We start from the raw sequence: 49,042 nt of genomic DNA on the forward strand, positions 1-49,042 counted from the left end.
GTCTACCACGCCGAGCGCGACGAGGCTGGTGACGAGCAGCGTGGCGCTGCGCAGCACCAGCGGGTGGTCGCTGATCTGGCGCAGCAGCGCGATCAGCCAGCCCACCATGGGCGGATGGTCCGAATAGCCCCAGGCGGGGAAGACACCCCACTGGTAGAAGAAGGTCTCATCGCCAGTGAAGGGAAACCCCGCCGCGATGACGATCTTCAGCAGCAAGGTGGCCGCAAACGCGACCCAGAAGACCTGGCGCGAGGCATGCGCCGAATATTCAGACGCGCGCACGCCCGGTCACCCCTCAGGCATCCAGGGCGAGCAGCGAGACGCCGATCACGATCAGCGTGCAGCCGCCCACGCGGATCCAGGAGAAGGGTTCACCCAACCAGAGCACGCCCAGCGCCAGCGTCACCACGAAGCCCAGGCTCACCAGCGGGTACGCCAGGCTCACGTCCAGCCGCGAAAGCACCCACAACCACAACAAGGCGCTCGTGCCGTAGAGGATCAGGCCCAGCCAGACCTGCGGGCTGGAAAACGCCCGCAGGTAGGTGCTGCCCACTTCGACGGTGGTGGTCGCGCCCATGCCGCGCTTCAAGATGAGCTGTGCGGCCGAGGTCAGCAGCACGCAGAACAGGGCCAGGCCCAGAGCGATGAATTTCGAGTTCATGGGGGTGGTTCCGTTCGTTGGGGGGCGAGCACGCTCAGAAGCCTGTGGTGGCCACCAGGCCAATGGCGGCCATGGCGAGCAGGGTGCCCCAGCTGAAAGGGTCCCTCAGCGCGAACTGGAGCGGGTCCTCGCCCTGCAACTCGCGCCGCCCGGTCTTGAGCCAGATGCGCATCACCCACAGCAGCAGCACGGGTGCCGCGCACCAGAGCAGGTCGGGTTCCGCGTAGAGCTTCAGGCTGTTCTGGCTGTCAATGTAGAGCGTGAGCACCATCACCGCCAGGAAGCCGCTGGCCATGCCCATGGTGCGCAGCGAGGCCAGGTCGCGGGGATGGTAGCCGCGCCCCGGTGCCGGGGAAAGGTCCGCGTTGTCCACCTCCTCGAGCTCGGCGCAGCGCTTGACCAGCGCCAGGCTCAGGAACAGGAAGATCGCGATCGCCAGCAGCCAGTTCGACAGGCTCACGCCCGAGGCGACGGCCCCGGCGCCCAGACGCAGGGTGTACAGACCCGAAAGCACCAGCACGTCGATCAGCGCCATGCGCTTGAGGGCCAGCGAGTACGCCAGCGTGGTCACCGTGTAGGCCAGCAGCACGACGGCGAAACCGGTGGACACCATGAAGGCCAGCGCGAAGGCCAGCGCCAGCATGGCCACGCCCAGCGCGATGGCCGCGGGAATGCCGAGGGTGCCCGCTGCCAGCGGGCGGTGGCGCTTGATGCGGTGCACGCGGTCGTTGGGCAGGTCCAGCAGGTCGTTGACGAGGTAGGTCGCCGAGGCACACAGGCCGAACGCCACGAAGGCCAGCAGCACCACGCCCCAGAGCCGCGGGTCGAGCGAATGGGCGGCCAACAGCGGCACGAACAGCAGGCCGTTCTTCGACCACTGCCTGAGCCGGATCGCGCGCAGCACCGTGGCCAGCCGCAGCGGTTCGCGCTCGAACACCCGCGCCTGCGGGTGGGTGCGCCGCAGCGCGCTCAGCAGGCCGTCGGGCGCATTGACCGCGATGGCCTCGGTGGCCCCGCTCCAGACTTCGAGGTCGTCGCGGCTGTTGCCGGCGTAGGCCCAGGCTTCGTGGCCCCGCGCGCGGGCATGTGCGTCGATGGCCGCGCGCTTGTTGGCGCGGCTGAGGTTGATGCCGTCGGCCTGCGCATTGGTGCCCAGGCAGTCGTCGAACACCTCCAGGTGCCGTGCCACTTCACGCACGATGCGCGCGTCGGCGGCGCTGGCAAGCACCAGGGGGCGGCCGCGCGCGTGTTCGTCGCGCAGGAAGGACAGAAAAGGCCCGTGGTACGGCAGGTGCGCCGCATCGGGCCGCACCGCGCTGGCCAGGCGTTGCTTGAGGGCGGCTTTGCCGCGCAGCAGCCAACTGAACAGGCGCAGCAGGTTCAGCGGGTTGCGCCGCACGAACAGCAGGACCGATTCGTACAGGGTGTCGCCGGGCGTCAGCGTTCCGTCCAGATCCACATAGAGCGGGCAGGCGTCGGGGCGGAGGGCGGCGGTGGAGGAGGTGGCTGGGGGTGTCAAGCGGGGCGGGGGCGTGATGCTTTGAAAGGATTCTAGGGTCGCCCCCAGGTTTCCCTTGTGACAGAACGCAGTGCGCCCATCGCGTGCGTGCGCCTGGCGCGTCAGCCGCGCGCCACGGTGGCCGGTGTCTTCAGCCGCCCGGCCAGCCAGTGCAGCGCGATGGCCGGCACCAGCAGGCACAGCATGCCCAATGCCCAGACGATCCACAGCATGGGCGTGACCCAGCCCGTCAGGGCGCCTGCGGACGGCAGTACCTGACCCAGCCATTGCACCAGACCGAGCCACGCGCCCTGCATGGCCTTCACCCAGGCCGGGTCGATCCACAGTGCCAGCCACGCGGGTACCGGCCATTGGCCGGCCGCCGTGGCCACGTCCGTGACCTCGCCCGCGGCGATCATCGTCAACAGCCATTCAGTGACTTGCACGGACGCCGCGGCCAGGCCTGTCCAGCACAGGGCGAGCAGCGCAAAAATGCCCCAGATGAGAGGCTTCATGCCGGCACTCCGGCTTGAAGCTTGTCAATGGGATGGTCGTGCATGGGTGGTCCTTTCAGGGTTGGCGATGTGTTGGGCGGCACAGGGCGGCTCACGGTGTCTCGTGCTGCGCGTCTGTCTGCGTCGCGCCTTTCTCCGGGGTGTCGACCGCCATGGCCGTGGCCGCAGTCGCGCGCTTGCGGGCGGCGGTGTGGATGCCCCAGACGGCCACGAACATGGCGGCGATCATCGGGCCGATCACGAAGCCATTGATGCCCAGCACCGCGATGCCACCCACGGTGGTGATCATGATCAGGTAGTCCGGCATGCCCGTGTCCTTGCCCACGAGCAGGGGGCGCAGCAGGTTGTCGACCAGGCCGATCACGAGTACGCCGTACGCGGTCAGGGCCACCGCTTGCCAGACCGCGCCGGTGGCAAACAGCCAGATCGCCACCGGCCCCCAGACCAGGCCTGCGCCCACGGCGGGCAGCAGCGACAGCAGCATCATGAGAACGGCCCACAGCAGCGCGGCGTTGACGCCCAGCACCCAGAAGGCCAGCCCGCCCAGCGTGCCTTGCACCACCGCCACCACCAGGTTGCCCTTGACCGTGGCGCGCAGCACGGTGCCGAATTTCTCCAGCAGTTCCTGTTTGTCGTCGGGGGGCAGCGGGAGGGCATCGCGCACGGCGCGCACGATGGCGCTGCCGTCGCGCACCAGGAAGAACGCCAGGTACAGCGTGATGAAGAGGCCGATCACCAGGCCGAGCACGTCCTGACCGAGGTTCAGGGTCTGTGTGGCGATGAACTGACTGCCCTGGCGGAACACCTCGGCCAGCTTGCGCTGCAGCAGGTCAAAATCGCCTAGCCCCACGCGGCCGAGCAAGTCTGCGACCCAGTCCGGCAGCAAGTAGAACATCTCGCGCAACTTCTGCGCCGGTCGGAGTTCGCCCGAATCGATGCGCTCGTAGAGCTGCGCCGCCTCGTTGGCGAGCGAGACCAGCACCAGCACCGCCGGCAGCACCACCACCACCAGCGCCGCCGCGATGGTGGCCAGGGCCGCTGTATTGCGCCGCTGCTTCATGCGCGGCAGCAGCCAGCGGTACAAGGGGTAGAACAGCAGCGCGATGATGGCACCCCAGAGCACCGTGCCGTAGAACGGCAGCAGGATCCAGATGAATGCCGCGGTGACGACCGCCAGCAGCACGCGCAGCATGAAGGAGCCCGACATGGCGGTCATGGGGGCCACCAGCGGGCGGGAGGTGTCGGGGGTCGGGGTCGGGGGGGTGTCGGGTGGCATGGGCTGGGCGGAAGTGGCGAGCGAATGAAGTATGACCCGAAGGCACGCACGCCGCCATCGACCGCCGCCTCGCGCGGCCTTCGACCTCAGCCGCGCACCGCGAAACCCTCGGCCAGCGCCACGCGCAGCCAGCCCACGAAGGCCGACACCGCGCGCGGCACGTGGCTGGCGTAGGGTCTGATGGCGTAGATCTGCGGGCTGAAGGTGCCGACCGATGACCAGCCGGGCAGCACCTCCACCAGCTTGCCCGCCTGCAGCGCCGCCTGCGCGCTGAAGTCGGGTACGAGCGCAATGCCCAGGCCCGCCAGGGCCGCGTCCCGCAGGGCCTCGCTGTTGTTGGCGCAGAAGGGGCCTGAGACCGGCACGGTGACACGCTGCTGCTGCTGCTGCGCCTTGCGCCGGCCCTCGGGGGGCTTGGTGAAATGCCAGGCCGACGTGTCCTGCGCGCGCGGGTAGTGCAGACAGTCGTGTGCGGCGAGGTCTTGCGGCGACTGCGGCGTGCCGCGCCGGCGCAGGTAGTCGCGGCTGGCCACGAGCAGCGAGCGCGTGCCGCACAAAGGCCAGGCCACGTGCGTGTCGGGCGGTGAGGCGGTGTGGCGGATCGCCAGATCGAACCCTTCCGTGGCGAGCGCGCTCAGCCGGTCCGACATGTCCAGCTCCAGCCTCACCTTGGGGTGGGCACGCACGAACCCGGCGATGCGCGGCACCAGCTGCTGTCGTGCAAACGCCACCGGCGCCGTGACGCGCACCAGGCCGGCGGGCTCATCGGCCAGGTCGCGCACACTGGAGAAACTCTGCGCGATGCGCTCGAACGGATCGCGCATGCCGTCCACCAGTTGCCGCCCGGCCTCGGTCAGGCGCACGCTGCGGGTGGTGCGCTGCACCAGCGCCACGCCGGCGGCGCGTTCGAGTTCGCTGATGCGCTGGCTCATTGCCGCCTTGCTCACCCCCAGCCGCTGTGCCGCTGCGGTGTAACTGCCTTGCTGCGACAGCACGGTGAGCCAGTGCAGGTGCACCCAGAGGCTTTCCACTTTTTGCTCGTTCATGCCACCATTGTTCACCATGGAAAACAATCCGTTCAAGCCCAGGCACTAGGCGAGGGCGTTTGCGCTGCCTAAACTGGCCCTCTTCTGGACCACCCCACCCGAGACCGCCATGGCCATACCTCCCAACCCGATCAACCACTTCATCCAGGGCGCCGCCACCGCCGGGACGTCGCCGCGCCGGCAGGACGTGTTCAACCCGGCCACGGGTGCGGTGAGTGGCCAGGTCGCGCTGGCCGGTGCCGCCGACGTGGCCACCGCCGTGGCCGCCGCCCAGGCCGCTTTCCCGGCCTGGGCCGACACGCCGCCGATCCGCCGCGCGCGGGTCATGTTCAAGTTCCTCGAACTGGTGAACCAGCACAAGGACGATCTGGCCCGCATGATCACCGCCGAGCACGGCAAGGTGTTCACCGACGCGCAGGGCGAGGTCTCGCGCGGCATCGACATCATCGAATTCGCCTGCGGCATTCCGCAGCTGCTCAAGGGCGACTTCACCGACCAGGTCTCCACCGGCATGGACAACTGGACGCTGCGCCAGCCGCTGGGCGTGGTGGCCGGCATCACGCCGTTCAACTTCCCTGTCATGGTGCCCATGTGGATGTTTCCGGTGGCCATCGCGGCGGGCAACTGCTTCGTGCTCAAGCCCAGCCCGATCGACCCGAGTCCCTCGCTGTTCATGGGCGAGTTGCTGAAGCAGGCCGGCCTGCCCGATGGCGTGTTCAACGTGGTGCAGGGCGACAAGGAAGCGGTGGACGCGCTGCTGGTGCACCCGGACGTGAAGGCCATCAGCTTCGTCGGCTCCACGCCCATCGCCAACTACATCTACGAAACCGGCGCCCACCACGGCAAGCGCGTGCAGGCCCTGGGCGGCGCGAAGAACCACATGGTGGTCATGCCCGACGCCGACCTGGACCAGGCGGTGGATGCCCTGATCGGCTCGGCCTACGGCTCGGCTGGTGAACGCTGCATGGCCATCAGCGTGGCGGTGCTGGTGGGCGACGTGGCCGACCGGATCATGCCCAAGCTGATCGAGCGCACGAAGACGCTCAAGGTGCTCAACGGCACGAACCTGGCCGCCGAAATGGGCCCCATCGTCACCGCCGCCGCGCACGCGCGCATCACCGGCTACATCGAGGCCGGCGCGAAGGAAGGCGCGAAGCTGCTGGTGGACGGGCGCGGCTTTGACGCTTCGCAAACGGGCGAAGGCTGCGGCAAGGGCTTCTGGATGGGCGGCACGCTGTTTGACCACGTGACGACCGACATGAAGATCTACAAGGAAGAGATCTTCGGCCCGGTGCTGTCCTGCGTGCGCGTGCCCGACTTCGCGAAGGCCGTGCAGATCATCAACGACCACGAGTTCGGCAACGGCGTCTCCTGCTTCACCCGCGACGGCAACGTCGCGCGCGAGTTCGCGCGGCGCATCCAGGTCGGCATGGTGGGTATCAACGTGCCCATCCCCGTGCCCATGGCCTGGCACGGCTTTGGCGGCTGGAAGAAGAGCCTGTTTGGCGACATGCACGCCTATGGCGAAGAGGGCGTGCGCTTCTACACCAAGCAAAAGAGCATCATGCAGCGCTGGCCCGAGAGCATCGGCAAAGGCGCCGAGTTCGTGATGCCCACGGCGAGGTAGAGATGCCCCCCTGCTCGCCTGCGGCGCTTCCCCCCGATGGGGGGACGACACCTGCGGCCCGGCAAAGCCGGTTCCGCGGTATCTCTGGGATGAGTCACTTCACGCCGAGGACATTGGCGCATGACCGACGGCAATTCGGACTACGACCCTGAATTGGGGGACTGGAGAACGCTTGTGACGTTCTTCAGCCCCACCGAGGCCTTCCTGCTGCGCGGTTGCCTGCAGGCCGGTGGTGTGCCGGCCGCGGTGGCCGATGCGCACCTGGTGCAGACGCACACGCTGCTCGCGGGCGCGATCCCTGTGCGTGTGCTGGTGCCCGAGAGCCGATTCGCCGAAGCCGAGGCGGTGGTGTCTGCTTTCCAGCGCGGAGATTTCAGCCTCGAAGACACAGACGAACAAGACGACGAGACATGAACGACACCACCACTTTTGATTTCATCGTCATCGGCGCCGGCACTGCGGGCTGCCTGCTCGCCAACCGCCTGAGCGCCGACCCCGCGAAGCGCGTGCTGCTCGTCGAAGCCGGCCGCAAGGACGATTACCACTGGATCCACATTCCCGTGGGTTACCTCTATTGCATCGGCAACCCGCGCACCGACTGGCTCTACCAGACCGAGCCCGACCCCGGCCTCAATGGCCGGCGGCTGCGCTACCCGCGCGGCAAGACGCTGGGCGGCTGCTCCAGCATCAACGGCATGATCTACATGCGCGGCCAGGCGCGCGACTACGACCACTGGGCCGAGCTCACGGGCGACGATGCCTGGCGCTGGGACAACGCGCTGCCCGACTTCAAGGCGCACGAGGACCACCACCGGCTCGACGCCGCGCAGGACCCGGCGTTCGCGCAACTGCATGGCCACGGGGGTGAGTGGCGCATCGAGAAGCAGCGGCTGCGCTGGGACATCCTCGACGCTTTCGCGCAGGCCGCGCAGCAGGCCGGCGTGCCGGCCACGGCCGACTTCAACACCGGCGACAACGAGGGCGTGGGTTACTTCGAGGTGAACCAGAAGGCCGGCTGGCGCTGGAACGCGTCCAAGGCCTTCCTGCGGCCGGTGCAGCAGCGGCGCAACCTCACGGTGTGGACGCAGACCACCACCGACCAGCTGGTGCTGGAGCGCGATGCGAACGGCGCGCTGCGCTGCACCGGCGCCGAACTGCGGCGCAACGGCCAGCGCGTGCGGGTGCGCGCCGCGCAGGAGGTGGTGCTGAGCGCTGGCAGCATCGGCTCGCCCGCGCTCCTGCAGCGCTCGGGCATCGGCCCCGCGGGCCTGCTGCGGCAACATGGCATCGACGTGCGGCACGAGCTGCCTGGCGTTGGCGAGAACCTGCAGGACCACCTGCAGATCCGCGCGGTGTTCAAGGTGCAGGGCGCCACCACGCTCAACGTGCTGGCCAGCTCGCTCTGGGGCAAGGGCAGGATCGGGCTGGAATACGCGTTGCGCCGCAGCGGCCCCATGAGCATGGCGCCCAGCCAGCTCGGCGCCTTCACCCGCAGCGACGCGAGCCAGCCGCACCCCAACCTCGAGTACCACGTGCAGCCGCTCAGCCTGGACGCGTTCGGCGAACCGCTGCACAGCTTCCCGGCCTTCACCGCCAGCGTGTGCAACCTCAACCCCGGCAGCCGTGGCCATGTGCGCATCACCTCGGCGAACGCCGACGACGCACCCGCGATCGCGCCGAACTACCTCAGCACGCCCGAAGACCGCCAGGTGGCCGCCGACAGCCTGCGCGTGACGCGGCGCATCGTCGCGCAACCGGCGCTGGCGAAGTACCGCCCCGAGGAGTTCAAGCCCGGCGCGCAATACCAGAGCGACGAGGAGCTCGCGCGACTGGCCGGCGACATCGCCAGCACCATCTTCCACCCGGTGGGCACCACGAAGATGGGGCGCGCCGACGACCCCATGGCGGTGGTGGACAGCCAGTTGCGTGTGCGCGGCGTGGCCGGCCTGCGCGTGGTGGACGCGGGCGTGATGCCCACCATCACCAGTGGCAACACCAACAGCCCCACGCTGATGATTGCGGAGAAGGCGGCGCGCTGGATAAGTGCTGGGGAGTGACTCCCCCTCCGCCGCTGACGCGGCTTCCCCCCTTCCAGGGGGGACGACGCCTGGGGCCGGCGGAGCCGGACCCTCGGTGTCCCTGGTTCAGGCTGTCTCGGGCGATGGCGCGTGAGGACGCTACCGGATGCCGCCCACGTAGCGCGCGTCCGGTTCTTCGCCGTCCTTGCGCGGCGCGCCGAAGGCCGAGAGCAATGCCGATTCGATGAAGCCGCTGTTGTGGCCGGGCACCGAGTTGGCAAACCCGCCCGCGCGCGGCGTGGGGGCCTGGCGCGCCGCCTGGGGGCTGACCTGCCCAGCGCGCAGCGTGTCTGCCGCTGCCTGCAGCATGGGCTTGCGCGCCGCCGGGGCGGCGCCAATGTGCGCGATGGCCGCTTCCAGCTTGTCCGCCCAGGGCAGCAGTTCGGCGTGTCCGTCTTCCCCCGCCTTCTCGCGTGCGTGCCGCACGATCTCTCGCGCGTAGTCGGCGTTGGTCGCCATCCACTCGGTGTCGGTCACGCGCCCGGTCTTGCGCCGCAGCAGCACGTGCAGGTGGGCAGCGATCGCGAAGACGTCACTGGCTGGGTTCATCGCAACTCCTCAGATGCGGAACGCGCGCAAGGGGGACGGCGCGAATGGCGCGCGGGGCCTCAACTCAGGCTTTCGTTGTGCAGGGCGACATCGAGACCGACGCGCTCCTCGCCCTCGCGCACGCGCAAGGTGGCAAAGCGCGACGTGATCCACAACACCACGGCCGTCATCACCAGGCTGTAGCCCAGGACCGCCGCGCAGGCGATCAGCTGCGCGAGCATGCTGGACTGCACGCCAGAGATCGCCGGGTCGGCCAGCGCACCTGTGAGCAGTGCGCCCACGATGCCGCCCACGCCGTGCACGCCGAACACGTCGAGCGAGTCATCGGCGCGCAGCCGGCGCTTGAGCGCGGTGGCGCCCCAGTAGCAGGCCACGCCGGCGACCAGGCCGATGAGCAGCGCACCACGCGGCGTGACGAACCCGGCCGCTGGCGTGATGGCCACCAGGCCCGCGACCACGCCCGAGCACAGTCCCAGCAGCGAGGCGCGCTTGCGCGCCAGCCACTCCGCACCCATCCACGACAGCGCGCCCGCCGCCGCCGCAATGTGCGTGACCAGCAGCGCCAGGCCCGCGCGTCCGTCGGCGGTCAGTGCCGAACCGGCATTGAAGCCGAACCAGCCCACCCACAGCAGGCCGGTGCCCGCCATGGTCATGCCGAGGTTGAAGGGCACGAAGGGTTCGTGGCCATAGCCCGAGCGCGGGCCCAGCGCGTAGGCGCAGACCAGGGCGGCCGCGCCGGCGTTGATGTGCACCACCGCACCGCCGGCAAAGTCCAGCGCACCGAGTTGCGCCAGCCAGCCGCCCGGCTCCCACACCCAGTGCGCGACCGGCGCGTACACCAGCAACAGCCACAGGCCGGCAAACAGCAGCAGCGCGCCGAAGTGCATGCGCTCGACCAGCGCGCCCACCACCAGTGCGCAGGTGATGATGGCAAAGGTGAGCTGGAACATCGCGAACACCGACTCGGGCAGGTGTGGCGCGATGTGACTCGCGGCCACCTGGCCGCTGCTGCCCAGGTACTCCATGCCGGCGAAGCCCAGGCGCTGCAGGCTCCCGATGAAGCCATTGCCGGGCGTGAAGGCCAGCGTGTAGCCCAGCGCGAACCAGAGCACGCTGACCACGGCGGCGATGCCGACCACGCTGGCCATGGTGTTGATCACGTTGAGGCGGCGCACCATGCCGCCATAAAAGAGCGCGATGCCGGGCAGCGTCATCAGCAGGACCAGGGCGGTGCTGACCATGAGCCAGGCGGTGTCCGCGCCCTGGATCGTGCTGGCCGCCACCAGACCCGGGGCGGTGAGGGCGGGCACCGCCGCGGGCGTCGCGTCCTGCGCGAAACCGGTCAGCGGCGCCAGTAGCGTAGAGATGAGCGCAATTGAATGAAGAAGTGGTGTTTTGCTGGATGAGGGGAGGAGATTGCTGGGCGTATGGCTGTTGTGGTGCATGTTGTGACCTGTTTCCAACGACGCACCGCCCACCGCATATCCTGTGCCAAGGGTTGACCCGGACAAGGGAAAGCCCCGATGCACATCGGTGGTGCGAGCCGCTACAGTGCTTGCACTCGCCAACAGCGCACAGCGCTGGTGACCGCGGGGGACCGAGGAGACAACCCAGTCCAAGCAGAACACACGTTTCAGCGTCCTCCAGAGATGCCGGATTGTTCAAACCGACCCGAAAGGGTCGGTTTTTTTTCGTCGGTGCCGTGCGTTGCGTCACGCCCGCACCAGGGCACCGCCGGCACGCGGTGACAATCCCCCGCATGGAATTGCTGCTTGTCTCGCTGGCTTCGCTGTTTGCCGGCTTTGTGGATTCGATCGTGGGTGGCGGGGGCCTCATTCTGGTGCCTGCACTGTTTGCCATGTTTCCCGCCACCCACCCGGCCACGCTGTTTGGTGTGAACAAGGGCGCCTCGGTCTGGGGCACGGCGGCCGCCACGCTGCAGTACGCGCGCCGCGTGCAGATGCCCTGGCATGCGCTGTTGCCCGCCGCGGCCGTGGGTTTTGCTGGTTCAATGGCGGGGGCCTGGACGGTCACCGTGATCTCGCCCGACTTCCTGCGCCGCGCCCTGCCGCTGGTGCTGCTGCTGGTGCTGGGCTACACCCTGGCGCGCAAGGAACTGGGCCGTCACCACGCACCGCGCTTCGAAGGCCGTCGCGAAGCGCTCGCGGCCTGCGTGCTCGGCGCCACCATCGGCTTTTACGACGGCTTCTTCGGCCCGGGCACTGGCAGCTTCTTCGTGTTCCTGTTCGTGCGCTGGCTGGGCTACGACTTTCTGCACGCCAGCGCCAGCGCCAAGCTGCTCAACACCGCCTCCAACCTGGCCGCGCTGCTGCTGTTCGCCTGGAAGGGCCATGTGTGGTGGCATTTCGTGCTGGCCATGGCCGTGGCCAACGTGCTGGGCAGCGTGCTGGGCACACGGCTGGCCCTCAAGCACGGCAGTGGCTTCGTGCGCGGGGTGTTCATCGTGGTCGTCTTCGCGCTGATCCTGAAGACGACCTACGACGCGTGGATCAGGGCTTGACTCAGGGCGCAGTGGCCGGTGTGGGCGTTGGCGCCTCGGGGGGCCAGGGCATCTCGCTGGCCCGGAGCGGCGTGCCGATGGGTGCGCTGGCCTGGCCCACGCGCACGGCGGCCAGGTCCTGCGGATTGGGGTACTGGTCCATCAGCAGGTAGTCGAACACGCGGCGCGCGATCGGGGCCGCATGGGCCGCACCGAAGCCGGCGTTTTCCACCACCAGGGCCAGCGCCACGCGCGGCTGGTCCACCGGTGCGAACGCGATGTAGAGCGAGTGGTCGCGCTGGTGTTCCTCCAGTTTGCGCGCGTCATAGCGGTCCTTCTGGCCGATGGTGACGGCCTGGGCCGTGCCGGTCTTGCCGCCGCTGGCGTAGCCCGCACCCGCAAACACCCGCGTGGACGTGCCTTCGGTGGTCACCGCCTGCATCGCTTCGAGGATGGTGCGCACATTCTGGGGCTTGAACCCCAGGTCCAGCGGCGGGGGGCCCGGCAGCGGCACGCGTTCGCGTGTGAGGACGTTCTCGGTGGCCTTGGTGAGGTGCGGTGTGTATTGCACGCCGCCATTGGCCAGCGTGGCCATGGCTTGCGCGAGTTGCAGCATGGTGAAGCTGTTGTAACCCTGGCCGATGCCGAGCGAGATGGTTTCGCCAGGGTACCAGCGCTGCTGCTCCGGGCGCTTGTACGCGTTGCGCTTCCAGGCCTGACTGGGCAGCACACCGCGCACTTCGCCCTTGAGGTCGATGCCGGTGATCTGGCCAAAGCCCAGCGGCTTCATGAAATCGTGCATGGCGTCCACGCCCAGCTCGTTGGCCAGCGAGTAGTAGTAGACATTGCTGGATTTGACGATGCTGCGCTTCATGTCCACCGCGCCCAGACCACCCTCGTCGTGGCTGCGGAAGCGGTGACCGCCGAACATCCAGTAGCCCGGGTCGTTGATGGCGGTGCTGGCGCTGCGCGTGCCCGTTTCCAGCGCGGCCAGGGCCATGAACGGCTTGTAGGTGGAACCGGGCGGGTAGGTGCCGCGCAGCGCCCGGTTCAGCAGCGGCTTGTCCACCGACTCGTTGAGCGCGCGCCAGTTCTCCACGTCGATGCCGTCGACGAACAGGTTGGGGTCGAAGGTGGGCTTGCTCACAAAGGCGAGCACCTCGCCCGAGCGCGGGTCGATCGCCACCAGCGCGCCTCGCCGCTCGCCATACATGTCTTCGATCAGCTTCTGCAGCTGGATGTCGATCGACAGCACCACCGTATTGCCAGGCGTCGCCGGCGTGTTGGCCAGCGAACGCACGGCCCGCCCGCCGGCCGAGGTCTCCACCCGGTCGAAGCCCGTGATGCCATGCAGCTCGCGCTCGTAGCTCTGTTCAGCGCCCAGCTTGCCGATGTACTCGGTGCCGCGGTAGTTCGCCTGCTCCTCCTCGGGCCAGTCGGCGATCGCGTCGGTCTCGCGCTGGTTGATGCGCCCGATGTAGCCGATGACATGGCTGGCGGTTTCTCCGTTGGGGTACTGGCGCAGCAGCCGCGCCCGCACTTCAACGCCCGGAAAGCGGTAGCGCTGCACGGTGAAGCGCGCCACCTCCTCGTCGCTCAGGCGGGTGCGCAGGGGCAGGGAGTCGAAGCGATGCGATTCTTCGAGCAGTTTGCGAAAGCGCCGCTGGTCGCGCAGCGTGACGTCGACCAGCTTGCCCAGTTCGGCAATGGTGGCGTCCAGGTCCTCCACGCGCGATGGTGTGATCTCCAGCGTGTAGGCCGAGTAGTTGGTGGCCAGCACACGCCCCTTGCGGTCCAGGATCTGCCCCCGGTTGGGCACCACCGGCAACACGGCGGTGCGGTTGCTCTCTGCCTGGGCCAGCAGGTCGTCGTGGCGCATCACCTGCAGGTAGACCATGCGCGCGGCGATCAGCCCGAACGCGAACACCACCGCCAGGCCGATCAGCAACACCCGGGTGCGAAACTGCGCCAGGTCGGCCTCGACGTTGCGGATCTCGGTCATAGCGGCCGGTTGTCGTCGGGGTTGGGCGCGCGGCGCTGCGGTGCCAGCAGCAGCACGGACACCACCGGCCAGAGCGCGGCCTCGATCACCGGCGCCAGCAGGTAGGGCACGCCCGGGAAGCTGCCGCCCGCGGCCAGCCGCACCAGCAGTTCGAGCAGGTGCGCCGCCAGGAACAGGGGCAGCACCTGCACCGCCTGGTTGGGCACGCCGAACCAGAGCAGGCGCCGGTGCATCGAGATGCCGAGAAAGCCCAGGGCGGTATAGGCCAGTGCGTGCTGGCCAAGCAAGGCGCCCTGGTGCACATCCATCGCCAGGCCGAAGGCAAAGGCCACGCCCACGCCGATGCGCAAGGGCTGGTGCACGCTCCAGAACACCAGCACGACCGCCAGCAGGTCGGGCACCCAGGCGGCGCGGCCGAACAGGCCCATGTTCAGCAGCATGTTGAACGTCAGCGCACCGATCAGGCTGAACCAGATGAAAGCGGGGTTGGCAGGCAGCAGCAGTTGCTGGCCAGGTCGCATGATCATGGCGCGTTGCTCCGTCCGGGCGCGGCGGTGCCTACCAGCGGGCGGGCCGCGGTCTGCGGCTGTGCCGCCGATGGCGAGGGCGGTGGCTCGACCGTCGACGGGCGCAGCACCAGCACGTGCAATGTGCCGTTGATGCGCGCCAGAGGCTCGCACCGGATGCGGGCGAATGACGATTCGGCCTGGCGCGTGACCGACGTGACGCGGGCCACCGGCAGGCCGGCGGGGTACACACCATCCACGCCGCTGGTGGTGAGCAGGTCACCTTCCGCGATGTCGGCGCTGGCCAGCGTGTAGCGCAGATCCAGGCCATCTCCCGTGGTTGAAGGTTGCCCGTAGGCCACGCTGCGCACCCCGGTGCGCGTGTTGAGCACGGGGATGGCCTGGTCGCGGTCGATCAGCAGGGTCACCTCCGACACCAGCGGGTAGACGCGCGTGATTTGCCCCAGCACCCCGCTCTCGTCGATCACGGGCGAACCCGCTTCGATGCCGTGGGTCTGGCCGCGGTCGATCACGACCTTGCGCGAATACGGGTCGGCCGCGTCGTACAGCACCTGGGCACCGGTGGCGCTGTTGCCGGTGCGCTCGCGCATCGCCAGCAGTTCGCGCAGGCGCTGGTTTTCCAGGGTGATCTGTTCAAGCTGCAGGCTGCGCTCGGCCTGTTCGGCCAGCCGCTTGAGGGCCTCGGCCTCGCCGGCCTGCGCGGCGTGCAGCGAGGTGAAGTAGCCGCCCGCCGCGGAGACCGCCTGCACCGGTTGCAGCACCAGCCATTGCACGGGGTACAGCACGGCGGCTACCGTGGCGCGGATCGGTACCGTGACCCGGAAGCGCAGGTCGGCCACCATGAGAAACAGGGCCATCGCGCTGAACACCACCAGCTTGGACAGGGCCGACGGACCCTGCTTGAAGAACGGGGGCGGTGTGCGGTCCAGGGTGCCCAGTGGCATGGCGCTCGTTCGGGTCTGGTCGGTGGGTGGCTGGCGCGGCGGGGTGGCCCGCGCGCGGGGGATTACTCGCTGGTGAAGATGGTGCCCAGGCGCTCCATGCGCTCCAGGGCCATGCCGCAGCCGCGCACCACGCAAGTGAGCGGCTCTTCGGCCACCAGCACGGGCAGGCCTGTTTCTTCGGCCAGCAGGCGGTCGAGGTCGCGCAGCAGCGCGCCGCCGCCGGTGAGCATCATGCCGCGCTCGGCGATGTCGGCACCCAGTTCGGGTGGCGTGTGCTCCAGCGCCATCTTCACGGCGGTGACGATGTTGTTCAGCGGATCGGTCAGGGCTTCCAGGATCTCGTTGCTGGAGATGGTGAAGCTGCGCGGCACGCCCTCTGAGAGGTTGCGGCCCTTGACCTCCATCTCCTTGACTTCGCTGCCGGGAAAGGCCGAGCCGATTTCCTTCTTGATCGCTTCGGCGGTGGGCTCGCCGATCAGCATGCCGTAGTTGCGGCGGATGTAAGCAATGATGGCGTCGTCGAAGCGGTCGCCACCCACGCGCACGCTGCCCTTGTAGACCATGCCGCCCAGGCTGATGACGCCCACTTCGGTGGTGCCGCCACCGATGTCGACCACCATGGAGCCCGAGGCGTCCGACACCGGCAGGCCCGCGCCGATGGCCGCGGCCATGGGTTCTTCGATCAGGTAGACCTCGGACGCGCCCGCGCCCAGGGCTGATTCGCGGATGGCGCGGCGCTCGACCTGGGTGGAGCCGCAGGGCACGCAGATGATGATGCGCGGGCTCGGCTTGAACATCGAGCGCGGGTGCACCATCTTGATGAACTGCTTGAGCATCTGCTCGGTGACGGTGAAGTCGGCGATCACGCCGTCCTTCATGGGGCGGATGGCCTCGATGTTGCCCGGCACCTTGCCCAGCATGGCCTTGGCTTCGTGGCCCACCGCCTGGATGATCTTCTTGCCCTGCGGGCCGCCTTCGTGGCGGATCGAGACCACGGAGGGCTCGTCAAGCACGATGCCCTTGTTGCGCACATAGATGAGGGTGTTGGCGGTGCCGAGGTCGATCGCCAGGTCGGTCGAAAACTGCCGACGGAAAGCTTCAAACATGGTGCGTGGATCCTGTGGGGCACGGGCGCGGCTGCGCGCGCTCGTCGCCGGGTATGGGGCCGGGTGGCTGGCCGGGCATCGGTTCTAAGTGGTTGATTCCAAGGCGAAAACCGCGACAGCACGGGGCCATGCCGTCAAACCTTGGATAATACCGTATCCCCTGTGCACAACTGCACGCAATTGGGGCGCATTTTGGCCGCTTACAAGCCGTTTCAGGCGCGAACGCCGCGACTGGCGCGGCCCGTCCCATTCACCCGGAACCGTTTCTCTCATGTCCCTGACCCTGTCCGACATCGGGCGCATCGCGAACCTGGCGCGCCTGGAGCTTTCGCCCGCCCACAGCGAGACGATGCTGGCCCAGCTCAATGGCTTCTTCGACATCGTCGAGCAGATGAACGCGGTGGACACCACCGGCGTCGAGCCGCTGGCGCACCCCACGGCGGTGATCGATCATGTCGCGTTGCGGCTGCGCCCGGACGTGGCCAGCGAGCCCAACGACCGCGAGGCCAACCAGAAGAGCGCCCCTGCCGTCGAGCGCGGTTTGTTCCTCGTGCCCAGGGTGATCGAATGAGGGCACTTCATGAACTGGGCGTGAGCGAACTTGCGGCCGCCATTGCCGACAGGAAGACCAGCAGCGTCGAGGCCGCGCAACATTTGCTGGCCCGCGCGAAGGCGCACGCTGCGCTGGGCGCGTACCTGGCATTCAACGAAGACGCCACGCTGGCGCAGGCCCGCGCGGCCGATGCCCGCGTGGCCGCAGGCGAGCGCACGCCCCTGCTGGGTGTGCCGATCGCGCACAAGGACATCTTCGTCACCAGGGACTTCCCCAGCACCGCCGGCTCGAAGATGCTCGAGGCCTACCAGAGTCCGTTTGACGCCACCGTCGTGCAGCGCCTGGCAGCGCTAGGTGCCGTGACGCTGGGCAAGCTCAACTGCGACGAGTTCGCCATGGGCGGCAGCAACGAGAACTCGGCTTACGCGGTGGCCCACAACCCCTGGGATGCTTCCCGCGTGCCGGGGGGCTCGTCCGGCGGCACGGCCGTGGCCGTGGCCGCGCGCCTGCTGCCCGCCGCCACCGGCACCGACACCGGCGGATCAATCCGCCAGCCCGCGAGCTTCTGCGGCGTCACTGGCATCAAGCCCACCTATGGCCGGTGCTCGCGCTACGGCATGGTGGCCTTCGCGTCCAGTCTCGATCAAGCCGGTCCGATGGCGCGCAGCGCCGCCGACTGCGCGCTGCTGCTCAGCGCCATGGCAGGCCCGGACATCGACCGCGACTCCACCAGCCTGGACCACCCGGCCGAGGACTACACCGCCCTGCTCGAAACACCCCGCGAAGGCGCGACCGCCGCGCAACCGCTCAAGGGTCTGCGCATCGGCTTGCCCCGCGAGTTCTTTGGTGAAGGCTGCGCGCCGGACGTGATCGCCGCGGTGCGCGCGGCGCTGGCGGAATACGAAAAGCTGGGCGCCACGCTGGTGGATGTGTCGCTGCCGCGCACCGAGCTGGCCATTCCGGTCTACTACATCATCGCACCCGCCGAGGCCAGCTCCAACCTGAGCCGCTTCGACGGCGTGAAGTTTGGCCACCGCGCCGCGCAGTACGGCGACCTGATCGACATGTACAAGAAGTCGCGCAGCGAAGGCTTTGGCCCCGAGGTGCAGCGCCGCATCATGATCGGCACCTATGTGCTGAGCCACGGCTACTACGACGCCTATTACCTCAAGGCGCAGCAGATCCGCCGCCTGATTGCACAGGATTTCCAGCAGGCTTTCACCCAGTGTGACCTGATCGCCGGCCCGGTGGCACCCACCGTGGCCTGGAAGATCGGCGAGAAGAGCAACGACCCGGTGGCCAACTATCTGGCGGACATCTACACATTGCCCGGCTCGCTGGCCGGCCTGCCCGGCATGAGCGTGCCCGCCGGCTTCGGGGCGGGTGGTTTGCCCGTGGGCCTGCAACTGCTGGGCAACCACTTCCAGGAGGGCGCGCTGCTGCAGGTGGCGCATGCGTTCCAGCAAGCGACAGACTGGCACACGAAGTCGCCAGAGGGCTGCTGAGATGAACCAGAAAACCATGAAAGAAGCATCTCTGCTGGTCCAGGGCTACGAAGTCGTGATCGGCTTCGAAACCCATGCCCAGCTCGCCACGCAATCCAAGATCTTCAGCCGCGCACCCACCGCCTTCGGTGCCGAGCCCAACACCCAGGCCTGCGCGGTCGACCTGGCCCTGCCCGGCACGCTGCCGGTGATGAACCGCGAAGCGGTGGCGCACGCCATACGGCTTGGCCTGGCGCTGGGCTCGCACATTGCCGAACAGAGCGTGTTCGCGCGCAAGAACTACTTCTACCCCGACCTGCCCAAGGGCTATCAGATCAGCCAGTTCGAGATCCCGGTGGTGCAGGGTGGCGAGGTGAGCTTTTTCCTCGGCGACGAGAAGAAGACCGTGCGCCTGGTGCGCGCGCACCTGGAGGAGGACGCCGGCAAGTCGCTGCATGAAGAATTCCATGGCATGAGCGGCATCGACCTCAACCGCGCCGGCACGCCGCTGCTGGAGATCGTGACCGAGCCCGACATGCGTTCCAGCGCCGAAGCCGTGGCTTACGCGAAGGAGCTGCACAAGATCGTCACCTGGATCGGCATCTGCGACGGCAACATGCAGGAAGGCTCGTTCCGCTGCGACGCCAACGTCTCGGTGCGCAAGCCGGGCCAGCCGCTGGGCACGCGCCGCGAGATCAAGAACTTGAACTCGTTCAAGTTCATGCAGCAGGCGATCGACTACGAAATCCGATGGCAAATCGAGCAAATCGAAGACGGTTTCGAGATCCAGCAGGCCACGGTGCTGTTCGACCCCGACACCGGCGAGACACGCGCCATGCGCACCAAGGAAGACGCGGCCGACTACCGTTATTTCCCCGACCCGGACCTGCCACCGCTGGTGATCGAGCGCGGGTGGGTGGAGCAGGTCAAGGCCTCCATGCCCGAGCTGCCGCGCGCCATGGCCGAGCGCTTCGTGCAGCAGTACGGCCTGCCCGAATACGACGCCACCACGCTCACGCAGAGCCCGGCGATGGCGGCCTGTTTCGAGACCGCTGCCCAGGCCAGCGGCCAACCCAAGATGGTCAGCAACTGGCTGATGGGCGAGGTGTCGCGCCGGCTCAACGCGGCCGAGATGGATATCGGGCAGTCGCCCGTGAGCGCGGCTCAACTGGCTGCGCTGGTTGGTCGTATTGCCGATGGCACGGTGTCGAACAACGCAGCCAGGCAGGTGTTCGATGCACTGTGGACCGGTGAGGGCAGCGAGGTGGATGCCATCATCGAAGCCAAAGGCCTCAAACAGGTCAGCGACAGCGGTGCCATCGAGAAGATCATCGACGAGGTGATGGCCGCCAACGCCGAGATGGTGGCGCAATTCCGCGCCGGCAAGGAGAAAGCCTTCAACGCCCTGGTCGGTCAGGCCATGAAGGCGAGCAAGGGCAAGGCCAACCCGCAACAGGTCAACGACCTGCTGCGCCAGAAACTCGGTTGATCAGAAGGTAGGGGTGCCGTCGCGTCAGCGCGACGTTGCGGCGCTGCCGGTGCTGCTGGTGCTGCTGGTGCTGCTGGTGCTGCCGGCGCTGCCGGTGCGCACGCCGTTGGCCGCCCAGAGCTGCTTGAGCTTGGCCAGTTCCTCGTCGAAGCGCGCGTTGATGCGCTGCTTCTCCTGGGCCTGCTCGTCCAGGAAACGCTTCTGCACCACCATCTGCTTCTCGTTGTCCTCCAGCTTGCGCCGCAGCCAGCTCGGCGCCTTGCTCACGTCGCTCTGGTAGAACTCCAGTTCGACATCGATTTCCTTGCGCTGCGCCACCAGCGCCAGTTCGCGCTTGTTGACCGCGCCGATCACCTCGTCGATCTGCGCCAGCGCCTCGGCCCGCTCCTTGTCGTGCACGCCCTGGTTGGGGTAGCGGATCAGCAGGGCGCGCTCGCGCCGCCGTTCTTCCAGCACCCGGGCGCGCTGTTCGGCCTCCAGCTTGCGCTGGGCTTCAAGCCGGGCGCGCTCGTCGGCGGTGTAGCTCGGTGGCAGCGTCCGGATGACGGTGCCGGTGTTGCCCATCTGGTGTTGCTCCCGGTCCAGGCACTCGACGATGGGGCGGTCCGACGTGAGGCGGCGGCCCTTGGCGTCCACGCAGGTGTAAATCTGGGCCTGCGCCACCGTGCTCCACAGGCCCGCGCCCAGCAGCAGGGCGCCTCCCGCGGCCCAGAGGCGGGCGCGAGGCAAGGAAGGCAGGGACGGGCGGTGCAACATGGGTAGGGAGTAGGGTATCAGGATACGCCGTAGCGCTGGCGATAAGCCAGCACGCGCTCGCGGTGGGCGTCCTGCTCGCCACCTGCGTGATCCGACAGATACTGCAGCAAATCAGCCAGCCTCGCAATCGTACAAACTTGCATCCCCAGCGTGCGCTGTACATATTGCACGGCACTGTATTCCACGTCGTGCACTTGCCCGTCAGCGCCCACCTCGGTGGCTTTTTCCTGTCGATCCAGTGCGATCGCGATGGCGCTCGGTGTGGCGCCCGCAGCGCGAATCAGCGCGATCGACTCGCGCGCGGCCGTGCCGGCGGACATGACGTCGTCCGCGATCAGCACGCGCCCTTTGAGCGGCGCTCCCACCAGGCTACCGCCTTCGCCGTGGTCCTTGGCTTCCTTGCGGTTGTAGGCAAAAGGCACATTGCGGCCCAGCCGCGCGAGCTCGATGGACACCGCCGCGCCCAGCGGGATGCCCTTGTACGCGGGGCCAAAAATCATGTCGAACCCGATGCCGCTGGCAATGAGGGCTTTTGCATAGAATTGCGCGAGCCGGCCCAGCTTGGCACCGTCGTCGAACAGCCCGGCATTGAAGAAGTACGGGCTTATCCGCCCCGCCTTGGTCTTGAATTCGCCGAAGCGCAGCGCGCCGGCCTCCACGCAGAACTGCACGAACTCCTGCGCCAGCGCCGCATCAATCGGCGCCTCGGCCTGCGCCGCGCCTGTACCCAAACCCATGGAGACATCCTTGTTCAAACTGACCAGCCTCAACCTCAATGGCATCCGCTCCGCCACCACCAAGGGGTTGGAGAAGTGGCTGGCGACGCACGCGCCCGATTGTATTTGCGTGCAGGAAGTCAAGGCCCAGGCAGCGGATGTGAGCGGCCGCTTCGAGCAACTCGCCGGTTTGAAGGGGCACTTTCACTTCGCCCAGAAGAAGGGCTACTCGGGCACAGCGGTGTACACGCGGCACGAGCCCAGCGACGTGGTCATCGGATTCGGCTCGCCCGAATTCGATGCCGAAGGGCGTTTTACCGAACTGCGCTTCGACACCCCGAAGCGCAAGCTCTCCATCCTCAGCGTCTACTTCCCCAGCGGCTCGTCCGGCCCGGAGCGCCAGGAGGCCAAGTACCGGTTTCTGGACGCGTTCTTTCCGCACTTGCAAGCGCTCAAGGGCGGCGGCCGCGAGTTCATCCTGTGTGGCGACGTGAACATCGCGCACCAGGAGAAGGATTTGAAGAACTGGCGCAGCAACCAGAAGAACAGCGGCTTCCTGCCCGAGGAGCGCGCCTGGATGACCAAGCTGCTGGACCAAGGCGGCCTGGTCGACGTCTATCGCCGCCTGCAGCCCGATACCACCGACGCCTGCTACACGTGGTGGAGCAACCGGGGCCAGGCCTACGCGAACAACGTGGGCTGGCGGCTGGACTACCACCTGGCCACGCCAGCCATGGCCGCACTGGCGCGCAGCGAGGCGATCTACAAGGGCGAGAAGTTCAGCGACCACGCGCCGATCACGATCGGCTACGACTTCAAGCTCTGAACCTCAGCGGTACTGCGCCGCCGAGATGAACTCCCGGAAAGTCTCGCACCACACCACCACGGTGTTGTAGGCCGCGAGATCGACGCCGGCGGGCAGCGCGACGATGAAGTTCTCGAAGGTTTTCACGTCGCCCACGCGCAGTGCGCTGGCCTTGATGCGGTGAAACTCCGCCTCGTCCTGCACGAACACGGGCGACAGGTAGAGCTTGTAGTCCGGCCCTGGCGCGAGGCGGCCCATCAACGCGACCGCCGCTGGCCCCACCGACACCGTGCCCTCGCCCCAGTGCAGGGCGTCGCTGCCCGCGAGGTCGCGGCGGAACTGGCCGGTGAACTGCGCCTTCTCGGCCAGTGCGCCGACCTCGGCCCGTGCAGGTGCGTCTGGCGCGATCAGAATCGGCAGCACATAGATGCCGGCGGCGAAACCCGCCAGTGCGACCAGGGCGTGCGAGACGAGCAGCAACAGGGCTTTCTTCATGCGGCCGGTTGTACACCACCGCACCTAGAATCGGGGGACTTTTTCGGGCCATCATGCTGCGTTACCTCACCGTTCCCGTCACCGCGTTCGCGCAGAACTGCTCCCTCGTCTGGTGCGACGAGACCATGGAGGCCGCGGTGATCGATCCCGGTGGCGAACTGGATCTCTTGCTGGCCGAGGTCAAGCGGCTGGGCCTGGACCTCAAGGCGATCTGGCAGACCCACGCCCACATCGATCACGCGGGCGGCACGGCAGAGCTCGCGCGCCGGCTGGACTTGCCCATCGTTGGCCCGCACCCGGGCGACCAGTTCTGGATCACCGGACTGCCGCAACAGGGCGCGATGTTCGGCTTTCCGCCCGCCGAGGCCTTCACGCCCACCCGCTGGCTCGCCGATGGCGACACGGTGCAGGTGGGCCGCTGCACGCTGAACGTGCGCCATTGCCCGGGCCACACCCCCGGCCACGTGGTGTTCCATTCACCCGAGGCAAAGCGCGCCTTCGTGGGCGATGTGCTGTTCGCCGGCAGCATCGGCCGCACCGATTTCCCCCAGGGCAACCACCAGCAACTGCTGGACAGCATCCGCGAGCGGCTCTGGCCCATGGGGGATGAGACCGTGTTCATACCGGGGCATGGACCGGAGAGCACCTTCGGGGAGGAGCGGCGGAGCAACCCCTACGTGCGTGGCACCTGAGGCGGCGGGTGCGACCCGGCCGGGCGCGGGTCTCCGACAAATGGCAGAGTGACATGCGCGCTGCGTGGCGGCATGATGGCGAACCCCATCTGGAGCCGTTTTCGCCATGCGCGTCCTGCTCGTCGACGACCATCCAATCTTCCGCAAGGGTCTGGCCTCGGTGCTGACCGAGGTTGACCCGCGCGTGAGCGTCGAGCACTGCGCCAGTCCGCAAGGGCTGATCGCGCTGCTGCAGCGCGACGGCGCGGCGTGGATCGACGTGGCCATCATGGACCTGCACATGCCTGGTTTCAGGGATTGCGAGGCGCTGGACTACCTGCGCCAGCTGCTGCCGAACGTGCCGGTGGTCGTCGTGTCGCAGGAGGAAGACCCGCGCATCGTGCGCGCCTGCATCGAGAAGGGCGCCTGCAGCTACGTGCCCAAGTCGGCCGAGCCGACGCTGCTGATGGACGCCATGGCGCTCATCCTGCGCGGAGGAGTCTGGCTGCCAGGCAGCAGCCTGCGCATCGTCGAACCCGAGACCCAGCCCTTGCGGCCCAGCACCGTGGGATGGACAGGCCCGCACCTGCGCGTGACCGCTCGCCAGCGCGACGTGCTGCGCGGCGTGGTGCAGGGCAAGACCAACAAGGTCATCGGGCGTGAGCTGGGCATCTCTGACGGCACGGTGAAGACGCACCTGGCCAACCTCATGGCCATGCTGGGCGTGAACACCCGCACGCAAATCATCTACGAGTTGGCGCGGCAGGGCATCCGCGTGGAAGACATCGCGCTCGGTGGCGACGCCGACGCGCGCGCGGCGAACGGCGCGGCCGCCTCACACGTGTAGCACGGCCTCCTGCAGCTCGGCGGGCGTGCTGTCGATGCCGGCTTCAAATTGCCGAAGGTCGCGGCGCACGCCAATCCGGAAGCGTCCCATGCCCAGCCGTTCGATGTGCACCTGGGCCGCGCCGCTGCCGCAGCGGGGCTCACCATTGCCGTTGCAGGGCGCTTGCAGGCGCAGCACCGCGCCGGCGGCCTCCAGCGTTTCGTCCAGATTCAGGTGCTCCGGTGCCGCGTTCGCGTAGGGCAGGGGCGCATAGATCGGCGGCACCACCAGGGCCGCGCCCACCACCTGCTCGTCGGCCAGCACGTGCAGCGCCGTGCTCACGTGGTAGTCGCCCGAGACCAGCAGGAAACGGCACCGGTGATCGCGGCTGCGGGCCACCAGCATGTCCAGCAGTTGCTGGCGTTGCGCGGGCGCGTGTTGCCAGGTGTCGATCGGCCCCGGCGAGGCGGGGTCGGCGTTGCGGTACAGGTCGGGCAGCACCACCGAGCCACTCACGACGACGTTGAGCCGGTCCGGCGTGCCACGATTCAACCAGGCTTGCAGCCGAAGCAGCGTGGCCGCATCGATCACCATGGGGCTCGCGCGCTGGCGGTCGATCCGGCTGTCGAGGACAAACAGTCGAACCGGGCCCAGCGGCCCCAGCTCCGAGTAGCGGTACGACCCGTGTCGGCCACGCACTATCTGGAGTCGCTGAAAACTGGCAACTGCCTCATTGGCCCAGCGACGCCGCTGTTCCTGCTGTTTGCGGTACGGCTTCTGGCCTTGCCATTGGGGCCACGACCATTTGAGCAAGGGGCTCGCCAGCGGGTATTCGTTGATCCACTCGTGATCGTCGGGGGTCATGAGGGTGGGCAGGCTGGCGAGCATGCGGCGCATGCCTGCGGAGGTGAATGCCTTCTCGTGGCGTTCCACGTGTCGCTCGATCGGACTGACCGGATCCGCCAGACCCGCCGTGGCGTCGGCGTAGATCTGGTCGCCCACCAGCAGGGCGAAGGCCGCCCCCTCAGACTGCAGCGCGCGCGTGACGCCGCTGTCGATGCGGTCCTGGTCCACGGTCAAACCGGGGTGGCGGCAGCAGCCGGCCACGAAGCGGGTGGACACGCTCGTGTCCGTCAGGCCTTGGAGCGTCGCAGCCGCCACGGTGAAGCCCACGCGATCCAGCAATGGCGTGCGCGCTGCCCGCCCGTCAAACCGCGCGGCCCGGTTGTGGTGCTGCACCGCGCGCTCGTCATCGAGGAGCTGCTGCGTGATCGCGTCGTCGGGGTCGATCACGTCGATGGCAGTGTCGTGCGTGCCCAGGCGGTGCAGGGTCAGCAGCTGGAAGCGCATCCCGGTGGCAGCGTGGCCCGCCAGCATCGCGCCGGACAGAGGAATGTCGACCCGCGCGCTCCGGTAGGCCAGCGAGCGCCGGCTGTGCGGGCCTGGCCGGTTTGTGGCGCGGATGTGGACCCGCGCGCCGACCGTGACGAACGCGTTCCGGGTGGCGTCGAACAGGCGCACCACCACCTGCGTGGCGTCGGTCTGCGCGGGCGATCCACCGTGCAGGTCGTCGATGACACAGCTCACCCGCACGGTTGCGCCGGCGCCCGTTCGCCGCACCCATCCCAGCAGGGGGCCAACGCGCGGCGCCAGCACCTGCCACTTCGCCGCCGGGGGCTCGGCACGCCAGCAGGTCGCGTCGCAGATGGCCTGGTTGAAGAAACCCACCACATGCCGGAACACGTCGTCGTGGGCGTTCTTTCCGAGCAGCACGTCCAGGTGGCCGTAGCCTTCCACCACCAGCGGGGCTCGCGCCAGCTGCACGCAGGGGGCGTGCTGCTGCTGGAGCCAGTCGAAAGTCAGGTGCGCGCCGCGCACGTCAAACAACTCGTTGGCGCGGCCGTGCAGCAACTGCACGGGCAGCCTCAGGTGCGCGCGCAGGTGGTCGTCGGTGACGTAGCGGTTGACGCCGTCCTCGTCCACGAGCCGCCCGTGCTCGACAAACCGGCGCGCGTGCGAGAACAGCCGCAGGTTGGCTGGGCCGAACAGACGGTTCATCTGGTCCAGCGTGTCGGCGTCCATGTTTGCGTGCTGGAACAGGGGCGCTTCGATGAAGCGGATGCGACGGCAGCTGGCCACACCATCCTCGTTCGAGGAAAAACGGCGCTCCGGCTCCGGCACCGGCATGCTGGAGAGCAGGCGGTCCATCGCCTGCCACAAGCCCCCTTGAGGACCGCGCACGGCAAAGGGCACGTGGTCCATGAGAAGCCGCAACTGGGCCGGTAGCCAGGTCTTGGAGCGGGTCTGCGGGGTTCCCCGCGTGAGGGCGTGCACCTGGCTGAACATTGCGGCCCACAGCGCCGGTACCAGCGCCTGCGGCATCTGTCGCTGCAGGCGGCCGCCGAGCAAAGCCATCCACAGCGCCGCCGCCCCGATGCACTGCCCGAACGCGGCAATCTGGATCAGGCGCCCCCCGCAAACCGCGTCGCCCAGTTGCCCGCGCAACACGCGCTGGATGTGCTCGACCGCCTCGGGCACGTCCCACTGCGCCTGCATGTCCACGTTGCTCGAGCGCTCGGCCTGGCCACTGCGTGTGGACATGCGGCTGTCAAGCACCCAGACTTCGTAGCCGGCCGCGTAGAACGCCTCGGCCAGGTTGCTGCCCGGCAGGCTGCCCGCGGCCTTGTGCGTGTAGCTCAGGCCGGACTGGCCGAAGGCGTGCAGCAGCAGCACCGACTTGACGCGCATCACCGGTGTGGCGTCGTGCATGGCCGCCTCGAAGGCCGGGGCGATGCCTGCGTCGGGCCGCGCTGGATCGCGCCGCGCGTAGCGGTACAAGGGGAGCACGATGCACTCGGTGGGCTCGTCGCCCTGGTCGCTGCTGGAGCGGCCGCGCCGCACGGTGACGGTGTGGCGCTCGGGGTCGAGGTTCCGTGGTGTACCACCCGGCGGCGTCCAGCGCAGGGCACGGTCTTGCGCACTGGCCTGGTCGGGTGCGGGCCGGTTCGAATAGTTCGGCAGCCGGAAGTCGTACAGCCGTGTCTTGATGGCAAAACGCGCGGCGAGCAGCGCATAGCCCGCGAGCACGAGCAAGCCGGTGGTGGTGTCGCCCCGGTTCCCGAGTTGCGCGGCGCGTTCGGAAAACAGGCTGTCGAAGCCCATCTTCATCTCGCACGCGAGCAGGGTGCGGCCACGCCCCGCGACGGTGACCTGTGCGTCCATGAGCTGTTCCCAGTAGCTGGGTCGAACGGGCGGTATTTCTCCGCGGTGCCCGGTCAACCGCCGCCGCAACTGCCGCCAGACCCAGCGCAGCAACTGACCGGGTGTGGCGCGGTACATCACGGTTTTGGTGGCGGTGAGCAGGACCTTTTCAGGGAAGTCGGCGCTGGGCTCGCCACTGGCCGGGTCCAGCCGCATGGGCAGGCGGTAGTCCATCTTGCGCCGCTCGCGCGCGTGCACCATGGCCCGGAAACCGGTCCGAAAATCGCCCGTGCCACCGTCCCGCACGTCGAACCAGCCGCGCAGGATCAACCAGGTGAGCAGCGTGCGCGGCGTGATGGCCAGCACGCCCCAGGCGACGGCGGCGAACAGCCCCAGGGCCAGGGCGGCGAGGGCCGACAGGGGGTGGCCCTGACAGAGCTGCCAGGCCATCCAGACCAGGCCGCTGGCCGGGAGCAGGACCCACACCAGCATCTCCGCGCGGGCACACTGCATCGGCCACCCGCCCTGGCTGCCCCTGCGGTCCATGGGCAGGAAGTCGAACCAGGCCGGTTCGACCCCGTCGCCGGCGGCGTCGCGCAGATAGCGGCGTGCCTCCACGGGCGGGACGGACTGTGCGCCGCTGCCGCCGCTGGTCGCGAACCAGCCCAGGTCCAGCCGCGCCCAGGGGATGTGGAAGCGGTGCCGGGCTTGCGCCAGCGTGGTTTCGAGGTCTTCGCTCGCGAGTTCGGCGTCCAGCCGCACTTCCAGCCGCTGCTTTGGTGTTCGCTCAGCCCAGTCCCCGCTCTCGGGCGCGCTGGCGCGCAGGGTTTCGCGCAGCACGGCGTCGAACTTCGGCGCGGGGCGCAGCGGGTCGCGTAGCTTGCGGGGCTCGGACCGTTGGGGTGTGCATCGCGCTGCCGATCGCGCGGGCAGATGCGCCAGCATCAAGGCCCGCTCGGCCAGCGCCGTGATGGTGAGCAGCGGGTTGCAGCCCAGCGAGGTCGGCACGATGGAGCCGTCCAGCACGTACAGACCCGGGTACACCGCCGGTGCGCTGGGGCGGTCCGGGTCGGGAAAGGTGTCGATGCCGCGCTCCGGCGCCGCCGGGTCGCGCACCCAGACCTGGCCGAGGTGGTTGACCACGCTGGTGCCCGGGTCGTCACCCATGGGGCAGCCGCCCAGGGGGTGCACGCTGGTGAGCCAGCGCGGCGGCGTGGCGCCCGACATGGTGGCGCTGGCACTGGGTGGCAGCAGTTGCCACAGCGGGTTGTGCAGGTGCAGCCCATCACCTTTGAGTTGGTCGAACAGGATTTGCTGTTCTTTGTAGACGCCCATGTCGCCCGGGTCGGGCATCACCATGGCGCTGCTGTCGGTGCCGGGCATCCACAGCATCCGGCCCGGTGAGCCGTCGTGGCCCATGGCCAGCCAGACCTGGGCGCGCGCCGCGAGTTCTGGTGACGCGGCCAGGGGATCGCCCGGTTCGTCTTTTTCGATATGGCCGAGGGGTGCAGCCGCCCGGTAGTGCCCGTTTTCCAGTTGCGCCAGCGTCTGCGTGGTGGCGAGCAGCTCCTGGAACGCGCGCGTGAGTGCGCCGGGGATGGCGCCGTCCTGCAGCAGGATGCGCTTGTTCAGCGGTTTGCCGGTGTCTCGCAGATCCAGCATGTGGGTGATGGTCGGGCCGACGATGTGGGGGTGGTGGTCTGGCACCTCAGGCTGCATGCTCCAGCGCCAGGGCTCGCTGCCGTGCCCCACGGCATTGACCCGCTGCGCGCTGTCGACGTGCACCGAAAGGCTGTCGCCGTTGCCGGACAGGCGGGTGCCCAGGGCCGGCGAGAACGCCAGCCGCTCGCCCGCGAGGGCCTGCGAGCGCTGCAGCAACTGGGTCGAGCCGAGCGTGCCCGCACTGATGACGAGCAGCCGCGTGCGCAGCGTGCGCAGGGTGGACGCGGGGTCTCGCCGGAGGTCGCTCGCGTCGCCCGCCTCCTGCCGCGAGAGCTTCTGCTGTTGTGCGTCGGTGGCAAACACCCGCAGGCGCCAATGCCGGTTGCGCGCGATGCCGACCCACTCGAAGCGGTAGGCCTCGGCATGGGTGACGATCTGTACCCGCCCGGTCCGCAGCGCCAGGGCCAGGTAGGTGGTGCGCAGGTCGCCCTTGGCGCCGGGCACGTTGCAGCCGGACGCGCAGTCGCCGCACTGCCGGCAGGCATCGGGGTTGATGGTGAGACGAACGCGCTCGGTTTCGACGAACTTGCCTTGTCCTGCCAGGGTCTTTGCGGCGCGCTGAAATGCCTCGGCCTTCAGCGGCATGCCGCCGCCAGGCAGTCGGTAGGTCTGCGTTGACAGCGTGTCTTGCGCCCGCTCGAAGGCCTGCGCCAACGGGCTCTCTTCTTCATCGAGGGGCTTGCCGTGCCGTATGGCCATGGGCCAGGCGTCCTGCGCGAAGACGTCGGCGTCGGGGCGGATGACCACGCCGGCGTTGATGAGGCTGCCACCCCCGAGCCCGTTGGCCGTGACGGTGGCCATGCCCTGGCCCACGCTCATTTCGTACAGGCCGGCCGCGGTGCCGACCGGCAGCGCGCGGCCCGGAATGTTGGCGCGCAGCGACTTGGGCAGGCTGGCAAAGTCGTTCGGAAAATCACCGGGCAAGTACTCGCCGCCGCGTTCGAGCAGGAGCACGCGGTATCCCTTTTCCGCCAGGCGCAGGGTGGCCACGCTGCCGCCGTAGCCGGAGCCAACCACGATGGCGTCGAAACGCCGCAGGCTGTCGCAGAAGTTTGTGCGCTCCGCGATCCATTCGCGCCAGGAGATCGAGATCGGTTGTTCCGTCATGTTGCGCTCCTGGCGTGTGGGTGGGTGTCGGTGTCAGCGTTGCAGTGCCTTGACCAGGGCCTGGATGTCCACCGGCTTGCGCAGCACCGCCACGTCCGGCGGGATCGCCAGCGGCGCTGTCTCACCGGTCACCATCACGGCGCGGACGGCGGGGTGCACGCGGCGCAGCTGCTGCACGACCTGCACGCCGTCCTCGCGGTTGGGGCCCAGGTGCACATCGGCCACCACCAGCGTGGGCGGCGGCGCGCTGCCGAGCTTGAGCCAGAGTTCGGTGCCACTGGCGGCGCTGGTGACGGTGGCGCCCGCTTCCTGCAGCCAGTGGGTCATGGCCGCGCGCGCCAGACTGTCGTCTTCCAGCACCACCGCATGCTCGCCCGTGAGCGCCGCGGGCAGCTCGCCGGGTGGCGGTTGGACCACCGACAGGCTGTCGCGGCGCAACCAGAGCAAGGCGGTGGTGCCCTCGTTCTTGCGCGACTCGATGCGCAGCGTCGCGCCCATCAGGTCGGCCATGTGGCGCGCGATCGCCAACCCCAGGCCCAGGCCAGGCACGCCAAACTCCTGCGCCGATGCGCCCCGTGTGAAGGCCTGGAAAAGGCCGCGCTGCTCGTCCTCGCTCATGCCGATGCCGCTGTCGCGCAGCGCGATCAGCACGCCGGCGTCGTGCGCCCTGACCTCCAGGCCTATGGCGCCACTGGGCGTGTACTTGAGCGCGTTGTCCAGCAGGTTGCGCATCACTCGCTGCAGCAGCAGGGGGTCGGCCAGCACCACGGGCTCGACTTCCAGGCGTTGCGTCAGGCGCAGGCCCTTGTCCTCGCACTGGCCGGCATAGCCCGCCAGCGTCGTGCGCAGGAGGGGCAGCAGTTCGACCGGGCAGACCTGGGCCTGCAGGCGGCCGGCGTCGATGCTGGCGATGTCGAGCAAGCCGGAAAACATCGACTCGATCGACTGCGTCGCCTGGCCGATCTCCTCGACCACCTCGCTGCGGCGCAGATCGTTCTGCGTGCGGCGCAGCACGTTGACCAGCAAGGTCAGCGCTTGCACCGGCTGGCGCATGTCGTGGCTGGCGGCGGCGAGAAATCGTGAACGTGTCTCGAAGGTCAGTCGTTGCGCATGGAGCGCGGCTTCCAGTTGCTCGGCGAGCTGCTGATTGCGCGCACCGACCTGCTTTTCCGCCTGCAGCGCCTCCTCCAGCTGCTGGGCCAGTTGCTCATTGCGCTGGCTCTCGACCACCGAATCGCGCAACAGCGATCGCATGCCGCGCGCCAGGCGGTACATCATCAAGGCGCCCATGGTGATGGCCAGACCCATGATCCAGAGTTCCAGGGGCCCCAGGCGCGGCCACAGCGTGGCGAAAATCGTGGTCAGCGTGGCCAGCATGTACAAGGCGTACACCCGGGGCTGCACGCCAAGCACGGCAACCGCGCCCACCACCCAGGCCAGGAGGAGGGTGCCAAGAAACAGGGCGTCGGCCAGTGGCAGGTGTGGCGCGAACAGCGGCAGGCACATGATGGCCATCCAGCCGGTGATGGCGGACACCGTGGTGATCTTCGTGAGTTGCGCGACGCCCGATGCCTCCGCACGGCGCTGCAGCCGCTCGAACCAGGTCTGCCGCAGGACGAAGCCCGCCGCCACCGGGCAAGCCCAGGCGAGGTACAGGGCCCAGCCAGCCGTGGGCACGAAGAGGCCGCCCAGCGCGAGCGTCACAACCAGGGCGGTGACCATGCCCATGCGGCTTTGCTGGATCACCAGCTTGATGCTGCGGGCCAGCAGTTGCGCGTCGATCAATTGCGTCTGGTGAGGGTCCTCAGCCAGCGGCGGAGCTTGCTTGGGCGCGAGGGAGCCGGTCTGGAGCATGGCGGGCACCTTACTGTGGAATGGCCAGGGTTCGTGATCTGCCAAATGGCAGAGGCGCGGGCTCCCCCATCCGTTTATGCCAAGCGCCGGATGGGCGCGCCCCACGCGGGTGAACACACTGATGCCGCGCATCATGCGGCATCTCCCGCATCGCGTGTGCACCACCGTTGCAAGGAGAAGCTCGCATGAAACCGTTTTGCCTGCTCCGTGGCCACGCCGTCGCGGCCACTGTCCTGTCCCTGACCCTGGCCGCCTGTGGAGGCGGTGGCGGCGATGGGGGTGCCGGGGGACTCCCCCCGGCACCCCTGACCAGCCTCTCGGGCACCGCCGCCACCGGCGCCCCTCTGGTGGGCGCCACCATCGTTGTGCGCGACGCCACCGGCGCCCAGGTGCAGGTCTGCCGCGATGCGGCCAGCAACGTCGTGGCCTGCACCGTCGGCGCCGACGGCCGCTTCTCGCTCGGCCTGCGCGACGGTGCCCAGGCGCCGCTGGTGCTGACGGCCACACCGGCGGATGGCGGCCCGGCACAGGTGGGCGTTTCGGCGCAGGCCACCGATGGCAGCACGGCCAACATCACGCCCATCACCACCCTCGTGGCCGCGACGCTTTCGCCCAACGGCAACCCGCACGACCTGAGCGCGGCCGACTTCGACGCGGCCGACCTGCAGACCGCCCTGGCCACCATCGTGAGCGCCCTGCAGCCGCTGCTGGACGCCGTGGGCAGCACGCTCGATCCGCTCACCGACGCCTTTGCCACCGATGGCACGGGCATGGACAAAGCGCTGGACGTGCTGGACGTGCAGATGGGCCTGGACGCCGCCGGCGTGTTTGTGGTGCGCGCCGAGATCAAGCTCAATGGCGACAGCGCGCAACCGGCGTCGCTGGTGATCGCCGCGGGCGGCGCCCCCGCCACGCAGAACATGGCCAGCGTGACCGCCACCTCACTTCCCGCGGACGGCGTGTCCATGCAACTGGCCGCGCTGATGCAGCGCATGGCCGCCTGTTACAACCTGCCGCACGCGCTGCGCGTGAACACCGCCACCACGCCGCACAGCATCATCGCCAGCGCCTGTACCGACCTGTTCGCCAACAGCGACCCTTCCAGTTACCTGCACAACGGCGGGCGCGTGGGGCCCGGGCGGGCCTTCTCCGGCATGTTCGCCAACCGCGACACCGGCGGTCCCACGGGCGGTCTCAACACGCTGACCTTCGACCAGCCCGTGTACGAGTACACCCGCACCGGGGCCGAGGCGGGCGACGTGGTCTTCACTTTCCGCTGGCGTGACCTCAATGGCAACCAGGACTGGGAGCAGGTCGTCGTTCGGCCGCAGAACGGGCAACTGCACTTCATCGGCAACCAGTACCTCTACGACGCGCGCGTGCGCCCGTTCGTGCAGCGGCGCGAGTTCGTGGAATCCGCCTCCAGCGGTTTCAGCTACTTCGCCAGCGGCTACAACACCTTGGCGCGCAACCACCTCGATGGCGCGGGCAACCCGCTGTTCGATCGCGTGCAGTTCGTCTCGCCCAGTGGCCGCGTGCTGACGGTGTGGCCCAGCCCCGGGTTCGACCGCCTGAACTACCGGCTGGCCAACGGCACGGTCTCCGGCACACCCATCGTCAACCTGCAGTGGGCGTACTTCAGCGGTGGCAGCGTCGGGCCATCGGGCACCGACCTGGCCGATCTGGAGACCGGGCGCATCTTCGCGCGCGACGCCTCGGGCAACCCCCAGCCGTGGACGAACGAGCAGATTCAGGCGATTCCCAACCAGGGCCGCTGGCGCGTGGATTTCTTCTTTGCCGGAAATACCGGTACCACGCCCGACGCCACGCAGTGGCACACCACCCAGTCGCGGGCGCAGACCCTGGCCGAGACGCGTGCCCTGGCCTGGGCGGCCGTCGTGCCCGAGGTGGTGGCAATGATGCGCGCCGACATCGACCCCGCGCGCGGCGGCATCCTGTTCGACCAGCCCGACTTCCTCGATCTGCGCTCCCTGTTGCCAGGCGATCCGGTGCACTACTGGAGCGTGCCCACGAACGCGATCGCGCCGACGAACGTGCTCGTCAACGGCACCTACACCGAGGGCGCGCTCGTCCAGCGCTTCAACGACGGTCAGGGCGTGCGTACGACAGCCACCACCACGACCATCTATTGCTCACCCGCGAGCGCGGCCGATGTCCATTGCGAGCTCGACGGCAGCGGCAACAGCACCGGCCGTTTCCGCGCCGGCAACGTTGTGAACACGCTCGAACTCTGGGCGCGAGACGGGAGAGGCGTGGAGCGCTCGCACCTGTACGCGCTCTACCAGCGGCTGCCCTGACGTCCGCCTTGCACCAGTCCCTCAACGCCCCACACCGGGCTTTTCACCAGGAGCCATGTCATGAAAACACTCAAGATCGCCATCCTTTCGGGTCTCTGCGCCATCGCAGCCGGCTGTGCCACACCGGGGCCCGGCGTTCCCAAGGAGTTTCCGCCCGAAGCGCAAGCGGCCAGCGCTCAGGTGCTCAAGGAACGCCTGAGCGGACGCGGCTTTGTCGCGCGCCAGGCCAATGGCATGGGCTGGGACATGAATTACGCCGCGGACGGGCGCTTCGCCATGCGCCTGAGCAATGGCCAGGCCGACCAGGGGCGCTGGCGCGTGGAGGACAACCGCCTGTGCATCGCGTTCGAGGGGACTTTCCCCAGCGGTTGCTCGGAGATGCGCGTGAGCGCCAGCCGGCTCTACCTCAAGCGTGGCACCACCGGCGAGGTGGTGGCGTTCGACGCCAAGCCCTGATGCCCTTCGCCGGGCGCGCTGCGGTCAGCCGCGCCGCGCCTGCTCGTACAACCCCTGCACCTTGGGCACGTTGGCCTCCAGCTCGCGGATGCGGTTGGGGCCACTGGGGTGGGTGGAGAGGAAGCCCGGTCCGGCGCCGCCGCCGTTGGCGGTCATCTTCTGCCACAGGCTCACGGCGGCGCGCGGCTGGTAGGCCGAGCGGGCCGCGAGTTCCAGGCCGACCAGGTCGGCCTCGGTCTCGTCCTCGCGGCTGAACTTGAGCGTGAGCAGCTGCGTGCCCAGGTTGGCCGCCACGTCGCCGAGCTGGCCCAGGCCCAGCAGTTGCGCGACGATGGACAGGCCCATGCCGGTGGCGCTGCTCTTGGCCACGCGCGAGCGCGCGTGTTCGCGCAGCGCATGCGCCATTTCATGGCCCATGATCATCGCGGTTTCGTCGTCCGTCAGGGCCAGCTTGTCCAGGATGCCGGTGTAGAACGCGATCTTGCCGCCGGGCATGCAGAAGGCGTTGACCTGCGCGCTCTGGATCAGGTTCACCTCCCACTTCCATTGTCGGGCCCGGTCGTTCCACTGCGCCGAATGGGGGATGATGCGCTGAGCGATACCGCGCAGGCGCTGCACCTGCGGATGGCTGGCGGGCATCAACACCTTCTTGGCGCTGGCCTCGGCCATCATCTGCCCGTACTGCTGGCCGGCAGCGTTTTCGAGTTCGGCAGCCGGCACCAGATTGCGCAGGGCGGAGCCCGACCCCACGTCGACCTGGGCCACCGCTGGCAGCGCGGCGGTCCCTGCGGCGGCGGCACCCGCGAGCACGAAGGCGCGCCGGGCCGACCACACATGTTCGGGCTGCGGGTCGGGGCGCTGGGAAGACTTGAGGTCGCAGAGCAGGCACATGCGTGAATAATAGTCAAAGCCGGGCGTTCGCGCCTGTTCGCCACGCCGTTCAACCCTTCTCCGCGCATGCCCCCACCTCCCACGCTGCCCACGAGCGCCGCCGCTGCCAACCCGGCCGGAGCGCAGGACGCGCCCGCACGGCCCACCTGGGGCGAGACCTTGCGCGTCTACCTGGAGCCGGCCAGCCTGCGCATGTTCGCGCTGGGCTTTTCCGCCGGGCTGCCGCTGCTGCTGGTGCTGGGCACGCTGAGCTTTCGCCTGCGCGAGGCCGGGCTGGACCGCACCACCATCGGCTACCTCAGCTGGGTGGGGCTGGCCTATGGCTTCAAGTGGTGCTGGGCGCCGCTGGTGGACCGGTTGCCGATCCCGCTGCTCACGCGCTGGATGGGGCGGCGGCGCAGTTGGCTGCTGCTGTCGCAGGCGTTCATCATGGCCGCGCTGGTGGGCATGGCGCTGGCCGATCCGCGCAGCGAACTCACGCTGGTGGTGTGGTGCGCGCTGGCCGTGGCCTTTGCCTCGGCGACGCAGGACATTGCGCTGGACGCCTTCCGCATCGAGTCGGCCGACGTGCGCCACCAGGGTGCGCTGGCGGCGACCTACCAGACGGGCTACCGCCTGGCCATGATCTGGGCGGGCGCGGGCGTGTTGTGGATTGCGGCGCGCGCCGAGGTGGCGCCTGCGCTGGCCACCACGGGCGCCGCGTCGGGTGTGCTGTACCAGCAGGCCGCGTGGACAACCGCGTACCTGGTGATGGCCGCGAGCATGCTGGTGGGCGTGCTCACCGTGCTGTTCTCGCGAGAGCCCGCGCGCGTCGAACTGCCGCCCGCCCGGAACGCGGCGGAATGGTTGCGCGGCGCGCTGATCGAACCCTTCGCCGATTTCCTCAGGCGCTACGGCAAACAGGCGCTGCTGATCCTGGCGCTGATCGGCGTGTACCGCATCAGCGACGTGGTGATGGGCATCATGGCCAACCCGTTCTACGTGGACATGGGCTACACCAAGGACGAGGTGGCGGCCGTCACCAAGGTGTTCGGGGTGATCATGACGCTGGTGGGTGCCTTCATCGGCGGCGCGCTCTCGCTGCGCCTGGGCGTGATGCGCGTGCTCATGCTCGGTGCGATCCTGTCGGCCGCGAGCAACCTGCTGTTCGCCTGGCTGGCCGGACACGGCCACGATGTGACCGCACTGGTGCTCGTGATCTCGGCCGACAACCTCAGCGCGGGCGTGGCCTCGGCCGCCTTCATTGCCTACCTCTCGGGGCTGACCAACATCCGCTACTCGGCCACGCAGTACGCGCTGTTCAGCTCGATGATGCTGCTCGCGCCCAAGTGGCTCGCGGGCTACTCGGGCGCCTTCGTCGACGCCTACGACTACGCCACCTTCTTCACCGCGACCGCCTGCCTGGGAGTGCCGGTGCTGGCGCTGATCTGGCTGGCCACGCGCTTGGTCCCGGTGGAGAAGGCCTGAGGGCCGCTCAGGTCGTGGTCTCGGCGAGCAAGGCCTTCAGCGCAGGCTTCTGCACCTTGCCCAAGGCGGTTTTCGGCAGTGCGTTCAGCCGTTGCCAGCGGCGCGGCCACTTGTAGCGCGCCAGCCGGCCGTCCAGGAAGGCTTGCAGCGTCGCGGCCCAGTCGCCTTCCGCGCCCTCCCGCAGCACGACCACCGCCACCACCACCTCGCCCCAGCGCGCGTCGGCCTGGCCGACCACCGCGCACTCGGCCACCAGCGGGTGTTGCGCCAGCAGGTTCTCGATCTCGGCCGGGTAGAAGTTCTCGCCGCCGGAGATCAGCATGTCCTTGGCGCGGCCCACCACGGTGTAGCTGCCGTCGGTCGTCTGCCGCGCAAGGTCACCGCTGTGGAAGAAGCCTTCGGTGTCGCAGGCCGGCAGGTCCGGCCAGTAGCGCCGCACCACGTTGGGCCCGTGCACCCACAGTTCGCCGACGGCGCCGTCCTCGACGGGCCGACCCTGCGGGTCGCGCAGGCTCACCGCCACGCCCGGCGCGGGCCAGCCGCAGCTGCCCAGGTGGCTGGTGGCGTGCGCGGGCGGCAGGGCGATCGAGAACGGCCCGGTTTCTGTGCTGCCGTACACGTTGCACACCGGCACGCCGCGCGCGTGCACGGCTTCGATGAGTGGCGCGGGCAACAGGCTGGAGCCGGCCCAGATGGCGCGCAAACAGGACAGATCGGTACCGGCCCAGGCAGGGTGCGCGGTGAGCGCCTGCAGGGTGGCGGGCACCTGCAGCGTCAGCGTGGGGCGTTCGCGCTCAATGGCCTGAAGCGTGGCCGTGGCGTCGAAACGGGCGTGCAGCAGCACCTGCGCACCGACCGAGAGCGCCGGCAGGGTCTGGATGCACAGGCCACCCACGTGGAACAGCGGCAACACGGTCAGCACGGTGTCGCGCTCGCTCATGGCCTGCACCTGCGCGGCGATGGCCATGTTGGCCAGCAGATTGCCCTGGGTGTGCACAGCGCCCTTGGGCGCGCCGGTGGTGCCCGAGGTGTACACCAGCAGAACCGGGTGCTCGGCCGTGCCCACGCCGGGCGCTTCCGGCGCACCCACCGCGTCGGACGCGAGCGCCTGCACCGGCAGCGTGGTGGTGCCAGTCTGTTGCGTCAGTGTGTGCGCCGCATCGGCCAGGGCCTCATCGTGCACCAGCAGCGTGGGCGTGCAGTCCCGCAGCACGGCGGCCCACTCGGCGGGCGCCAGGCGGTGGTTCAGCGGCACCAGCAACGCGCCCAGGCGCGCCAGCGCGAACAGCAGCACGACCTGCGCCGGGTGGTTCAGGCCGAGCCAGGCCACGCGGTCGCCGGCCTTGACCCCCTGCTTTCTGGCGAGCCGGTGTGAGAGGGCCAGGCTGCGCTGCGCGAGCGTGTCGAACGTGAGGCTGGCCCAGTGCCTGTCCGGCCTGGCCTGGACCGGGTCGTGCCAGCGCAGGGCCATTGCCTGCGGGCGCTCCCGCGCCAGCCGATCGAGCAAGGCCCCCAGCGAAGGTGCGGGCAGGGCAGGTGCGGGAGAGGTGGGTGCCGGCATTTACAGGACTTTACGCGAGCAGCAAGTTCGCTTCACAGACCACGGGCAGGATGGGTGTCTCCGGTGGACGCCGCTACACTGAAAACCATGACATCCCGACTGCTGATGATCGAAGACGACAGCCGCCTGGCGCAGATGGTGGTGGAGTACCTGGGCCAGTCGGGCTTTGAACTGACCCACGCCACCGATGGCGAGCAGGGGCTCGAACAGCTGCAGCTGCTGCAGCCCGAGCTGGTGATCCTGGACCTGATGATGCCCGGCATCGATGGCCTGGAGGTCTGCCGCCGCATCCGCGCACTCCCCGGCGACGCGGGGCGCGTGCCGGTCATCATGCTCACCGCCAAGGGCGACCCCATGGACCGCGTGATCGGCCTGGAGATCGGGGCCGACGACTACCTGCCCAAGCCGTTTGAACCGCGCGAGCTGCTCGCGCGCGTGCGCGCGGTGCTGCGCCGCCGTGGCGATGGCAATGGCGGAGGCCATGGCAGCGTCTCGCGCACCACGCCCGTGCTGCGCTTTGGCTCGCTGGACATCGATCGCGACGCGCGCACCGTGCAGGTGGCAGGCCAGCTGTGCGAGCTCACCTCGTACCAGTTCGACCTGCTGGTGGCCATGGCCGAACGCGCCGGGCGCGTGCTCACGCGCGACCAGATCATGGAAGCGGTGCGCGGCCGCGAGCTCGAGGCCTTTGACCGCTCCATCGACGTGCACATCGGCCGCATCCGCAACGCCATCGAAGCCGACAGCAAGGACCCCAAGCGCATCCTCACGGTGCGCGGCGTGGGCTACGTGTTCGCCAAGCAGCAGGAATGAGCAGCCTGTTCGGTTCCCGGCTCTACGTGCGCATCTGGCTCGCCGTGGTGGCGGCCGTGACCGTGCTCACGCTGGTGGTGGGCTGGCTGTGGCAGCAGGCGCTTGATCAGGACCGGGCCGAGCGCGAGGCGCGCGTGACCCGCACGATCATCGTGCGCGACGGTGCGCGCGACATCATTGGCCAGGCGCCTGCGCGCGCGGTGAGAATCCCCGGTGAAGGCTGGGAGTTCGAGGTGGCGATGAAGGACGGGCAGACGCTGTACGTGCTGCTGCCGCGTTCCAATCGGCCCGCCAACAACCCAGGGCGGCGCGCGCCCGAATGGCTGCAGACGCCCACCGGCTTTGCCTGGCTGCTGGGCCTGGTGGCGCTGGCGGTGGCCTTCGGTGCCTACCCCATCGTGCGGCGGCTCACCAAGCGTCTGGAGGCTTTGCAGAAGGGCGTGGAACGCTGGGGCGAAGGCGACCTGTCCACCCGCCTGCCGGTGCAGGGACAGGACGAGGTGGCCTTTCTCGCGGCCCGGTTCAACACCGCGGCCGAACGGGTGCAGACCTTGCTGCAGTCCCACAAGTCGCTCCTGGCCAATGCCTCGCACGAGCTGCGTTCGCCGCTGGCGCGCATCCGGATGGGCCTGGAGTTGCTCGGGCGTGACAGCGCCAGTGCGGGGCAGCGGGCCGAGATTGGCCGCAGCATCGACGAGCTCGACCAGTTGATCGACGAAATCCTGCTGGCCAGCCGGCTGGACCTGCGCGATGCGCGCGACGCATCCGCGCTGGGCCCGACCGAAGAAGTGGACCTGGTGGGTCTGGCCGCCGAGGAATGCGCGCGCACCGGGGCGGAGCTGGACATCGCGCCGGGCGCGTCGCCCGTGCTGGTGCAGGGGCAGGCGCGGCTGCTGCGGCGCGTGCTGCGCAACCTGCTGGAGAACGCCCGCCGCTATGGCGTTCAGTCCGCTGCGGGCGACGCGGAGCCGGTCCGGCTGAGCGTCCTGGTGCCGGTGTCCGGCCCGGGCGGTCGTGGCCGTCGCGCCGTGCTGTGGGTGGAAGACAGGGGCCCCGGTGTGCCGCCCGACCAGCGCGAGCGCATCTTCGAACCCTTCTACCGGTTGCCGGGTGCCAGCGAGCGTGAAGGCGGCGTGGGCCTGGGCCTGTCGCTGGTGAAGACCATCGTTGAGCGCCACAGTGGCCGCGTGCGCTGCGAAGACCGCCCGGGTGGTGGCGCGCGCTTCGTGGTGGAGCTGCCGGCGTGAGCGGTGCGCCCGGGCAGCGTGCCGCTTGTCCGCGTGAGGGGCCTTTGATCCTTCGGGCCGAAGGAGCCAAGGCCAGGACAGTGTCTTGATTTTTCGAGGAATTTTCGGGTTTTATTACCCAAGGAAATCAGCCCTTTCCCACAAATGGGGGATGGCAGAAATTCTTGACGCGGCGCACAATTCGCGTCGATGCTGTCACAACGTCACAACAACAGATCCGGCAAACACCACACGTCATGAAAAACGTTTGAATCTGGTCTCCCAACGACGTCCCTTCAAGGACTTTCAAAAGCCGCCTCTCAAGCGAGCCGTTCAATTAAGGTGTTGACGCACCTAGAAGTCTGATAGAACCCTCGGTATTCACCGGGTTCTTTTTTGACGAGAAGCTACAAACGCAGAAACGCAGGGGGTCAAGGGCGCGTCCCCCTTGAATACGAAGGCCTTCAGCTGAATTTCTGTCGCAATCTGGAGTGCGAGAACTTCGGCGTGCCACCGCTTGCCGAAGCGGGGTCAGGAAGAGCGTCGGTCGATGGTTACCGGGCCATCGGTGTGTCGACAGAATCGACCATTTACTGTATGCGGTGCAACCAAAGTTTTACGTTGAAGAGCAACCGAGCTACGCTTGAGGAGTTCGAGAGACAACGAGCAACCTTCACGCAACGCGATGGCGCAGCATGCCGGAACTCCTCCTGCGTCAACCATGGACTGGTCAACCTCGACTGCTATCAGTCGTTCGGCAAGAGCCGAGGTGGCTCGGCGCGGTACCGATGCAAGGCGTGCAAGCAAACATTCACGGTTCCCCAACGTGCGACTCTGCGTCAGCGCCATCCGGAAGTAAACGAGTTGGTACTGAATTTGCTGGTCAACAAAATGCCCATGCGCAGGATCTGCGAGGTGGCAGGTGTCCAGCCTGCGGTTCTGTACTCGCGCATACATTTTTTTCACAAACAGGCCATCCGCTTCGTGGTTGACCGCGAACGCGCACTGCAAGAGCGGCTCAGCTTTCAAAAGCTGCGGATAGCGGTCGACCGCCAGGATCACACGTTCAACTGGGCCTCCAGCGCTGATCGCCGCAACACGAAGCTGTCAGCAACGGGGAGTGCAGACTGCGACAGTGGCTATGTCTTCGGAATTGAGCTCGACTTCGATTCAGCCAGGAATCCGTTCGAGGTTGACTTGCATGCTCGCGAAATTGGCGACTACGAATTAACAGGGCCGTTTCGCCGGTACGCGCAGTTCTTTCTGCCCGGGGACGAAGAGCTGGGGAAGGCTGTCCCAGCTGGCGTTGCCCTTGCAGAGGAAGGAACCAAGCTACCCGCTTCAGGCCTGCGCATCCATGCCGAATATGTCCTCATGGGTCACTTTCAATTTTTGCGGTGGCTCATGCCGAATGTGGGCGCATTTGACTTCTATCTTGACCAGGAGCCCAACATCCGCGGCGCTTTTCTGGCGGCGTGTCTGGATCTGGTTGCGCAGAAGCGAGCGGATGCCTATTTCGTGCGGATCGGCAAGGAGCTCACGATCGATGAGAGGAAGCTGGCCGTCGCACACAGCGAGACCTACTTGTCAGGTTTGAAGAAGCAGTATCCGACACTCACTCGACGCCAGATCGCCCACGAAGTCATGAAGCAGCGCTATCTGCAGGTGCGCAAATCAGAGGCCAACGCGGCCAATCGGTGGGTCACCAGCATACTGCCGCACATGGGCGAGCCGCTCAAAGAGGTCAGCTGCCTGACCGACTGGGGCGATGACGATGTGGACCGGATCGCAGGAGGCATGCTGTCTGCGAGTTTGCACCCCATCGATCGATTCTTTATGTTGCTCCGCAGGCGTGTGAGCTTGCTGGAGAGACCCATCGCCTCGGCCAGCTCAGGCCATCGAACTTGGTACGGCTACAGCGCCTACAACCCGGAAATCGCGCAAAAAATCATGGGCCTGTTTCGCGTCATCTACAACTACAGCATGACCGGCAAAGATGGCAGGACGCCCGCGATGCGGCTTGGCTTGGCCGAGAAGCCTATACCGCACAAAGAAATCCTCGATTTCGTTTAATCGCTCCCGAAGCGATACCTGTTCGCCAGCTCGGGATCCTTCAATGCCAGGTAGGGGTGCTGCCCGGGGGCGGGCTTTTCCGCGGCGCCACCACGTTCCAACCGATGACGGTACAAAAAGTAGCTCACCAGGCATTTGCGGATGGACGATGACCACAGGAACTCGCCGTTGTCAGTGGACTTCATTCCAAATTCGCGTGCGACAACAGACTTCTGGCTGGTCGACAGGCGAACAGCTGGAATCACGTCCACAGTTTCTGTTTCGTGCCACATCTTGTCGTCCGCGGCGGCAACGGGTGCCGTGGCTGCATCCAGCGACGCATGGCTGCACCTGGCCAACACAAAGTCCCGGAACTGCTGGTGGCGACCATCAAAGGCGCGGACATGCCAGCGGTCTCCGTTGTGCACCAGCGTGTGTGGCCACAGAGTCCGAGGCACTGGGTCAGCTTCATTGAGCGACTGGTAGGTCACTGCCAGACCACAGCCTTCGCGCAGGGCCTGCATCATGACGCGCAGCACGTCAGGGTCGATGCTGCCAGTGGGATGCGTGATGGATTCTGCCGACGTGACATGCCCCAGTGCTGGGACAACAGCGGTTGATTTGCTGGTGCTGTACACCTGAAGCAGCGACAAGTACTCTTCCGCAGAGCCAGATGCCAGCAGAGGCTTGAAGTCGCGGCCCCGGGTGTAAGCCTTCCTCTCCACGTCGTATTCCAGCGAGTGGGCATGGTGCTGGCGGTACCGCCTGAAATCCCTGGAGAGATGGTTGGGCGTGACGTCGAAGACCTCGCACACCTGTCCCCGGCGTACGAAACCGTCCCAGATCAGCCGCGCCTCAATAAACTGAAGGCGCTGCTTCTGGGCAAAACTCAGAGTATCAAGCCAGGCGACATCCATACCTATCACGACGAGTAGCTAATTGCAGACGAGTGTAGCACCGCTCTTGATTTATGTACTTCTTACGGTAAACTCACTGCCAAGAAAACAGGTTTTGAAAGGCGTCCGCGTGGAAGGTGTGCTGAACCAGTGGTTGGACGCTTGGGGGTACTCAGCTGCCCCGGGCTCGCTGCACCTGCACGGCGATTCCGTGGATGGTCAGCACCCGTACCGCACCGAGATCCGGGGACTGCTTGATCCCAAAGGAGCGATTCGTGCCAAGGCCGTGTTTGATGTCGAGGGGGTGCCGACGATCTGCTTCCTGGAGAGCAATGGTGAGGCGCTCGACAATCAAAGCTTGATGCGCGGCGTGCGTGAGCGCGCATGGAACCAGAACCTGGTATCCATCGTGCTGGTGGTTGACGACACGCGTGCACTCGCAGCACCGACCTCGTTGCCCGAGGCCACGTTCGAAGAGATCGAATTCAAGCAAGCCAAACCCTTTGGGGCCTTCTCCCGGGCGGACATTCAGTCGGGCGAAGTGTTCTCCCGCCATGCTCAGTGGTTTGCGCCAGAGAATCGTGTTGACAGAAAGCTGCTGTCGAACCTTGGAATCATCGTGGACGCCTTGACCCACGAGGGCCTGGACAAGGGTGCAGCGCAATTGCTGATGGCGCAAGTGATGTTTGTGGCCTACCTTGAGCACCGCGGCATTGTTGGTGAGGAGTACCGCAAGCAGCGAGAGGTGGGCAGCCTCTTTGACTTGGCCAAAGAAGCCGATCGCAAAGGCATGATCGCCTTGATGAGGCGGGTCAAGAAGGATTTCAACGGGGACTTGCTGGAGCCCGATGGAGGTCAGTCGGTCTGGAGCAATCTCAGTGATGTGGCCTTCCAGCACCTCAATGAGTTCCTGTCCCACGTTGACATGGCCGATGGGCAGAAGAGCTTCTGGCGCTATGACTTCCGCTTTATCCCGGTCGAGCTCATCTCAGGCATCTACGAATCCTTCCTCGCCGAGGACAAGCGAGACGTGGGCGCGTACTACACCCCCCGCCATCTGGCCGCATTGGCGGTCGATCAGGCGTTTGCTGGCTCTGCCGACATCTTGGCCGAGCGCGTGCTCGATGGTGCGTGTGGATCTGGAATTTTGCTGACGACTGCCTACCGCCGCATGTTGGCCTATGGGGAAGCCAAAACAGGTGCTCAGTGGCCGTTTGCCAAGCGCGTGGAGTTGCTCCAGCAAAACATCTTCGGCTCGGACATCAACGAATCCGCATGCCGTGTCACGGCGTTCAGTCTGTACCTGTGCGTTTTGGAGAACCTTCAGCCGGCCGACCTGTTCAAGTTGACGGCGCAGGGCAAGGCGACACTGCCCACGCTGGATGGCCACAACATCGTGCGCGGCGCAAAAGGCGATTTTTTCTCTGACAAGAACCCACTGGTCAAGCGTGGCAATTTCACTCTGCTGATATCCAACCCACCGTGGCTGGAGCCCAGCGGCAAGCAATTGCTGTCCTCTGACGTGTGGGCCGCTGCTCAGGGGCAAAAAATACCGCGCAGGCAGGTCTGTCTGTCCTACATGTTGCGCGCGATGGATGCGGTGGACCCTGTGCGTGGGCGGTTCTGTTTCATCCTGCCCGTCAGCAGTCTGGGGGCTGAGACGAGCCAGCCCTTTGTGAAGGAGTGGTTGCGCCGCTGTGAACTCGACACGGTGATCAACTTTGGCGATCTTCGCAAGCTGCTCTTCGAGAACGCCAAGCAGCCAACGCTGGTCGTTGCAGCCAGGCCGCGCCGTTCTCGCAGCGAGATCGAATTACCGGAAACTTTCGAGTACTGGACGCCGAAAGCTGACGTAAGCCTGGCCTTCGGCCGCTTGACGCTGCACGGTACCGATCGGCACACGGTGCAAACCGCCATGTTGGCCAACGACAACTCGGTGCTCACCACGCTCTACTGGGGAACGCCACAGGATCAGGCCACGATCGCCAGCCTGGAGATGCGTGGACAGATTGGTGACTTGCTCGATGAAGCGGGCTGGCAGATGGCCAAAGGTTTCCACCTCAAGGACAGCTCGGTCAGCACTCCCGTGTCGGTGGAGTCGATCGCAAGCGCGCCGTATCTGGATGCACGAAAGTTTGCCTTGCATGGACCTTTGCTGGATGAGGGTGTGCTCGAGCGTTTTCCGCAGAATGTGACCCACGTGGCCAAACTGTCGGACAAGATCCTGGGCGCGTTCAAGGGCCCCCGTATCGTATTCAAAGACGGGATGACGTCTGAGCGAGAGATTTGCGCAGGCTTCAGCACCAAGCGTTTTTCCTTCAACAGCAGCACGACAGCGATCGTGGCGCCCCCCAAGGACGCCGACTTGCTGCGATTCTTGTCGGTCTACCTTCACTCGGACCTGGTGCGTTACCTCCTGCTGTTGACAGCCTATCAAATCAGCTTCGAGCGCGAGAGGGTGAGTTTGCTGAACGTCAAGCGTTTGCCGTTCGTGCATCCCCGTGACCATTCGAACCCGCCGCGTGCTGCTGCGATCGTGGCGGAGGTGGCAGAGTTCGTGCGAGAGATGGAAGCCTCTCCCATGATTGGTCGCCAGGGATTGTTTGACCGGTGGAGAACACAGGCTGAGAAACTGATCAGCGAGTATTTCGGCTTGACAGCAATGGAGAAGGCACGTGTACAGGAGATGGTTACGCTGGTGGTGCCTAGCATGCAACCGCCCTCGTACGCCAGGTTGGTAACGCCACTGCAAATGCGCACGAGTGACCGCGATCTGCAGCGTTACGTGAAGGCGCTGTTGGCCGAGCTCGCTCAATGGCGCGATGCGATGGGCGGAGCGGGCGACTTTGAAGCCAGCTTGACGATCGGCTCTGCGCAGGCGTGCGGTGCACTGGCGGTCATCCGCCTTGATGTGCAGGCTCAAAAACCAGCCAAAAGCTCCCACGCTCAGGCCGAGGTGGCGGACCAGGCCGTGGCCAAGCTGGTGCAGACGTTGCAAACCAACGAACTGCTGCCGGTTCAACTTCGCGAAAACCTCTACCTTGCGGCTGACGTGGTGGTGCGCCATGGCAATTCTCTCTATCTGATCAAACCGATGGTTCGTCGAATGTGGCTGCAGGCACAAGCGTTCCGAGACGCGGAGAGGATTGTTCGCTACGTTCAAGAGCAGGCTGTGCAATGAGCAAGCCTCCTCCGCGACAAACGTCGCGAGATGAATGGATGAAGGCATTTCCGGCGAACGAAGCACGCCGAGCCGCGCAGTTCGTCTTCGACAAATGGAATGATCTCTCGGCTCAAGCCCCGAAAACATTCCATTCTGGGAATCGCGAGAACCACATCACAGAGCGCTTTGGCATGCACATGCCCAAGATATCGCTGTCCCAAGCAAGGCTGATGGGTTGGTGGAGCTACGAGGAGCCCTCTGGCGAGTCAGAGGTCATCAACGGAGAGCTCAAACCGAAGGGCCGAATCCGCAAAGACCTTGTCTACAAGTCCAATAGTGGCAAGGTTCGTATCGAACTGATCTTCGAGTTCAAGAAGCTTGAGGCCACCAAATCGAGCTGCAAGGTCTATCGGGGAACGGAGGGAATGCGCCGATTTGTCGACGGTGATTACGCCAAGGGCCTTCCCATCGCCTTCATGGTCGGCATGCTCATTGGAGACGCTTCGAACTGCGTTCAAACCCTGCGGCGCTCGCTGTTGTCGACTGCCGCAAAAGCGGACCTGAGAATGGTCAGCGACGCGTGCGGCGAGTTGATTCGCGATCCTTCTGCAATGTTTCCGGGTCTTGCACACTTTGACACGGAACACAACAGATTGGCCGGCAGCGCGCCCGCCCACGGCACCATGCTGCTTTCGCACATGTTTGTGGCGCTCCCAGGGCCTCCTGCAGCTGTCGAATAGTGCATATTGCCGGGCAAGCGCAAGTTGCCTGACAACTAGCCGACTTTGGCGGGCGACTTGGATCAACACCTTGGCCAACGCGCTCGCGTGTCGCTTTGCCCCTGGGAAGATGTGGTGCGCCATGATCGACATCCACCACGAGCTCAAAGCCTAAGTCCAGGGCGGACAGCGATCAGTGGCGCGAGCTCGGCCACTGGCTATGGTGGTCGTCGACCAAAAAGGCGTTTGCATGGCGCACGCTCTGACCTACGTCAGGCACCACGTGTGTGCTCGTGGCCGGTGGGCAAGTCCGCGTGGTCGTGCCCCATCACGTTCGGTTCTTGCGCCGGCCACACGCGAAGCCACCTGCTGTTCTCGGTGTGGATGCGCTCGGGTGCCATGGTGCACGAGGCTCAGAGATAGCGCGTGATTTCCCTGAACTCGTCCAGCGAATGGCGTTGTCCCGATTTGAGGGGCCCCATCAGGTCTTCAAGGCAATGGTCCAAGTGGTCCTGAATCAAGGCTTTCTTGGCTTGCTGGATCGCCTTCTCCACTGCTTGCAATTGCTGCGCAACATCGAGGCAGTCTCGCCCCTGAACCACCATCTCAATGGTGCTGCTCAGGTGCCCGCTGGCTCGGCGCAGGCGTTTGATGATGGCAGCATGGGAAGCGTGTGTATGCGGTTGTGTCATGGCCGATAGTATCCCCTCGGGGGGTTACTATATCGCCCTTGCCAACATCGAACATCGTAGTGACCATGACCCCACGCCTCACTCGCTCGACGCGCGCCGCCCGGGCAGCGCTGGGCATGCGTTGGCTGGTGCTGGTGGTGATTCTGTTCGGCACCATCATCTCTTCCGTGGGAGGCACATACTCCCATGGCATCGCTGCCATTGCGGCAGTGAGCCACGTCTCTCCAGCGTCCTCGGACACTGAACACGACCATGCGCTTGGTCATGCCCACGAAGACGGAGGCAGCGCGTGGGCTATGGAAAACCATGGCGCTAGCGCCGACCATCCCCACCACGGGCCCGACCACTCGCACGACAAAGCCCACGCCCTGCCCATCACATGGAACGTGGCAGCTCCGCAGCTTCCCGTGTGGATCGGGCAAGCGAAGCTGTGGATTGAAATGGTCGAGGCATCGCGGCTCGAACGCCCGCCCATGGGCTGAGAACGCACCCGTTCTCGATCACGTTCGAGTTTTTGCGCTGCGCCACGCAGCGCCCCATTTCCTTCAGACCATCGGAGTCTTCATGCACAGCCATGTTCACGACAGGCTGCCGCGTTCGCCATGGGCGATCGGGCACCTCCGTCTCTTCTTGCTTTCAGCCTTTTTCCTCTGCTTGGGGTCTCCTCGTTTTCAGTGCAATAAGTGACGGTACGAAAAGCTAGCACTGGCGCGGAGGTGGTGTTGGTAGATCGTTGATTTCATTGACTTTCCTGTTCACTTTCAAATCTGCGATTCGTGG

General features: G+C 67.1%; 40 protein-coding genes (1 of these 40 running past the window's edge). 19 read left to right on the forward strand and 21 right to left on the reverse strand.

From position 1 onward, the window contains the following. From AB7P10_RS07930 to AB7P10_RS07955, 6 genes are all read right to left on the reverse strand, one after another. A protein-coding gene (locus AB7P10_RS07930) for an ArnT family glycosyltransferase (RefSeq protein ID WP_428293294.1) crosses the window boundary here: on the reverse strand, positions 1-282 show its 5' end (the start). It extends 1,260 nt beyond the left edge of the window; the window shows 282 of its 1,542 coding nt (coding positions 1-282); the start codon lies at positions 280-282; its stop codon lies off the left edge, out of view. A 13-nt stretch (positions 283-295) separates the two neighbouring features. Beyond that, positions 296-661 carry an EamA family transporter gene (locus tag AB7P10_RS07935; protein WP_428293295.1) on the reverse strand — a complete coding sequence of 122 codons (366 nt, stop codon included), beginning with the start codon at positions 659-661 and terminating at the stop codon, positions 296-298. Between the two features lie 34 nt (positions 662-695). After that, positions 696-2,180, reverse strand: coding sequence for a UbiA family prenyltransferase (locus AB7P10_RS07940; RefSeq protein ID WP_428293296.1), 1,485 nt, complete (start codon positions 2,178-2,180; stop codon positions 696-698). A 101-nt stretch (positions 2,181-2,281) separates the two neighbouring features. Continuing rightward, positions 2,282-2,674 (reverse strand): hypothetical protein, encoded by a 393-nt coding sequence (locus AB7P10_RS07945; protein ID WP_428293297.1) that lies wholly within the window; start codon positions 2,672-2,674, stop codon positions 2,282-2,284. A 91-nt stretch (positions 2,675-2,765) separates the two neighbouring features. Beyond that, entirely contained in the window at positions 2,766-3,890 is a 1,125-nt protein-coding gene (locus AB7P10_RS07950; RefSeq protein ID WP_428293298.1) for an AI-2E family transporter, read from the reverse strand. Between the two features lie 146 nt (positions 3,891-4,036). After that, a complete protein-coding gene (locus tag AB7P10_RS07955; RefSeq protein ID WP_428293299.1) occupies positions 4,037-4,996 on the reverse strand; it encodes a LysR family transcriptional regulator in 960 nt (319 codons plus the stop codon). A 109-nt stretch (positions 4,997-5,105) separates the two neighbouring features. Between AB7P10_RS07955 and AB7P10_RS07960 the strand changes: the two genes are divergently transcribed. The 3 genes from AB7P10_RS07960 (at position 5,106) to AB7P10_RS07970 (ending at position 8,680) form a co-directional block, all read left to right on the forward strand. Then, on the forward strand, positions 5,106-6,623 hold the full coding sequence (locus tag AB7P10_RS07960) for a CoA-acylating methylmalonate-semialdehyde dehydrogenase (RefSeq protein WP_428293300.1): 1,518 nt from the start codon (positions 5,106-5,108) through the stop codon (positions 6,621-6,623). A gap of 120 nt (positions 6,624-6,743) precedes the next feature. Next, positions 6,744-7,037 carry a putative signal transducing protein gene (locus AB7P10_RS07965; RefSeq protein WP_428293301.1) on the forward strand — a complete coding sequence of 98 codons (294 nt, stop codon included), beginning with the start codon at positions 6,744-6,746 and terminating at the stop codon, positions 7,035-7,037. Continuing rightward, the gene (locus tag AB7P10_RS07970; protein WP_428293302.1) at positions 7,034-8,680 is read left to right on the forward strand and encodes a GMC family oxidoreductase; all 1,647 of its coding nucleotides are present in this window, start codon (positions 7,034-7,036) and stop codon (positions 8,678-8,680) included. The genes AB7P10_RS07965 and AB7P10_RS07970 overlap by 4 nt, the downstream gene beginning before the upstream one ends. Positions 8,681-8,800: 120 nt before the next feature. Here AB7P10_RS07970 and AB7P10_RS07975 read toward each other — a convergent pair whose 3' ends face one another. Together AB7P10_RS07975 and AB7P10_RS07980 are read right to left on the reverse strand one after the other, a co-directional pair. Continuing rightward, positions 8,801-9,250, reverse strand: a complete 450-nt coding sequence (locus AB7P10_RS07975; RefSeq protein ID WP_428293303.1) for a hypothetical protein — start codon at positions 9,248-9,250, stop codon at positions 8,801-8,803. Between the two features lie 59 nt (positions 9,251-9,309). Further along, positions 9,310-10,695 carry an ammonium transporter gene (locus AB7P10_RS07980; RefSeq protein WP_428293304.1) on the reverse strand — a complete coding sequence of 462 codons (1,386 nt, stop codon included), beginning with the start codon at positions 10,693-10,695 and terminating at the stop codon, positions 9,310-9,312. Positions 10,696-11,009: 314 nt separating this feature from the next. Here AB7P10_RS07980 and AB7P10_RS07985 point away from each other — a divergent pair, with 314 nt between their 5' ends. Beyond that, positions 11,010-11,771: a TSUP family transporter gene (locus AB7P10_RS07985; RefSeq protein ID WP_428293305.1), complete on the forward strand. Its 762-nt coding sequence runs from the start codon at positions 11,010-11,012 to the stop codon at positions 11,769-11,771. Position 11,772: 1 nt separating this feature from the next. Here AB7P10_RS07985 and mrdA read toward each other — a convergent pair whose 3' ends face one another. The 4 genes from mrdA to AB7P10_RS08005 all read right to left on the reverse strand — a co-directional run bounded on the left by mrdA (position 11,773) and on the right by AB7P10_RS08005 (position 16,329). Next, complete coding sequence (mrdA, locus tag AB7P10_RS07990; protein WP_428293306.1) at positions 11,773-13,752, reverse strand: penicillin-binding protein 2; 1,980 nt, start codon at positions 13,750-13,752, stop codon at positions 11,773-11,775. Further along, a complete protein-coding gene (gene mreD, locus AB7P10_RS07995) occupies positions 13,749-14,279 on the reverse strand; it encodes a rod shape-determining protein MreD (protein ID WP_428293307.1) in 531 nt (176 codons plus the stop codon). Before mreD ends, mrdA begins: the two co-directional genes overlap by 4 nt. Continuing rightward, positions 14,276-15,223 (reverse strand): rod shape-determining protein MreC, encoded by a 948-nt coding sequence (gene mreC, locus AB7P10_RS08000; protein ID WP_428293308.1) that lies wholly within the window; start codon positions 15,221-15,223, stop codon positions 14,276-14,278. The genes mreD and mreC overlap by 4 nt, the downstream gene beginning before the upstream one ends. A 62-nt stretch (positions 15,224-15,285) precedes the next feature. Beyond that, a complete protein-coding gene (locus AB7P10_RS08005) occupies positions 15,286-16,329 on the reverse strand; it encodes a rod shape-determining protein (RefSeq protein ID WP_428293309.1) in 1,044 nt (347 codons plus the stop codon). A gap of 271 nt (positions 16,330-16,600) precedes the next feature. Here AB7P10_RS08005 and gatC point away from each other — a divergent pair, with 271 nt between their 5' ends. Genes gatC through gatB form a run of 3 tightly spaced genes read left to right on the forward strand, consistent with a single transcriptional unit; the run spans position 16,601 to position 19,855 of the window. Continuing rightward, positions 16,601-16,900, forward strand: coding sequence for an Asp-tRNA(Asn)/Glu-tRNA(Gln) amidotransferase subunit GatC (gatC, locus tag AB7P10_RS08010; protein WP_428293310.1), 300 nt, complete (start codon positions 16,601-16,603; stop codon positions 16,898-16,900). Continuing rightward, complete coding sequence (gene gatA, locus AB7P10_RS08015; protein ID WP_428293311.1) at positions 16,897-18,387, forward strand: Asp-tRNA(Asn)/Glu-tRNA(Gln) amidotransferase subunit GatA; 1,491 nt, start codon at positions 16,897-16,899, stop codon at positions 18,385-18,387. The genes gatC and gatA overlap by 4 nt, the downstream gene beginning before the upstream one ends. 16 nt (positions 18,388-18,403) lie before the next feature. Beyond that, on the forward strand, positions 18,404-19,855 hold the full coding sequence (gatB, locus tag AB7P10_RS08020; RefSeq protein WP_428293312.1) for an Asp-tRNA(Asn)/Glu-tRNA(Gln) amidotransferase subunit GatB: 1,452 nt from the start codon (positions 18,404-18,406) through the stop codon (positions 19,853-19,855). Between the two features lie 24 nt (positions 19,856-19,879). Here the strand turns inward: gatB and AB7P10_RS08025 are convergent, their stop codons facing one another. Together AB7P10_RS08025 and pyrE are read right to left on the reverse strand one after the other, a co-directional pair. After that, positions 19,880-20,611, reverse strand: coding sequence for a DUF4124 domain-containing protein (locus AB7P10_RS08025; protein ID WP_428293313.1), 732 nt, complete (start codon positions 20,609-20,611; stop codon positions 19,880-19,882). 17 nt (positions 20,612-20,628) lie between these two features. Then, positions 20,629-21,348, reverse strand: a complete 720-nt coding sequence (pyrE, locus tag AB7P10_RS08030) for an orotate phosphoribosyltransferase (protein WP_428293342.1) — start codon at positions 21,346-21,348, stop codon at positions 20,629-20,631. Between the two features lie 10 nt (positions 21,349-21,358). Here pyrE and AB7P10_RS08035 point away from each other — a divergent pair, with 10 nt between their 5' ends. Then, complete coding sequence (locus AB7P10_RS08035; RefSeq protein ID WP_428293314.1) at positions 21,359-22,153, forward strand: exodeoxyribonuclease III; 795 nt, start codon at positions 21,359-21,361, stop codon at positions 22,151-22,153. A gap of 3 nt (positions 22,154-22,156) precedes the next feature. On the opposite strand, the gene AB7P10_RS08040 is transcribed toward AB7P10_RS08035, so the two are convergent. Next, positions 22,157-22,627, reverse strand: a complete 471-nt coding sequence (locus AB7P10_RS08040) for a DM13 domain-containing protein (protein ID WP_428293315.1) — start codon at positions 22,625-22,627, stop codon at positions 22,157-22,159. A 53-nt stretch (positions 22,628-22,680) separates the two neighbouring features. On the opposite strand from AB7P10_RS08040, the gene AB7P10_RS08045 reads away from it, so the two are divergent. Beyond that, positions 22,681-23,319 (forward strand): MBL fold metallo-hydrolase, encoded by a 639-nt coding sequence (locus AB7P10_RS08045; RefSeq protein WP_428293316.1) that lies wholly within the window; start codon positions 22,681-22,683, stop codon positions 23,317-23,319. 106 nt (positions 23,320-23,425) lie between these two features. Beyond that, positions 23,426-24,145, forward strand: a complete 720-nt coding sequence (locus tag AB7P10_RS08050; protein WP_428293317.1) for a response regulator — start codon at positions 23,426-23,428, stop codon at positions 24,143-24,145. Here the strand turns inward: AB7P10_RS08050 and AB7P10_RS08055 are convergent. Then, on the reverse strand, positions 24,134-30,154 hold the full coding sequence (locus tag AB7P10_RS08055; RefSeq protein WP_428293318.1) for an alkaline phosphatase D family protein: 6,021 nt from the start codon (positions 30,152-30,154) through the stop codon (positions 24,134-24,136). The genes AB7P10_RS08050 and AB7P10_RS08055 overlap by 12 nt on opposite strands. Positions 30,155-30,187: 33 nt before the next feature. Further along, the gene (locus AB7P10_RS08060) at positions 30,188-32,008 is read right to left on the reverse strand and encodes an ATP-binding response regulator (RefSeq protein ID WP_428293319.1); all 1,821 of its coding nucleotides are present in this window, start codon (positions 32,006-32,008) and stop codon (positions 30,188-30,190) included. Positions 32,009-32,193: 185 nt separating this feature from the next. On the opposite strand from AB7P10_RS08060, the gene AB7P10_RS08065 reads away from it, so the two are divergent. Both AB7P10_RS08065 and AB7P10_RS08070 read left to right on the forward strand, forming a co-directional pair. After that, entirely contained in the window at positions 32,194-34,326 is a 2,133-nt protein-coding gene (locus AB7P10_RS08065; protein ID WP_428293320.1) for a hypothetical protein, read from the forward strand. Positions 34,327-34,386: 60 nt separating this feature from the next. Further along, positions 34,387-34,782, forward strand: a complete 396-nt coding sequence (locus AB7P10_RS08070; protein ID WP_428293321.1) for a hypothetical protein — start codon at positions 34,387-34,389, stop codon at positions 34,780-34,782. A gap of 24 nt (positions 34,783-34,806) precedes the next feature. Here the strand turns inward: AB7P10_RS08070 and AB7P10_RS08075 are convergent, their stop codons facing one another. Further along, the gene (locus AB7P10_RS08075) at positions 34,807-35,673 is read right to left on the reverse strand and encodes a M48 family metallopeptidase (RefSeq protein WP_428293322.1); all 867 of its coding nucleotides are present in this window, start codon (positions 35,671-35,673) and stop codon (positions 34,807-34,809) included. Positions 35,674-35,739: 66 nt separating this feature from the next. On the opposite strand from AB7P10_RS08075, the gene AB7P10_RS08080 reads away from it, so the two are divergent. Then, on the forward strand, positions 35,740-37,140 hold the full coding sequence (locus AB7P10_RS08080) for an AmpG family muropeptide MFS transporter (protein ID WP_428293323.1): 1,401 nt from the start codon (positions 35,740-35,742) through the stop codon (positions 37,138-37,140). A gap of 7 nt (positions 37,141-37,147) precedes the next feature. Here the strand turns inward: AB7P10_RS08080 and AB7P10_RS08085 are convergent, their stop codons facing one another. Continuing rightward, on the reverse strand, positions 37,148-38,701 hold the full coding sequence (locus AB7P10_RS08085; protein ID WP_428293324.1) for a class I adenylate-forming enzyme family protein: 1,554 nt from the start codon (positions 38,699-38,701) through the stop codon (positions 37,148-37,150). A gap of 87 nt (positions 38,702-38,788) precedes the next feature. Between AB7P10_RS08085 and AB7P10_RS08090 the strand changes: the two genes are divergently transcribed. The 3 genes from AB7P10_RS08090 (at position 38,789) to AB7P10_RS08100 (ending at position 42,813) form a co-directional block, all read left to right on the forward strand. Next, on the forward strand, positions 38,789-39,514 hold the full coding sequence (locus AB7P10_RS08090; RefSeq protein WP_428293325.1) for a response regulator: 726 nt from the start codon (positions 38,789-38,791) through the stop codon (positions 39,512-39,514). Further along, positions 39,511-40,761, forward strand: coding sequence for an ATP-binding protein (locus AB7P10_RS08095; protein WP_428293326.1), 1,251 nt, complete (start codon positions 39,511-39,513; stop codon positions 40,759-40,761). Before AB7P10_RS08090 ends, AB7P10_RS08095 begins: the two co-directional genes overlap by 4 nt. Positions 40,762-41,247: 486 nt before the next feature. Further along, positions 41,248-42,813 carry a transposase gene (locus AB7P10_RS08100; protein WP_428293327.1) on the forward strand — a complete coding sequence of 522 codons (1,566 nt, stop codon included), beginning with the start codon at positions 41,248-41,250 and terminating at the stop codon, positions 42,811-42,813. On the opposite strand, the gene AB7P10_RS08105 is transcribed toward AB7P10_RS08100, so the two are convergent. After that, on the reverse strand, positions 42,810-43,709 hold the full coding sequence (locus AB7P10_RS08105) for a WYL domain-containing protein (protein WP_428293328.1): 900 nt from the start codon (positions 43,707-43,709) through the stop codon (positions 42,810-42,812). The genes AB7P10_RS08100 and AB7P10_RS08105 overlap by 4 nt on opposite strands. Positions 43,710-43,803: 94 nt before the next feature. Here AB7P10_RS08105 and AB7P10_RS08110 point away from each other — a divergent pair, with 94 nt between their 5' ends. Together AB7P10_RS08110 and AB7P10_RS08115 are read left to right on the forward strand one after the other, a co-directional pair. Further along, positions 43,804-46,869, forward strand: coding sequence for an HsdM family class I SAM-dependent methyltransferase (locus AB7P10_RS08110; protein WP_428293329.1), 3,066 nt, complete (start codon positions 43,804-43,806; stop codon positions 46,867-46,869). A gap of 38 nt (positions 46,870-46,907) precedes the next feature. Beyond that, positions 46,908-47,591 (forward strand): hypothetical protein, encoded by a 684-nt coding sequence (locus AB7P10_RS08115; protein WP_428293330.1) that lies wholly within the window; start codon positions 46,908-46,910, stop codon positions 47,589-47,591. A gap of 392 nt (positions 47,592-47,983) precedes the next feature. Here the strand turns inward: AB7P10_RS08115 and AB7P10_RS08120 are convergent, their stop codons facing one another. Then, complete coding sequence (locus AB7P10_RS08120; RefSeq protein ID WP_428293331.1) at positions 47,984-48,262, reverse strand: metal-sensing transcriptional repressor; 279 nt, start codon at positions 48,260-48,262, stop codon at positions 47,984-47,986. A 65-nt stretch (positions 48,263-48,327) separates the two neighbouring features. On the opposite strand from AB7P10_RS08120, the gene AB7P10_RS08125 reads away from it, so the two are divergent. Further along, positions 48,328-48,744 carry a hypothetical protein gene (locus tag AB7P10_RS08125; RefSeq protein WP_428293332.1) on the forward strand — a complete coding sequence of 139 codons (417 nt, stop codon included), beginning with the start codon at positions 48,328-48,330 and terminating at the stop codon, positions 48,742-48,744. Positions 48,745-49,042 lie beyond the last annotated feature (298 nt).

Source organism: Hydrogenophaga sp., assembly GCF_050182545.1.
GTDB lineage: Bacteria > Pseudomonadota > Gammaproteobacteria > Burkholderiales > Burkholderiaceae_C > Hydrogenophaga.

Bases quoted from the DNA above. Each gene is read 5' to 3' on its own strand.
- AB7P10_RS07935 (WP_428293295.1), bottom strand. From the start codon at position 661: ATGAACTCGAAATTCATCGCTCTGGGCCTGGCCCTGTTCTGCGTGCTG.
- AB7P10_RS07945 (WP_428293297.1), bottom strand. From the start codon at position 2,674: ATGAAGCCTCTCATCTGGGGCATTTTTGCGCTGCTCGCCCTGTGCTGG.
- AB7P10_RS07950 (WP_428293298.1), bottom strand. From the start codon at position 3,890: ATGACCGCCATGTCGGGCTCCTTCATGCTGCGCGTGCTGCTGGCGGTC.
- AB7P10_RS07955 (WP_428293299.1), bottom strand. From the start codon at position 4,996: ATGAACGAGCAAAAAGTGGAAAGCCTCTGGGTGCACCTGCACTGGCTC.
- AB7P10_RS07960 (WP_428293300.1), top strand. From the start codon at position 5,106: ATGGCCATACCTCCCAACCCGATCAACCACTTCATCCAGGGCGCCGCC.
- AB7P10_RS07965 (WP_428293301.1), top strand. From the start codon at position 6,744: ATGACCGACGGCAATTCGGACTACGACCCTGAATTGGGGGACTGGAGA.
- AB7P10_RS07970 (WP_428293302.1), top strand. From the start codon at position 7,034: ATGAACGACACCACCACTTTTGATTTCATCGTCATCGGCGCCGGCACT.
- AB7P10_RS07975 (WP_428293303.1), bottom strand. From the start codon at position 9,250: ATGAACCCAGCCAGTGACGTCTTCGCGATCGCTGCCCACCTGCACGTG.
- AB7P10_RS07980 (WP_428293304.1), bottom strand. From the start codon at position 10,695: ATGCACCACAACAGCCATACGCCCAGCAATCTCCTCCCCTCATCCAGC.
- AB7P10_RS07985 (WP_428293305.1), top strand. From the start codon at position 11,010: ATGGAATTGCTGCTTGTCTCGCTGGCTTCGCTGTTTGCCGGCTTTGTG.
- mrdA (WP_428293306.1), bottom strand. From the start codon at position 13,752: ATGACCGAGATCCGCAACGTCGAGGCCGACCTGGCGCAGTTTCGCACC.
- mreD (WP_428293307.1), bottom strand. From the start codon at position 14,279: ATGATCATGCGACCTGGCCAGCAACTGCTGCTGCCTGCCAACCCCGCT.
- mreC (WP_428293308.1), bottom strand. From the start codon at position 15,223: ATGCCACTGGGCACCCTGGACCGCACACCGCCCCCGTTCTTCAAGCAG.
- AB7P10_RS08005 (WP_428293309.1), bottom strand. From the start codon at position 16,329: ATGTTTGAAGCTTTCCGTCGGCAGTTTTCGACCGACCTGGCGATCGAC.
- gatC (WP_428293310.1), top strand. From the start codon at position 16,601: ATGTCCCTGACCCTGTCCGACATCGGGCGCATCGCGAACCTGGCGCGC.
- gatA (WP_428293311.1), top strand. From the start codon at position 16,897: ATGAGGGCACTTCATGAACTGGGCGTGAGCGAACTTGCGGCCGCCATT.
- gatB (WP_428293312.1), top strand. From the start codon at position 18,404: ATGAAAGAAGCATCTCTGCTGGTCCAGGGCTACGAAGTCGTGATCGGC.
- AB7P10_RS08025 (WP_428293313.1), bottom strand. From the start codon at position 20,611: ATGTTGCACCGCCCGTCCCTGCCTTCCTTGCCTCGCGCCCGCCTCTGG.
- pyrE (WP_428293342.1), bottom strand. From the start codon at position 21,348: ATGGGTTTGGGTACAGGCGCGGCGCAGGCCGAGGCGCCGATTGATGCG.
- AB7P10_RS08040 (WP_428293315.1), bottom strand. From the start codon at position 22,627: ATGAAGAAAGCCCTGTTGCTGCTCGTCTCGCACGCCCTGGTCGCACTG.
- AB7P10_RS08045 (WP_428293316.1), top strand. From the start codon at position 22,681: ATGCTGCGTTACCTCACCGTTCCCGTCACCGCGTTCGCGCAGAACTGC.
- AB7P10_RS08050 (WP_428293317.1), top strand. From the start codon at position 23,426: ATGCGCGTCCTGCTCGTCGACGACCATCCAATCTTCCGCAAGGGTCTG.
- AB7P10_RS08055 (WP_428293318.1), bottom strand. From the start codon at position 30,154: ATGACGGAACAACCGATCTCGATCTCCTGGCGCGAATGGATCGCGGAG.
- AB7P10_RS08060 (WP_428293319.1), bottom strand. From the start codon at position 32,008: ATGCTCCAGACCGGCTCCCTCGCGCCCAAGCAAGCTCCGCCGCTGGCT.
- AB7P10_RS08065 (WP_428293320.1), top strand. From the start codon at position 32,194: ATGAAACCGTTTTGCCTGCTCCGTGGCCACGCCGTCGCGGCCACTGTC.
- AB7P10_RS08070 (WP_428293321.1), top strand. From the start codon at position 34,387: ATGAAAACACTCAAGATCGCCATCCTTTCGGGTCTCTGCGCCATCGCA.
- AB7P10_RS08075 (WP_428293322.1), bottom strand. From the start codon at position 35,673: ATGTGCCTGCTCTGCGACCTCAAGTCTTCCCAGCGCCCCGACCCGCAG.
- AB7P10_RS08080 (WP_428293323.1), top strand. From the start codon at position 35,740: ATGCCCCCACCTCCCACGCTGCCCACGAGCGCCGCCGCTGCCAACCCG.
- AB7P10_RS08085 (WP_428293324.1), bottom strand. From the start codon at position 38,701: ATGCCGGCACCCACCTCTCCCGCACCTGCCCTGCCCGCACCTTCGCTG.
- AB7P10_RS08090 (WP_428293325.1), top strand. From the start codon at position 38,789: ATGACATCCCGACTGCTGATGATCGAAGACGACAGCCGCCTGGCGCAG.
- AB7P10_RS08095 (WP_428293326.1), top strand. From the start codon at position 39,511: ATGAGCAGCCTGTTCGGTTCCCGGCTCTACGTGCGCATCTGGCTCGCC.
- AB7P10_RS08105 (WP_428293328.1), bottom strand. From the start codon at position 43,709: ATGGATGTCGCCTGGCTTGATACTCTGAGTTTTGCCCAGAAGCAGCGC.
- AB7P10_RS08115 (WP_428293330.1), top strand. From the start codon at position 46,908: ATGAAGGCATTTCCGGCGAACGAAGCACGCCGAGCCGCGCAGTTCGTC.
- AB7P10_RS08120 (WP_428293331.1), bottom strand. From the start codon at position 48,262: ATGACACAACCGCATACACACGCTTCCCATGCTGCCATCATCAAACGC.
- AB7P10_RS08125 (WP_428293332.1), top strand. From the start codon at position 48,328: ATGACCCCACGCCTCACTCGCTCGACGCGCGCCGCCCGGGCAGCGCTG.